Annotated in this window: 49 protein-coding genes and 1 pseudogene; 25 read left to right on the top strand and 25 right to left on the bottom strand. The window is 60.4% G+C overall.

All coding sequences use genetic code 11. The features are described from left to right. Nucleotides 1-123 precede the first annotated feature (123 nt). Together B0D71_RS26155 and B0D71_RS26150 are read left to right on the top strand one after the other, a co-directional pair. The gene (locus B0D71_RS26155) at nucleotides 124-471 is read left to right on the top strand and encodes a DUF6124 family protein (protein WP_103397289.1); all 348 of its coding nucleotides are present in this window, start codon (nucleotides 124-126) and stop codon (nucleotides 469-471) included. 69 nt (nucleotides 472-540) lie between these two features. After that, nucleotides 541-795, top strand: a complete 255-nt coding sequence (locus B0D71_RS26150; RefSeq protein WP_103397288.1) for a hypothetical protein — start codon at nucleotides 541-543, stop codon at nucleotides 793-795. 158 nt (nucleotides 796-953) lie between these two features. Here B0D71_RS26150 and B0D71_RS26145 read toward each other — a convergent pair whose 3' ends face one another. Together B0D71_RS26145 and B0D71_RS26140 are read right to left on the bottom strand one after the other, a co-directional pair. After that, nucleotides 954-1208: a DUF6124 family protein gene (locus tag B0D71_RS26145; RefSeq protein ID WP_103397287.1), complete on the bottom strand. Its 255-nt coding sequence runs from the start codon at nucleotides 1206-1208 to the stop codon at nucleotides 954-956. A gap of 449 nt (nucleotides 1209-1657) precedes the next feature. Continuing rightward, nucleotides 1658-2560 (bottom strand): LysR family transcriptional regulator, encoded by a 903-nt coding sequence (locus B0D71_RS26140; RefSeq protein WP_103397286.1) that lies wholly within the window; start codon nucleotides 2558-2560, stop codon nucleotides 1658-1660. Between the two features lie 118 nt (nucleotides 2561-2678). On the opposite strand from B0D71_RS26140, the gene B0D71_RS26135 reads away from it, so the two are divergent. Continuing rightward, nucleotides 2679-3953, top strand: a complete 1275-nt coding sequence (locus B0D71_RS26135) for an MFS transporter (protein WP_205886045.1) — start codon at nucleotides 2679-2681, stop codon at nucleotides 3951-3953. 156 nt (nucleotides 3954-4109) lie between these two features. Here the strand turns inward: B0D71_RS26135 and hemE are convergent, their stop codons facing one another. The 11 genes from hemE to B0D71_RS26070 form a co-directional block, all read right to left on the bottom strand. Further along, nucleotides 4110-5177 carry a uroporphyrinogen decarboxylase gene (gene hemE, locus B0D71_RS26130; RefSeq protein ID WP_103397284.1) on the bottom strand — a complete coding sequence of 356 codons (1068 nt, stop codon included), beginning with the start codon at nucleotides 5175-5177 and terminating at the stop codon, nucleotides 4110-4112. Between the two features lie 253 nt (nucleotides 5178-5430). Further along, entirely contained in the window at nucleotides 5431-6849 is a 1419-nt protein-coding gene (locus B0D71_RS26120) for an FAD-dependent oxidoreductase (RefSeq protein WP_007975602.1), read from the bottom strand. 32 nt (nucleotides 6850-6881) lie between these two features. Next, on the bottom strand, nucleotides 6882-11327 hold the full coding sequence (gene gltB, locus B0D71_RS26115) for a glutamate synthase large subunit (protein ID WP_103397282.1): 4446 nt from the start codon (nucleotides 11325-11327) through the stop codon (nucleotides 6882-6884). A 349-nt stretch (nucleotides 11328-11676) separates the two neighbouring features. After that, on the bottom strand, nucleotides 11677-13266 hold the full coding sequence (locus tag B0D71_RS26105; protein ID WP_103397281.1) for an AAA family ATPase: 1590 nt from the start codon (nucleotides 13264-13266) through the stop codon (nucleotides 11677-11679). A 10-nt stretch (nucleotides 13267-13276) separates the two neighbouring features. Next, nucleotides 13277-14377, bottom strand: a complete 1101-nt coding sequence (gene aroB, locus B0D71_RS26100) for a 3-dehydroquinate synthase (protein ID WP_007975598.1) — start codon at nucleotides 14375-14377, stop codon at nucleotides 13277-13279. A gap of 150 nt (nucleotides 14378-14527) precedes the next feature. After that, nucleotides 14528-15046 carry a shikimate kinase AroK gene (gene aroK, locus B0D71_RS26095; protein ID WP_015093141.1) on the bottom strand — a complete coding sequence of 173 codons (519 nt, stop codon included), beginning with the start codon at nucleotides 15044-15046 and terminating at the stop codon, nucleotides 14528-14530. A gap of 4 nt (nucleotides 15047-15050) precedes the next feature. Next, nucleotides 15051-17117, bottom strand: coding sequence for a type IV pilus secretin PilQ (locus tag B0D71_RS26090; RefSeq protein WP_103397280.1), 2067 nt, complete (start codon nucleotides 17115-17117; stop codon nucleotides 15051-15053). A 13-nt stretch (nucleotides 17118-17130) separates the two neighbouring features. Beyond that, a complete protein-coding gene (locus tag B0D71_RS26085; protein ID WP_103397279.1) occupies nucleotides 17131-17658 on the bottom strand; it encodes a pilus assembly protein PilP in 528 nt (175 codons plus the stop codon). Next, nucleotides 17655-18278: a type IV pilus inner membrane component PilO gene (locus B0D71_RS26080; protein ID WP_103397278.1), complete on the bottom strand. Its 624-nt coding sequence runs from the start codon at nucleotides 18276-18278 to the stop codon at nucleotides 17655-17657. The genes B0D71_RS26085 and B0D71_RS26080 overlap by 4 nt, the downstream gene beginning before the upstream one ends. Further along, entirely contained in the window at nucleotides 18275-18841 is a 567-nt protein-coding gene (locus tag B0D71_RS26075) for a PilN domain-containing protein (protein ID WP_103397277.1), read from the bottom strand. Before B0D71_RS26075 ends, B0D71_RS26080 begins: the two co-directional genes overlap by 4 nt. Next, nucleotides 18841-19905: a pilus assembly protein PilM gene (locus tag B0D71_RS26070; RefSeq protein ID WP_103397276.1), complete on the bottom strand. Its 1065-nt coding sequence runs from the start codon at nucleotides 19903-19905 to the stop codon at nucleotides 18841-18843. The genes B0D71_RS26075 and B0D71_RS26070 overlap by 1 nt, the downstream gene beginning before the upstream one ends. A 216-nt stretch (nucleotides 19906-20121) precedes the next feature. Between B0D71_RS26070 and B0D71_RS26065 the strand changes: the two genes are divergently transcribed. Beyond that, nucleotides 20122-22560 carry a penicillin-binding protein 1A gene (locus B0D71_RS26065; protein WP_420825150.1) on the top strand — a complete coding sequence of 813 codons (2439 nt, stop codon included), beginning with the start codon at nucleotides 20122-20124 and terminating at the stop codon, nucleotides 22558-22560. 238 nt (nucleotides 22561-22798) lie between these two features. Here the strand turns inward: B0D71_RS26065 and B0D71_RS26060 are convergent, their stop codons facing one another. From B0D71_RS26060 to rpmE, 3 genes are all read right to left on the bottom strand, one after another. After that, complete coding sequence (locus B0D71_RS26060; protein ID WP_057397137.1) at nucleotides 22799-24067, bottom strand: malic enzyme-like NAD(P)-binding protein; 1269 nt, start codon at nucleotides 24065-24067, stop codon at nucleotides 22799-22801. Between the two features lie 183 nt (nucleotides 24068-24250). Beyond that, nucleotides 24251-25039 (bottom strand): thermonuclease family protein, encoded by a 789-nt coding sequence (locus B0D71_RS26055; RefSeq protein ID WP_103397274.1) that lies wholly within the window; start codon nucleotides 25037-25039, stop codon nucleotides 24251-24253. A 35-nt stretch (nucleotides 25040-25074) separates the two neighbouring features. Continuing rightward, complete coding sequence (gene rpmE / locus B0D71_RS26050; RefSeq protein ID WP_007975586.1) at nucleotides 25075-25293, bottom strand: 50S ribosomal protein L31; 219 nt, start codon at nucleotides 25291-25293, stop codon at nucleotides 25075-25077. Nucleotides 25294-25573: 280 nt separating this feature from the next. Between rpmE and B0D71_RS26045 the strand changes: the two genes are divergently transcribed. The 10 genes from B0D71_RS26045 to B0D71_RS26000 all read left to right on the top strand — a co-directional run bounded on the left by B0D71_RS26045 (nucleotide 25574) and on the right by B0D71_RS26000 (nucleotide 38657). Beyond that, on the top strand, nucleotides 25574-27793 hold the full coding sequence (locus tag B0D71_RS26045) for a primosomal protein N' (protein WP_103397273.1): 2220 nt from the start codon (nucleotides 25574-25576) through the stop codon (nucleotides 27791-27793). Between the two features lie 211 nt (nucleotides 27794-28004). After that, the gene (gene argS, locus B0D71_RS26040; RefSeq protein ID WP_103397272.1) at nucleotides 28005-29741 is read left to right on the top strand and encodes an arginine--tRNA ligase; all 1737 of its coding nucleotides are present in this window, start codon (nucleotides 28005-28007) and stop codon (nucleotides 29739-29741) included. Nucleotide 29742: 1 nt separating this feature from the next. Beyond that, complete coding sequence (locus B0D71_RS26035; RefSeq protein WP_103397271.1) at nucleotides 29743-30450, top strand: SPOR domain-containing protein; 708 nt, start codon at nucleotides 29743-29745, stop codon at nucleotides 30448-30450. Between the two features lie 232 nt (nucleotides 30451-30682). Next, complete coding sequence (gene hslV / locus B0D71_RS26030) at nucleotides 30683-31213, top strand: ATP-dependent protease subunit HslV (protein ID WP_007975582.1); 531 nt, start codon at nucleotides 30683-30685, stop codon at nucleotides 31211-31213. A gap of 55 nt (nucleotides 31214-31268) precedes the next feature. Next, nucleotides 31269-32606, top strand: a complete 1338-nt coding sequence (gene hslU, locus B0D71_RS26025) for an HslU--HslV peptidase ATPase subunit (RefSeq protein ID WP_007975581.1) — start codon at nucleotides 31269-31271, stop codon at nucleotides 32604-32606. Between the two features lie 150 nt (nucleotides 32607-32756). Beyond that, complete coding sequence (locus B0D71_RS26020; RefSeq protein WP_103397270.1) at nucleotides 32757-33134, top strand: gamma-butyrobetaine hydroxylase family protein; 378 nt, start codon at nucleotides 32757-32759, stop codon at nucleotides 33132-33134. Nucleotides 33135-33393: 259 nt separating this feature from the next. Beyond that, the gene (phaC, locus tag B0D71_RS26015) at nucleotides 33394-35073 is read left to right on the top strand and encodes a class II poly(R)-hydroxyalkanoic acid synthase (RefSeq protein WP_103397269.1); all 1680 of its coding nucleotides are present in this window, start codon (nucleotides 33394-33396) and stop codon (nucleotides 35071-35073) included. Nucleotides 35074-35214: 141 nt separating this feature from the next. Beyond that, nucleotides 35215-36069, top strand: coding sequence for a poly(3-hydroxyalkanoate) depolymerase (phaZ, locus tag B0D71_RS26010; RefSeq protein WP_103397268.1), 855 nt, complete (start codon nucleotides 35215-35217; stop codon nucleotides 36067-36069). 115 nt (nucleotides 36070-36184) lie between these two features. Continuing rightward, nucleotides 36185-37867 (top strand): class II poly(R)-hydroxyalkanoic acid synthase, encoded by a 1683-nt coding sequence (gene phaC, locus B0D71_RS26005; protein ID WP_103397267.1) that lies wholly within the window; start codon nucleotides 36185-36187, stop codon nucleotides 37865-37867. A gap of 172 nt (nucleotides 37868-38039) precedes the next feature. Then, entirely contained in the window at nucleotides 38040-38657 is a 618-nt protein-coding gene (locus B0D71_RS26000; RefSeq protein WP_103397266.1) for a TetR/AcrR family transcriptional regulator, read from the top strand. A gap of 191 nt (nucleotides 38658-38848) precedes the next feature. Here B0D71_RS26000 and B0D71_RS25995 read toward each other — a convergent pair whose 3' ends face one another. The 3 genes from B0D71_RS25995 to B0D71_RS25985 all read right to left on the bottom strand — a co-directional run bounded on the left by B0D71_RS25995 (nucleotide 38849) and on the right by B0D71_RS25985 (nucleotide 40718). Beyond that, nucleotides 38849-39766: a phasin family protein gene (locus B0D71_RS25995; RefSeq protein ID WP_103397265.1), complete on the bottom strand. Its 918-nt coding sequence runs from the start codon at nucleotides 39764-39766 to the stop codon at nucleotides 38849-38851. A 10-nt stretch (nucleotides 39767-39776) separates the two neighbouring features. Further along, the gene (locus tag B0D71_RS25990; RefSeq protein ID WP_103397264.1) at nucleotides 39777-40199 is read right to left on the bottom strand and encodes a phasin family protein; all 423 of its coding nucleotides are present in this window, start codon (nucleotides 40197-40199) and stop codon (nucleotides 39777-39779) included. Between the two features lie 243 nt (nucleotides 40200-40442). Beyond that, entirely contained in the window at nucleotides 40443-40718 is a 276-nt protein-coding gene (locus B0D71_RS25985) for a polyhydroxyalkanoic acid system family protein (protein ID WP_103397263.1), read from the bottom strand. Nucleotides 40719-40873: 155 nt separating this feature from the next. Between B0D71_RS25985 and ubiE the strand changes: the two genes are divergently transcribed. The 11 genes and pseudogenes from ubiE (at nucleotide 40874) to B0D71_RS32465 (ending at nucleotide 48973) form a co-directional block, all read left to right on the top strand. Continuing rightward, nucleotides 40874-41644 carry a bifunctional demethylmenaquinone methyltransferase/2-methoxy-6-polyprenyl-1,4-benzoquinol methylase UbiE gene (gene ubiE / locus B0D71_RS25980; protein ID WP_007989286.1) on the top strand — a complete coding sequence of 257 codons (771 nt, stop codon included), beginning with the start codon at nucleotides 40874-40876 and terminating at the stop codon, nucleotides 41642-41644. Further along, nucleotides 41644-42267: a ubiquinone biosynthesis accessory factor UbiJ gene (locus tag B0D71_RS25975; protein ID WP_103397262.1), complete on the top strand. Its 624-nt coding sequence runs from the start codon at nucleotides 41644-41646 to the stop codon at nucleotides 42265-42267. Before ubiE ends, B0D71_RS25975 begins: the two co-directional genes overlap by 1 nt. After that, nucleotides 42264-43868: a ubiquinone biosynthesis regulatory protein kinase UbiB gene (gene ubiB, locus B0D71_RS25970; protein ID WP_103397261.1), complete on the top strand. Its 1605-nt coding sequence runs from the start codon at nucleotides 42264-42266 to the stop codon at nucleotides 43866-43868. Before B0D71_RS25975 ends, ubiB begins: the two co-directional genes overlap by 4 nt. 91 nt (nucleotides 43869-43959) lie before the next feature. Beyond that, nucleotides 43960-44361, top strand: coding sequence for a phosphoribosyl-AMP cyclohydrolase (gene hisI, locus B0D71_RS25965; RefSeq protein WP_085725456.1), 402 nt, complete (start codon nucleotides 43960-43962; stop codon nucleotides 44359-44361). Next, the gene (locus tag B0D71_RS25960; protein WP_008025232.1) at nucleotides 44354-44686 is read left to right on the top strand and encodes a phosphoribosyl-ATP diphosphatase; all 333 of its coding nucleotides are present in this window, start codon (nucleotides 44354-44356) and stop codon (nucleotides 44684-44686) included. The genes hisI and B0D71_RS25960 overlap by 8 nt, the downstream gene beginning before the upstream one ends. A 25-nt stretch (nucleotides 44687-44711) precedes the next feature. Beyond that, nucleotides 44712-44984 (top strand): twin-arginine translocase TatA/TatE family subunit, encoded by a 273-nt coding sequence (locus B0D71_RS25955; protein WP_103397260.1) that lies wholly within the window; start codon nucleotides 44712-44714, stop codon nucleotides 44982-44984. 10 nt (nucleotides 44985-44994) lie between these two features. Beyond that, entirely contained in the window at nucleotides 44995-45447 is a 453-nt protein-coding gene (gene tatB, locus B0D71_RS25950) for a Sec-independent protein translocase protein TatB (RefSeq protein WP_103397259.1), read from the top strand. After that, nucleotides 45444-46238 carry a twin-arginine translocase subunit TatC gene (gene tatC / locus B0D71_RS25945; protein ID WP_103397258.1) on the top strand — a complete coding sequence of 265 codons (795 nt, stop codon included), beginning with the start codon at nucleotides 45444-45446 and terminating at the stop codon, nucleotides 46236-46238. The genes tatB and tatC overlap by 4 nt, the downstream gene beginning before the upstream one ends. Continuing rightward, entirely contained in the window at nucleotides 46235-46942 is a 708-nt protein-coding gene (locus B0D71_RS25940) for a 16S rRNA (uracil(1498)-N(3))-methyltransferase (RefSeq protein WP_103397257.1), read from the top strand. Before tatC ends, B0D71_RS25940 begins: the two co-directional genes overlap by 4 nt. Nucleotides 46943-47056: 114 nt before the next feature. After that, nucleotides 47057-48118: pseudogene (locus tag B0D71_RS32470) on the top strand (methyl-accepting chemotaxis protein); the annotation flags it as partial. Further along, entirely contained in the window at nucleotides 48101-48973 is an 873-nt protein-coding gene (locus B0D71_RS32465) for a methyl-accepting chemotaxis protein (RefSeq protein WP_371918066.1), read from the top strand. The pseudogene B0D71_RS32470 and the gene B0D71_RS32465, both read left to right, overlap by 18 nt. 209 nt (nucleotides 48974-49182) lie before the next feature. Here B0D71_RS32465 and mdoH read toward each other — a convergent pair whose 3' ends face one another. From mdoH to B0D71_RS25905, 6 genes are all read right to left on the bottom strand, one after another. Beyond that, nucleotides 49183-51753, bottom strand: coding sequence for a glucans biosynthesis glucosyltransferase MdoH (gene mdoH / locus B0D71_RS25930; protein WP_103397255.1), 2571 nt, complete (start codon nucleotides 51751-51753; stop codon nucleotides 49183-49185). Then, nucleotides 51746-53560: a glucan biosynthesis protein G gene (locus B0D71_RS25925; RefSeq protein WP_103397254.1), complete on the bottom strand. Its 1815-nt coding sequence runs from the start codon at nucleotides 53558-53560 to the stop codon at nucleotides 51746-51748. The genes mdoH and B0D71_RS25925 overlap by 8 nt, the downstream gene beginning before the upstream one ends. Before the next feature lie 321 nt (nucleotides 53561-53881). Next, nucleotides 53882-54319 (bottom strand): D-aminoacyl-tRNA deacylase, encoded by a 438-nt coding sequence (dtd, locus tag B0D71_RS25920; protein ID WP_103397253.1) that lies wholly within the window; start codon nucleotides 54317-54319, stop codon nucleotides 53882-53884. Continuing rightward, nucleotides 54316-55287 (bottom strand): prolyl aminopeptidase, encoded by a 972-nt coding sequence (gene pip / locus B0D71_RS25915; protein WP_103397252.1) that lies wholly within the window; start codon nucleotides 55285-55287, stop codon nucleotides 54316-54318. The genes dtd and pip overlap by 4 nt, the downstream gene beginning before the upstream one ends. A 104-nt stretch (nucleotides 55288-55391) precedes the next feature. Further along, nucleotides 55392-56297 (bottom strand): alpha/beta hydrolase, encoded by a 906-nt coding sequence (locus B0D71_RS25910; protein WP_103397251.1) that lies wholly within the window; start codon nucleotides 56295-56297, stop codon nucleotides 55392-55394. A 146-nt stretch (nucleotides 56298-56443) separates the two neighbouring features. Further along, the gene (locus B0D71_RS25905) at nucleotides 56444-57391 is read right to left on the bottom strand and encodes a choline ABC transporter substrate-binding protein (RefSeq protein ID WP_103397250.1); all 948 of its coding nucleotides are present in this window, start codon (nucleotides 57389-57391) and stop codon (nucleotides 56444-56446) included. Nucleotides 57392-57671: the final 280 nt, after the last annotated feature.

Here is a 57671-nt window from a genome sequence, read left to right as displayed (position 1 = left end):
ATTAATAAATCCGAATTTTCTGGTAATACATCCATCTGCACACCCACCCGAGTCCAACTATTAAAAACTGCTATTTAGCAGCATTGGTTTAATACTTTCTTAAATTATGCAGGGAGCACCATAATGAAAAAAACCACCCCCAATCCTTCACAATCGCCAGACCTTCCACCCGCTGACTTCGTCGAACTGTCCAAACTCTCCGAGATCACCGAACGTCTCGTCAGTGCTCGACTGCGCAACCCGGACCGCCCCGACCCTGTTAGCCACGTGTTCACCATCGTCCCAGGTATAGACACCGAGTCTTTGCTCTGTCACGCCTGCGAAACCCTCGCCTCGCTGAATGTCATGACCACCGATCTTGCCTGCGAGCTGGAAGGTTCGCGCCGCAATGTAGCGCTGGCCATTCAGCAACTCGCGGTGCTGGGCGAGTTATTGGTAAACCGAGCTTTAGACAACCTGGACCCACCTTAGGGATCGCCTGAAGTTCGCCAAACCGCGAGCACAGCGTGTTCGCGTTCTTACCACTGGAGGTTTTTTGTCATGGATCGATATATGCCAATCACCGGCATCGACTGCACCATTGCATCACTGGTGATCGACACCGAAGCACCGCTGGACGTCTTGCACGAAACAGCGGCCTACCGCATTCGCACCGCGACTCAACTGCTGGAAAGCCTTGCGTTTGACGAAGGCATTTACAGCGAACTGGCGCGGGTGCTGGTCACTTCATTGCGTGATGGTTGTGATTTGATGGATGTCATCGGGCGACGATTGCAGAAGCAAATGTCGGCGTAGTTCGTACAACAAACACGACAAAGGGCGCTTTGCGGCGCCCCTCACAAACAGGTCAGCTTGTCATCGCCTTGCACCTGTCTGACTCTGCGATGGTTGGTTGCCCAGGACCCTCGGAGTCTCACAGCCCCTTTCGGGGACGATCAGTTACCAGTGATTTACTAGCGTGGATCAAGGTTATCCAGCACCCGATTCACCGCCAGTTCCCCCAACATGATCGACTGCTGAATCCCCAACAATGTATTGCTCTGCGCCCCGTTCAAACTTCTCGCGAAATCACTCGCCATGACATTGGCTGATGCCAGCGACACGCAGGCGTATTCCAGCAGGGTGTGGTTATCGATATCGGGGGCGATCAAGAAGATATTGCTGGGTTGGCGTTGAGTGTCCGGCGGATTTTTTGCTTTTTTGGTCATGATCCAGTGCCCAGAAAAGTGGAGCCGACACCGAGTCGCTACGAATCAGAAGGGTGGCAGCTGTACGCAGGTTAGCAGACCGGGTTACATGAACCGGCGCACCCGAAGGCGCCCTGCGCACAGCGGCCGTCAAGAACAGATATGGACATACCTGCCTTTCAGGAGCGCTAATACGCTTCACATAACTACGGGCTGCTAAACCCGATCACTGACCATCAGTGACACGAATCAAGTTAGCGATAGCCCTCAAAGCGCACAAGCCGGCGGATTCTGGAGTAGTTGTAGGCCCTGACGCAAGGCGCTGTAGCTGCCCGGCGTAAGCTTCGGAAACGTCCCACAAACACCGCTGAAACGATGATGGACCTGTAGGAGCCGGCTTGCCGGCGATAACGGACTAACAGGCGACATTGATGTCGACAGATCCGCCGCCATCGCCAGCAAGCCGGCTCCTACAGGTTTACTGGCTCAACCTTCCTTGTCAGCAACTCCACAAACGCCCGTGCCATCGCCGACTTCTGATCCTTGCGCTGCACCAGCCACACCGCCGACACCGCCGCCGGGTCGAGCAACGGTCGATAGACCACGCCATCAATGCGCATCCGCTGATATGAGGCCGGCATCACCGACACGCCGAGCCCCGCTGCAACCAGGCCGATGATGGTCATCGCCTCGCCAGCCTCTTGAGCAAAATGCGGAGTGAATCCGGCGTCCCGGGCCAGGCTGAGTAGCTGCGCATACAGGCCGCTGCCGTAGCTGCGGGGGAAAAACACAAAGGGCTCAAGTGCCAGGGCTGACAGAAACAAGCCCTCCTCGCTGCCCTCTACCAACGGGTGTTTGGAACTGAGCACTGCGACCAGCGGCTCGCGCATCAACTCGACCACGCTGAGGCAGTCCGGCAGGCCAAGCGGGCGCATGATGCCGACTTCAATCGACTCGTCCACCAGCGCATCGGCCACCTGGGTGCTGCTCATTTCCCGCAGGTTCAGATGCACCGCCGGGAAGCGCTGACGGAAAGAGAAAATCGCCTGGGGAATGGTCGAGTTGAAGGGGGCTGACGAGGTGAAGCCGATTTTCAGTTCGCCCAACTCACCCAGCTGCGCCCGCCGCGCGACATCCGCCGCTTTATCGACCTGCGCCAGCACCAGCCGCGCCTCTTCCAGGAACAGCCGACCGGCCTCGCTCAGCTCGACCCGACGATTGGTACGTTCGAACAGCCGGGCGCCGACTTCCTGTTCCAGCGCCTGAATTTGCTGGCTCAACGGTGGCTGAGAGATACCCAGCACCTGTGCGGCGCGGCCGAAGTGCAGTTCTTCGGCGACAGCGATGAAGTAGCGCAGATGACGCAATTCCATGAAAACCCCATTAGGTCGTAAAAGCTATCAAACAGGTCGAACAATATATTGGATTGAATCATTAGCCAGCTATATGCTTTTTTCACTGCCTGACCGGCTGCGTCCTCCGAGGTCCAACGTGAAAACTGCTGTCGCCCCACTCGCCCATGAAGTTCCTCCCGCAGCACCGGACGCTATTGCCGCTGAGCTAGCGGAGATCTACATCGAAAAAGGCACACCAGCGTTCATGCGCACGGTGCTGGCGTTGTTCTGCGGCGGCTTTGCGACTTTCGCCCTGCTCTACTGCGTGCAGCCGATGATGCCGCTGCTGTCCCACGAGTATTCCATCAACGCGGCACAAAGCAGCCTGATCCTGTCTATCGCCACCGGTATGCTTGCCATCGGCCTGCTGATCACGGGCCCGATTTCCGACCGTATCGGGCGTAAACCGGTGATGGTCGCTGCACTGTTCGCCGCTGCGCTGTGCACCATGGCCAGTGCGATGATGCCGAGCTGGCACGGTGTGCTGTTGATGCGTGCCCTGATTGGATTGTCGTTGAGCGGTCTGGCGGCGGTTGCGATGACTTACTTGAGCGAAGAGATCCACCCACAGCACATCGGCCTCGCCATGGGTTTGTACATCGGTGGCAACGCGATTGGCGGGATGAGCGGACGCTTGATCACCGGGGTATTGATCGACTTCGTCAGCTGGCACACGGCGATGCTGGTGATCGGTGGCCTGGCGCTGATTGCCGCGGCGGTGTTCTGGAAAATCCTCCCGGAATCGCGCAACTTCCGCGCCCGCTCGCTGCACCCGCGCAGCCTGCTCGACGGTTTCACCATGCACTTTCGCGACGCCGGTCTGCCGCTGTTGTTTCTTGAAGCCTTCGTGTTGATGGGCGCGTTCGTCACGCTGTTCAACTACATCGGCTATCGCCTGCTGGCTGCGCCGTACCACATGGAACAGGCCTTCGTCGGGTTGCTCTCGGTGGTGTACCTGTCGGGCATCTACAGCTCGGCGAAAATCGGCTCGATGGCCGATAAACTTGGCCGCCGCAAAGTGCTCTGGAGCACCATTGCGCTGATGATCGGTGGTCTCGCCCTGACGATGTTTACGCCATTGCCGCTGGTGATTATCGGCATGTTGATCTTTACCTTCGGCTTCTTTGGCGCCCATTCAGTGGCCAGCAGCTGGATCGGCCGCCGCGCCACCAAGGCCAAGGGGCAGGCGTCGTCGCTGTACCTGTTCAGCTATTACGCCGGTGGGAGCATCGCCGGAACGGCAGGCGGCGTGTTCTGGCACCTGGGTGGTTGGAACGGGATCGGGTTGTTCATTGTTACGCTGCTGGTGATTGCGCTGCTGACCGCATTGAAACTGGCGAAGTTGCCACCGCTGGGCAACCACCCTCTGTAGGAGCGAGCTTGCTCGCGAAAAGCGTCGGCACAACGCGTTTAATCAGGAAGTACGCGTTATCGTTGACGTCCATCGCGAGCAAGCTCGCTCCTACAGAGGATCGCCCACATACAAAAACACCCGGCATTGGCCGGGTGCTTTTTTATTGGGCGCTGATCACTCGTGATATTGCGCCGACAGTTCATGCACGGCACGCAGGAATGCACCGGCGTGTTCCGGGTCGACTTCCGGTGTAATGCCATGGCCGAGGTTGAACACATGGCCGCTGCCCTTGCCGTAGCTGGCCAGAATACGCCCTACTTCTGTGCGGATGGCTTCCGGCTTGGCGTAGAGCACGGTCGGGTCCATGTTGCCTTGCAGCGCGACCTTGTCGCCGACACGGGCGCGGGCGCTACCGATGTCGCAGGTCCAGTCCAGGCCCAGTGCATCAGCACCGGCGTCAGCGATGCTTTCCAGCCACAGGCCGCCGTTCTTGGTGAACAGGATCACCGGCACCTTGCGGCCTTCGTGCTCGCGGATCAGGCCGCTGACGATTTTCTTCATGTAGGCCAGGGAGAATTCCTGATAGGCCGCCGCCGAGAGGCTGCCGCCCCAGCTATCGAAAATCTGTACCGCCTGCGCACCGGCCATGATCTGGCCGTTGAGGTAGCTGGTGACCGTCTGCGCGAGCTTGTCCAGCAGCAAGTGCAAGGCTTGCGGGTTGTCGTAAAGCATGGTTTTGGTCTTGCGGTAGTCTTTCGACGAGCCGCCTTCGACCATGTAGGTGGCCAGAGTCCATGGGCTGCCGGCAAAGCCGATCAGCGGCACACGGCCATTCAGTTCGCGACGGATGGTGCTGACCGCGTCCATCACGTAGCCCAGGTCTTTCTGTGGATCAGGAATCGGCAGGGCTTCGATGTCAGCCAGGGTGCTGACGACTTTCTTGAAGCGCGGACCTTCGCCGGTCTCGAAGTACAGGCCTTGGCCCATGGCATCGGGGATGGTCAGGATGTCGGAGAAGAGGATCGCCGCGTCCAGTTGTGGATAGCGGTCGAGCGGCTGCATCGTGACTTCGCAAGCGAACGCCGGGTTCATGCACAGGCTCATGAAATCGCCGGCCTTGGCACGGCTGGCGCGGTATTCAGGCAGGTAGCGACCGGCCTGACGCATCATCCACACGGGGGTGACGTCTACGGGTTGCTTGAGCAGGGCGCGCAGGAAACGGTCGTTCTTCAGGGCAGTCATGTCGGCATCCGGAAAAAAAGTGGGGGCATTTTCTCAGAGCCGGGCGCAAAAGGCACGGTTGCAGGTCAGCCTTTTGTCTATCGGGTCAATTTGTCGCAATGAAATACGGAGTTTAGCAACTCCGCGAAACAACTGTGGGAGCGAGCCTGCTCGCGAAGGGGCCGGTACATCCAACATTGATGTTGGCTGACAGACCGCTTTCGCGAGCAGGCTCGCTCCCACATTTGATCCCATTTCAAATCGAAATCGGGTTTTATACGCCTAGGTAATCCAGGATCCCTTCGGCCGCATTACGGCCTTCGAAGATCGCCGTCACCACCAGATCGGAACCGCGCACCATGTCGCCACCGGCGAAGATTTTCGGGTTGCTGGTCTGGTGCTTGTACTGGCCTTGCTCCGGTGCCACGACGCGGCCCTGGCTGTCGGTCTGGATCTCGAACTGCTCGAACCACGGCGCCGGGCTCGGACGGAAACCGAAGGCGATGACCACGGCGTCGGCCGGGATGATCTCTTCGGAGCCCGGGATCGGCTCGGGACTGCGACGGCCACGGGCGTCCGGCTCGCCGAGACGGGTCTCGACCACCTTCACGCCTTCGACCTTGTCTTCGCCAACGATGGCAATCGGCTGGCGGTTGTAGAGGAATTTCACGCCTTCTTCCTTGGCGTTCTTCACCTCTTTGCGCGAGCCCGGCATGTTCGCTTCGTCACGACGATAAGCGCAGGTCACCGACTTGGCGCCCTGGCGGATCGACGTACGGTTGCAGTCCATCGCCGTGTCGCCGCCGCCCAGTACCACGACCTTCTTGCCTTTCATGTCGACGAAATCTTCCGGCGACTTTTCAAAGCCCAGGTTGCGGTTGACGTTGGCAATCAGGAAGTCCAGGGCGTCATATACGCCCGGCAGGTCTTCACCGGCAAAACCGCCCTTCATGTAGGTGTAGGTGCCCATGCCCATGAATACCGCATCGTATTCTTCGAGCAGTTGCTCCATGGTCACGTCCTTGCCCACCTCGGTGTTGAGGCGGAACTCGATACCCATGCCGGTGAAGACTTCGCGACGATTGCTCAGCACGGTCTTTTCCAGCTTGAACTCGGGGATGCCGAAGGTCAGCAGGCCACCGATTTCCGGGTTCTTGTCGAACACCACCGGGGTCACGCCGCCGCGCACCAACACGTCGGCACAACCCAGGCCCGCCGGGCCGGCACCGATGATCGCGACACGCTTGCCGGTCGGCTTGACCTTGGACATGTCCGGGCGCCAGCCCATGGCGAACGCGGTGTCGGTGATGTACTTCTCCACCGAACCGATGGTCACCGCGCCGAAACCGTCGTTGAGGGTACAGGCGCCCTCGCACAGACGGTCCTGCGGGCACACCCGGCCGCAGACTTCCGGCAGGGTGTTGGTCTGGTGCGACAGCTCGGCGGCCTGGAGGATGTTGCCCTCGGCCACCAGCTTCAGCCAATTGGGAATGAAGTTGTGCACCGGGCACTTCCATTCGCAATACGGGTTACCGCAACCCAGGCAGCGGTGGGCCTGGTCGGCCGACTGCTGGGGTTTGAAGGGTTCGTAGATTTCCACGAACTCTTTCTTGCGTTGACGCAACAGTTTCTTCTTCGGATCCTTGCGCCCGACCTCGATGAACTGGAAGTCATTATTCAGACGTTCAGCCATTTTAAAACCTCATCAAACTCTTCAGGCGCATATCACTGCGGGTTGGCACGGGTGCTGGAAAGCAACGACTTCAGGTTGGCAGCCTTGGGCTTGACCAGCCAGAAACGGCGCACGTAATCATCGAGGTTCTCGGCGAGTTCACGACCCCACTCGCTGTCGGTTTCCTCGACGTACTCGTTCAGCACGCGTTGCAGGTGGCTACGGTAGGCTTCCATCGCCTCGCCGCTGATCCGCTGGATTTCCACCAGTTCGTGGTTGACCCGGTCAACGAAGGTGTTGTCCTGGTCGAGCACGTAGGCGAAACCGCCGGTCATGCCAGAGCCGAAGTTGTAACCGGTCTTGCCCAGAACGCAGACGAAACCACCGGTCATGTACTCGCAGCAGTGATCGCCAGTGCCTTCCACCACAGTGTGGGCACCGGAGTTACGCACGGCGAAACGCTCGCCCGCGGTGCCGGCGGCGAACAGCTTGCCGCCGGTAGCGCCGTACAGGCAGGTGTTGCCGATGATGGCACTGTCCTGGGTGCGGTAGACGCTGCCCTTCGGCGGAACGATCACCAGCTTGCCGCCGGTCATGCCCTTGCCGACGTAGTCGTTGGCGTCGCCTTCCAAGTACATGTTCAGGCCGCCAGCGTTCCACACGCCAAAGCTCTGCCCGGCCGTGCCTTTGAAGCGGAACGTCACCGGCGCGTTGGCCATGCCCTGGTTGCCGTGCTTGCGTGCGATTTCGCCAGAGATCCGTGCACCGATGGAACGGTCGCAGTTGCAGATTTCCAAGTCGAACTCGGCACCGCTCAGGTCATTGATCGCCGAGGTGGCCATGGTGACCATTTTCTCGGCCAGCAGGCCCTTGTCGAACGGCGGGTTGCGGTCTACGCCACAGAACTGCGGTTTGTCCGCTGGCACGTGGTCACTGCCCAGCAAAGGAGTCAGGTCCAGGTGATGCTGCTTGGTGGTCTGGCCTTCGAGGACTTCCAGCAGATCGGTACGGCCGATCAACTCTTCGAGGGAGCGCACGCCCAGCTTGGCCAACCACTCACGGGTTTCTTCGGCGACGTAGGTGAAGAAGTTCACCACCATGTCGACGGTACCGATGTAGTGATCCTTGCGCAGTTTTTCGTTCTGAGTCGCAACGCCAGTGGCGCAGTTGTTCAGGTGGCAGATGCGCAGGTATTTGCAGCCCAGGGCGATCATCGGTGCGGTGCCGAAGCCGAAGCTTTCAGCGCCGAGGATGGCCGCCTTGATCACGTCGAGGCCGGTTTTCAGGCCACCGTCGGTTTGTACCCGGACTTTGCCGCGTAGATCGTTGCCACGCAGGGTCTGGTGGGTTTCGGCCAGGCCGAGTTCCCACGGAGCGCCCGCGTATTTGATCGAGGTCAGCGGCGATGCACCGGTGCCGCCGTCGTAGCCGGAGATGGTGATCAAGTCCGCGTAGGCCTTGGCCACACCGGCAGCGATGGTGCCGACGCCCGCCTCGGCTACCAGTTTCACCGAGACCAGTGCCTGCGGGTTGACCTGTTTCAGGTCGAAAATCAGCTGCGACAAGTCTTCGATCGAATAGATGTCGTGGTGCGGTGGAGGCGAGATCAGGGTCACGCCCGGCACTGCATAACGCAGCTTGGCGATCAGACCGTTGACCTTGCCGCCTGGCAGTTGACCGCCTTCGCCGGGCTTGGCGCCCTGGGCGACCTTGATCTGCAGCACTTCGGCGTTAACCAGGTATTCCGGGGTTACACCGAAACGGCCGGTGGCCACCTGCTTGATTTTCGAGCTCTTGATGGTGCCGTAGCGCGCCGGGTCTTCGCCACCTTCGCCGGAGTTGGAACGCGCACCGAGGCGGTTCATGGCTTCGGCCAGGGCTTCGTGAGCTTCCGGCGACAGAGCGCCCAGCGAGATACCGGCGGAGTCGAAGCGCTTGAGCACCGACTCCAGCGGTTCGATTTCGCTCATATCCAATGGAGTGTCGAGGGTTTTGACTTTCAGCAGGTCGCGGATCATCGACACTGGACGGTTGTCCACCAGCGACGTGTATTCCTTGAATTTGCTGTAGTCGCCCTGCTGCACGGCGGCCTGCAGGGTGTTGACCACGTCCGGGTTGTACGCGTGATATTCGCCACCGTGGACGAACTTCAGCAAGCCGCCTTGCTGGATCGGCTTGCGCGGACTCCAGGCTTCGGTGGCCAGGGCTTTCTGTTCGGCTTCGATGTCGACGAAACGCGCACCCTTGATGCGGCTTGGCACACCACGGAAGCTCAGGTTGCAGACTTCCTCGGACAGGCCGATGGCTTCGAACAACTGCGCACCACGGTACGAAGTAATGGTCGAGATACCCATCTTCGACAGGATCTTGAGCAGGCCCTTGGTGATGCCTTTGCGGTAGTTCTTGAACACCTCGTAGAGGTCGCCCAAGACTTCGCCGGTACGGATCAGGTCGCCCAGCACTTCATAGGCCAGGAACGGATAAACGGCAGAGGCGCCGAAACCGATCAACACGGCGAAGTGATGCGGATCACGGGCGGTCGCGGTTTCCACCAGGATGTTGGAGTCGCAACGCAGGCCTTTCTCGGTCAGGCGATGGTGCACCGCGCCGGTAGCCAGGGAAGCGTGGATCGGCAGCTTGCCCGGAGCAATGTGACGGTCACTCAGCACAACCTGGGTACGACCCGAGCGCACGGCTTCTTCAGCCTGATCGGCAACGTTGCGGATTGCCGCTTCGAGGCCGACGCTTTCGTCGTAGTTGAGGTCGATGATCGCGCGCTCGAAGCCCGGACGTTCGAGGTTCATCAGCGAGCGCCACTTGGCCGGAGAAATGACCGGCGAGCTGAGGATCACGCGCGAAGCGTGTTCCGGCGACTCCTGGAAGATGTTGCGCTCGGCACCGAGGCAAATTTCCAGCGACATGACGATAGCTTCGCGCAGCGGGTCGATCGGCGGGTTGGTCACCTGCGCGAACTGCTGGCGGAAATAGTCGTACGGCGTGCGCACGCGCTGGGACAGCACGGCCATCGGCGTGTCGTCGCCCATCGAGCCGACGGCTTCGTAGCCTTGCTCGCCGAGCGGACGCAGCACCTGATCGCGCTCTTCGAACGTGACCTGGTACATCTTCATGTATTGCTTGAGCTGATCGACGTCGTAGAACGCCGAACCGTGGTCGTTGTCTTCCATGGTCGCCTGGATGCGCAGGGCATTCTTGCGCAGCCATTGCTTGTACGGATGACGGGACTTCAGGCGGTTGTCGATAGCGTCGGTGTCGAGGATCTGACCGGTTTCGGTGTCCACGGCAAAGATCTGGCCAGGTCCAACGCGGCCCTTGGCGATCACGTCTTCAGGCTGGTAGTTCCAGACACCGATTTCCGAGGCCAGGGTGATGAAGCCGTTCTTGGTGGTGACCCAACGCGCCGGACGCAGACCGTTACGGTCGAGCAGGCACACCGCGTAGCGGCCGTCGGTCATTACCACGCCGGCCGGGCCGTCCCACGGTTCCATGTGCATCGAGTTGTATTCGTAGAACGCACGCAGATCCGGGTCCATGGTTTCGACGTTCTGCCACGCTGGCGGAATGATCATCCGCACGCCACGGAACAGGTCGATGCCACCGGTAACCATCAGCTCCAGCATGTTGTCCATGCTCGAGGAGTCGGAACCCACGCGGTTGACCAGCGGGCCGAGCTCTTCCAGGTCCATCAGATCGTTGGTGAACTTGGTGCGACGGGCCACGGCCCAGTTGCGGTTGCCGGTGATGGTGTTGATCTCGCCGTTGTGCGCCAGGAAGCGGAACGGTTGAGCCAGCGGCCATTTCGGCAGGGTGTTGGTGGAGAAGCGCTGGTGGAACACGCAAATCGAAGTTTGCAGGCGCTCATCGCTCAGGTCTGGATAGAAGGCGGTCAAGTCCGCCGGCATCATCAGGCCTTTGTAAATGATGGTCTTGTGGGAAAAGCTGCACACGTAGTGGTCGGTGTCGGCGGCGTTGGCCACGGACGAGCGACGACGGGAAGTGAACAGTTTGACGGCCATGTCCTGATCGCTCAGGCCTTCACCGCCGATGAACACCTGCTCGATCTGCGGCAGGCGCTCAAGGGCCAGGCGGCCGAGGACGCTGGTGTCGATCGGCACTTTGCGCCAGCCGACGAGCTGCAGGCCGGCGGCCAGGATCTCGCGGTTCATGTTCTCGCGAGCGGCTTCGGCTTTGACCGGGTCCTGGTTGAAGAAGACCATGCCCACGGCATATTGCTTGGGCAGTTCGACGCCGAACGTTTCCTGGGCGATGGCTCGCAGGAACACGTCCGGCTTTTGAATCAGCAGACCGCAACCGTCACCGGTCTTGCCGTCGGCATTAATCCCACCGCGGTGGGTCATGCAGGTCAGGGCCTCGATGGCCGTTTGCAAAAGGGTATGACTGGGCTCGCCCTGCATATGGGCTATCAGGCCGAAACCGCAGTTATCCTTGAATTCATCTGGTTGGTACAGACCTGCTTTCATAGACACTTTCTCACCAGGCTGCCTCTGATCGAGGCAAATTTCTTTTCAATTCAACCACTTGCCATCCGCGCCGAACGTACGCCAGCTTTGCGGGAGCAAAAGGGAGGTCATTGTACACACCGACACTTGGCCTCACAAATTTGACGACGAAATGTCGCAAATCTATGTCGCATTTGTGAAAGGTTTAAAGCGATCTGCTGTGCTAGTCAAAACTTTTTTAATTTTGACCGCAACGACTCAAAGACTACTGTGACGCAGACACCACAAGGCACGCAGCCCGGAAGGCGGCGCGCACTTGTAGAAATTTTGAGGTGCTTGGAGAGGCGGCCTGGGTAAGGCCGCCGAATCTTCAGCGAGTTGTTGCCAGTTCCTGTTGGACGCTGGCGACAGTGCGAGGCCAAGGTTTACCAGCCTGAACCTTCGCTGGCAAGGCCTTGATGGCGGAAACGGCTGCATCACGATTGGCGAAGTTGCCGTAAGTGATCACATAGAGCGGCTTGCCGTTGAGGACTTTCTTGAAGTAACGGTACTCGCCGCCCTGCTCCTTGACGAAGTTTTGCGCGGTCGCTTCGGAGCTGGTGCCGAGGATCTGCACCACGTAGTTTCCCGGCGCCTGACCGGCGTACCAGGTACCACCGGTCGCCTTGGCCACCGGGGCTGGTTTCTCGGCAGGCTTGGCTGGCGCAGCAACGGCCGGCTTGGCTGGCGCTGGAGCAGGCTTGGCCACTGGAGCAGGTGCTGGCTTGGCGATGGCGACCTGAGTCGGCGCTGGCGTCGGCTTGGCCGCTGGCGTCGGCGCAGGGCCGGCAGGAACGCCTACAGGTGGCGCAGTGGTGGTGACGGTCGGCGGCGTAGCGCTGGAGCCTTCGACCGGCACACCATCATCGCCTTCGGTGATGCCGCCTGCAGCTTCAGCCAACGGGCCACGCATGACCGGTTGCGAGTTACCGACCAACGGCAATGGCATCGGCTGCGTATTGCCGGCGAATTCGACGGCCGGAGCACCGCCATTGGCGGTTGGTTGACCCTGGCCAAGTGGCAGTTGCGCCTGTTCGTTGGCCGGTGCACCCGCGGTCGGTGCCTTACTGCGACCCGGCATCAACCAGGCGGCAGCTACCGCGACCACGACCACGGCGGAAATCGCCAATACGTGTTTCTTCGGCATATTGAACCCCATTTTTGGACGCTTGACCGCTGAGCGGCTGGCGATCATGGCTTCGATCATTGCATCGCGGGCGACCTGATTGATGCTGCCAGGCCAACCTTCGGAGCTTTCGTGAATATCAGAGATCTGATTCGCGGTGAAAAGTTCGATGCCGCGGCCAGCGCCCTCGAGCCGCTGCTCCAGATATTCGCGGGTTTCGTCCTCGGTGTAGGGCTGCAACTCGATGACATGGAAACGCTCTTCCTCGAGATGCAAAGCCTCAAGTTGGGCAATCAGCGAGGTTTCACCAAACAGGAATACATGCGGGCGACCTTCAGGCGCGCCGGCAGCCAGTATCATCAGCGCCTCGAGCCCGGACTCGTCGAGTTGCTCGGCGTCATCGACCAGCAAATAGACTTCCTGCCCGGTCAGAGCAAGCTGCACCACCTGGGCCAGAATAGCGTCGGCGTCAGCATGGGCGACATTCAGCGCCTGAGCCACCTGACGCAGCACCCCGGCCGCATCGCCAGCGCCTCGGGCAGACACCACCACGCTTTGTACCGACTGCTTGTTGGTACTGGCGACCAGGGCCTGACGCAACAGGGTCTTGCCACTGCCCTCGGGACCGGTGACTACCAGCAGCAACTGGCTGTAACGGGCCAGATGATGCAGTTGTCCCAGCACGGGTTTGCGCTGGGCCGGGAAAAATTTGAAGCCAGGCACCCTTGGAGCAAAAGGGTCATGACTCAACTGGTAATGGCCGAGGAAAGCCTCGTCGGCATGCAAACTAGTCATCGCGTTCTTATTAACCTTTAAGCTGGGCCAGGGCGCGGTAGTCTGCCCCCAGCGTGGCCTGTAGAACCTCTTTCGGATAATCGTCGGTCACCACCGCTTCACCCATGTGGCGCAGCAGCACCAGGCGCAAACGACCGTCGATCACTTTTTTATCAATGGACATATGTTCAAGGAAATCGGCTTCGGTCATCTCTTCTGGCGGAATGACCGGCAGCCCCGCACGCTGGAACAGACGAATGCCGCGATCACGCTCCTGCTCGCTGATCCAGCCCAGTCGCGCAGACATTTCCAGCGCCATTACTGTACCGGCAGCTACAGCCTCACCATGAAGCCACACACCATAGCCCATGTGGGTTTCGATGGCGTGGCCAAAAGTGTGGCCCAGGTTCAACGTGGCACGAACACCCGTCTCTTTCTCATCGGCACCGACCACCGCCGCCTTGGCCGCACAGGAACGCTCGATGGCGTAAGTCAGTGCTTGCTGGTCCAGATTGCGCAGGCGGTCGACATTGTCTTCGAGCCAGGTCAGGAACGGCTCATCACAGATCAGCCCGTACTTGATGACTTCGGCCAACCCGGCGGACAGTTCGCGCGCCGGCAAGGTATTGAGGCTGGCGGTATCGATCAGCACCACGTTCGGCTGATAGAAGGCGCCGACCATGTTTTTTCCCAGCGGATGGTTGATCCCGGTCTTGCCGCCTACCGAGGAGTCGACCTGCGACAGCAGCGTGGTCGGAACCTGGATGAAATCGACGCCGCGCTGGTAGCAGGCCGCGGCAAAGCCGGCCATATCACCGATCACACCGCCACCGAGGGCGATCACCGTGGTGCGGCGGTCATGCCGTGCAGTCAGCAGGCCGTCGAAAATCAGTTGCAGGGTTTCCCAGGTCTTGAAGGCTTCGCCATCGGGCAGCACCACGGAAATCACCGAGAACTGCGCCAGGCTGCGGGTCAGACGCTCCAGATAGAGCGGCGCAACAGTCTCGTTGGAGATGATCGCTACTTGCCGTCCGCGAATGTGCGGGGCCAGCAACTCAGGCTGATCCAACAAACCTTCGCCAATATGAATCGGGTAGCTGCGCTCGCCTAGATCGACCTTGAGTGTCTGCATGTGTCCCCACAGTGAATATGAATCAGGCGTCCCGCCTTGAGTTAACGAATATCCACGGCATCTGCTGGTGCGACGCCGTTCGGTAGCCATCCGCCACAACCTTGAGCGGTCATGGCGGGACGCCGAGGATAGCGCATTTCGCGCGGCGCTTTAACGGGGTGGCAACTGCTGCAGGCGCTCTAGAATGTCGAGTACGACCATTCGTGGCGGCCGCTCATCGGTTTCGACCACCAGGTCGGCAATTTCCCGATAAAGCGGATCGCGGATCGCCAACAGATCCCGAAGGGTCTTGGCCGGATCGGCAGTACGCAACAGCGGGCGATTACGGTCGCGGGCCGTGCGGCCGACCTGCTGCTCGACCGACGCATGCAGATAAACCACTCGCCCACCGGCATGCAGTGCCCGACGATTGGCTTCGCGCATGACCGCGCCACCACCTGTCGCCAGCACCACACCGTCGTAATCGCACAGCTCCGCAATCATTGCCTGCTCGCGATCACGAAAGCCCGGCTCGCCTTCTTTATCGAAGATCCAAGGGATATTGGCGCCCGTGCGCAATTCAATTTCCTTATCGGAATCTTTGAATGGCAGGCGCAGCTCTTTGGCCAGCAACCGGCCGATGGTGCTTTTACCAGCGCCCATCGGTCCAACAAGAATCAAATTTCGCACAGAATCAATGACTCACAGCAATCGCCTGATTGTTCATGATACGCGGAGTGAGGAATACCAACAGCTCGGATTTTTTCTCCGAAACCACATCACGCCGGAAAAGGCGGCCAAGATACGGCACATCGCCAAGAAATGGCACCTTATCTACAACCTTGCTCTGAGTATTTGAGAAAACCCCGCCGATGACGATGGTCTCGCCATCGTTGACCAGGACCTTGGCGTTGACTTCGTTTTTCTTGATGGGCGGTACATCCTGGACCTTGTTCAGGTAGTCCGGTTCGTCCTTGGTCACCTTGACCTCCATGATGATCCGGTTGTCGGGGGTGATCTGCGGCGTCACCTCCAGCGACAGCGAAGCCTCCTTGAACGACACCGAAGTTGCGCCACTGGAACTGGCTTCCTGGTAAGGAATCTCAGTGCCCTTGAGGATTTTGGCGGTTTCCTTGTCGGACGTGACCACCTTGGGTTGCGAGACGATTTCCCCGTTGCCGGTTTTCTCCATGGCTGACAGCTCCAGGTCCAGCAAGACGTTATCGGTGATGAACGCGATGCCGATTCCCGAGGTGTTATTGACCGCACCCAAGTCGACGAACGGTGAATTGGTGCTGGTACTGCCGGGCGTTCCGATGGTCGACGAAGCATTGAGCCCGTTATTGACCCCGGAAGTGTTCCAGTTCCCCTTTCGTACTGAACCGCCCCAGCGCACCCCGAGGCTTTTGTCATAGTCGACGTTGGCTTCGACAATACGCGCCTCGATCATGACCTGACGCACAGGGATATCCAGCTGCGTGACGATCCTGCGCAGCTCATCAAGCCGGTCCTGTGTCTGGTAGGCGATGATGTTGTTGGTGCGCTCATCGACGGTGATCGACCCCCGCTCGTCGGGTTTCGCCTCGGCACCGGTCACAGACTGGAAGAGCTTGGCGATGTCCGCCGCCTTGGCATAATTCACCTGCAACAGTTCCCTGCGCAATGGCGCCAGATCGGCAATCTGCTTTTGTGATTCCAGCTCCTGACGCTCACGGGCAGCAATTTCATCGGCCGGCGCAACAAGCAGGACATTACCGACCTTGCGCTTATCCAGCCCCTTGGTTTTGAGCACCAGATCCAGCGCCTGGTCCCACGGCACGTTCTGCAAGCGCAAAGTGATGCCGCCCTGCACCGTGTCGCTGGCGACCAGGTTGAGGTTGGTGAAATCGGCGATCAGTTGCAGCACCGAACGCACATCGATGTCCTGGAAATTCAGCGAAAGCTTCTCGCCGCTGTAGGCCTGCTGCCCGACATTGCGCTTTTGCAGGTTGTCGACCGTCGCCGGGCGAACGCTGACCGTGAGCTTGCTGTCAGTCTGATAGGTCGAATAATCGAACGTGCCGCCGGGCTCGATGCTGATGGTGGCTCGATCGCCGCTCGCACTGGCATTGACGAACTGCACTGGCGTGGCGAAATCCTTCACATCCAGACGCACACGCAACGGCTCGGGCAATCGGGTTTTGGCAAAGCCGACAAGAATCTTGCCTTCGCGCTCCTGGATGTCGGGCGCAATCGACGGATCCGACAAGTCGATCACCACATTGCCCTCACCTTGCGTGCCTCGCTGAAAGTCCACACCCCGTATGGCCTTGCCTGGCGTCGCAGCGGCTCGTGCCGGAACCGGCATTGCCGTGGCCGCCGGCCTGGAGGTCGCCGACTTGACACCCTGCCCGACAACCACCAGCAAATTATTGCCTTCAATTCGCGAGTCGTACGGGGCCGGCTGGCTCAGATTGATGATCAACCGCGTACGGTCCCCGGCTTCTACCACCGTCGCACTGCGGGCATTTCCACTGCCGAGATCGCGAGTCTTGCTGGCCAGCTGACTGGCGACACCCGGTAGATCCAGCGCAATCCGGGCCGGCGACTCCGTCGTGTAGCCATGGGGCACCGGGGGCGGCTCATCGAACGACAACTTCAACTCGACACGGTCTCCCGGCAGCGCAGCGACATCCAGCGCCTTGAGGTTGGCCGCTTGTACCATCGGCGACATCAACGCTATCCATAGCGAAAGGCCGACGGCGGAGAAAATCCTGTTCATTATTCGAGTTCCACTATGAGTGCTCTTTCAAAGGGATGGTCCGGGGACGCTCCAGCCACGCACCCTGACCATCAGGGATAATTTCAACCACATCGACCTGCAAGCCACTGATCGCAACGATCCGCCCGTCGTTACGCCCAAGGAAATCACCGACTTTCAGCCGGTGCACCCCACCCGCCCCGCGCAGCAGGGCATAGGAGCCCGTTGCATTGGAAAGGGTGCCGACCATTTCAAACTGCTCGATGTTGAAACCTTCGAGGTATTGCCTGACCCGATCGGGGTCGGGCTTGACGTCATGTGATCCCTTCCGTCGTGCCGCCGGATCAGTGCTGATCTGCGGCGAAAACGGGCTGCGCAGATTCGCCGCGTCATAGGTGAACGCCGGGTAAGACCGAAATACCGGCGCTGGTTCAACCCTGCCCGGCCCGCGCAGGCGCATTTCGCTCATGTACGCGTCCAGATCATCGTAGTCATCGCTTGCGCCACAACCGGACAGAACAGACAGCAGCGCCATCGCCGAAAAACAACGTGCCAGGCTCATTGATGCTGCCCCTTGTCGCTGTAGCGGTAGGTCTTGGCGAGGATACTCAAGCGCAGTTTCGGAGCACCCTGCGGGCTGACTGGGGCAAGGTCGAAATCGTGCAAGGTGACGATTCGCGGCAACCCGGCCACACCACTGACGAAGGTGGCCAGATCGTGGTAATCGCCGGTGACCGTGATCTGGATCGGCAGTTCGACATAGAACGGCTGGGCAACCTCTGGCAGCAGCTTGATTTCTTCGAACTCAAGACCGCTGTCCAGACCGGTACGCGTGATGTCTTCCAGCAAGCCAGGCACTTCGGTGTCGCCGGGCAGTTGCCGCAACAGCACGCCGAAGGAGTCCTCCATCTCCTTCAATTGCCGGGTGTAGAAATCCAGATTAGATGCCATGCGGGACTTGTCGGCGAACTGCTCCTTGAGCATCGACTCCTCCTCTCGCTTGAGATCGAGCTGGCTCTCAAGGTCGCGGGTGGAAAAGTTGTAGCCTAGGGCCAGCACCAGAAGCATGAGCAAAGCGGCCACTAGAAACTTGATCGCCGGCGGCCAGGAACCCATGTTGCTGGTATCCAGCTCATTGATGTCGATCTTGCGCAGCCCTTCGAACCATTCGGATGGACTCATTTGCCCCCCTCCGGCACCGGGGGTTGAGTCTGGCGAACGGTCAACCGGAAGACATTGGCCTGCTCCACCTGGCCGGCAGCTGCGGCCTTGACTTCGGTCAGGCTCGGCGCATCGAACCAGTCTGATGCCTCGAGATTGCGCATCAAGTCTGAAACACGGTTGTTGGATTGCGCGGCACCGGTGATAGACAAGGTCTTTTCGGTCATTTTCACTTCGGTGAAATACACGCCGTCAGGCAGGGCACGCGCCAACTGGTCGAATATTCGCCCGCTGATTTGGCGGTTGCCTTGCAGGCCCTGGATGATGCGCATGCGCTCGACCAGTTGCTGACGACGCGCTTTGAGATCATTGACCTGTGTGATTCGCTCATCGACCACGGCGATTTGCTTGCCGATGTAGTCGTTACGAGCGATTTGTCGGTCGATGGCACCGCTGATGATCTGGTTGGCAACCAGCACCGCACCCATCGTGCCCACCGTTGCGGCCACCAGAACCAACAGGAAGCGCTTGCGGCGGGCTTCACGCCGCTCTTCGCGCCAGGGTAGAAGGTTGATTCGCGCCATCAGTCGAAGCTCCTGAGGGCCAGACCACAGGCGATCATCAGCGCCGGGGCATCACTCGCCAGGGCAGCACCATTGACCTTGCTGCCCAGAGTCATCTCGGAAAAAGGATTCGCGACCTGGGTCGGCGTGCCCAATTGCTGCTCGATCAAACGGTCCAGTCCCGGGATCGACGCGGTACCGCCAGCCAGCAGGACATGGTCGACGGCGCTGTACTGGCCACTGGCAAAGAAAAACTGCAGTGAGCGCGAAACCTGCTGTACCAGTGCCTCTTGAAATGGTTGCAAGACTTCACTGGCATAGTCATCCGGCAAGCCGCCCTTCCTTTGCAGCAGACCCGCCTGCTCCAGTGTCAGGCCGTAGCGGCGCTGGATTTCCTCGGTCAACTGCCGACCGCCGAACAGCTGTTCACGGGTGTAGATAATCCGCCCGCTGTGCAACACGCTCAGGGTGGTCATGGTGGCGCCGATATCCACCACGGCGACTGTCAAACGCTCCCCGGTGACCGCGAGCCGACTGGCCAGCAACCCGAATGAGCGCTCCAGCGCGTAGGCCTCGACATCGACCACGCGGGCGGTCAGCCCCGCCAGCGTCAGGGCGGCCTCGCGGACTTCGACGTTTTCCTTGCGGCAAGCGGCCAGCAGCACAACGACACGCTCCGGATTGCGCACGGAGGTGCCCTGGACTTCAAAGTCGATTGCGACTTCATCCAGGGGATAGGGAATGTACTGATCAGCCTCGATCTTCAGCTGGCTTTCCATCTCGTCTTCGCAAAGCCCGGCATCCATCTCGATGATCTTGGTGATCACCGCCGAACCTGCCACCGCCACGGCTACGTTCTTGAGGCCGGTTCTGGCCCTGGCTAGCGCGCGAGTGAGGGCCAGCCCCACGCCTTCGAGTTCAGCGATGTTCTTTTCGACCACCGCGCCGACCGGCAACGGCTCGACTGCATAAGCCTCGATCCGGTAGCGCTCGCCCTGACGGCTCAACTCCAGAAGTTTCACCGAGGTGGAGCTGATATCGATTCCCAGGAGCGTACTGGTTTTTTTGTTGAAGAGTCCTGGCACTACCAATTCCCTATGACTTTCCGTGAGTTACGGACTGTGCAATGTCCATTGCGTTCAATCCGCCCGTCTTGACAGCAGCGCCAACCACGCTCCCGATCAGAAAAATGCTTATAATGCCCAGCGTTTTTTTCCGCATTTGCTCAAGCGCGGGTCGTTCTCATTTAGCTTGAACCCTGTTGCCCAATTCATTTTTGCCCTGGATATCCAAAAGCCTTGATTCGTCTGCTGAAATTTTTCGGTTGGTCCATCGTCGCGGTTTTCTGCGGACTCCTTCTGGGTCTGAGCGGGGCGTACCTTTACCTTAGTCCCGGGCTGCCGTCCGTGGAGGTGCTGAGAAGCATCCAGTTGCAGATCCCTTTGCGGGTCTACAGCAGCGATAACAAGTTGATCGCAGAATTCGGCGAAATGCGCCGCACACCGATCCGTTTCGCCGACATTCCCCCCAACTTCATCAATGCGTTACTAAGTGCTGAAGATGACAATTTCGCCAATCACTACGGTGTCGATCCGAGCAGCCTGATGCGTGCCGCGACCCAGTTGGTCAAAAGCGGACACATCCAGTCCGGCGGCAGCACGATCACCATGCAGGTGGCGAAGAACTTCTTCCTGAGCAGTGAACGCAGCTTCTCGCGCAAAACCACCGAAATCCTCCTCGCCCTGCAGATCGAACGGCAGCTGACCAAGGACGAGATCCTCGAGCTGTATGTCAACAAGATCTACCTGGGTAACCGTGCTTACGGCATCGAGGCGGCGGCGCAGGTCTATTACGGCAAATCGATCCGCGATGTCAGCCTGGCGCAGATGGCGATGATTGCCGGCCTGCCCAAGGCGCCGTCACGCTTTAACCCGCTGGCCAACCCGGCGCGCAGCAAGGAGCGTCGCGACTGGATCCTGGGGCGCATGTACAAGCTCGGAAAAATCAGCGAGGCCGACTACACCGCGGCGATCAACGAACCGCTGAACGCCAGCTATCACGTGCCGACTCCGGAAGTGAACGCGCCCTACATCGCCGAAATGGCCCGCGCCGAAATGGTCGGGCGCTATGGCAGCGACGCCTATACCGAGGGCTTCCGCGTCACCACCACGGTGCCAAGCGACCTCCAGGAACTGGCAAACACCGCGGTCCACGAAGGCCTGATGACCTACGATCAGCGCCATGGCTATCGCGGACCCGAGTCGCGGCTACCGGGCAAGACTCGCGAAGCCTGGGCGATCGAGCTGACCAAGCAACGCACCATCAGCAGCCTGGAACCGGCCATCGTGACCCAGGTCGACAAGAGCGGCCTGCAAGTGTTGACCCGCACCGGCCAGGAACACGTGAGCTGGGACACCATGAAGTGGGCCCGGCCGTTCTTGAATACCAACAGCATGGGCGCCAATCCGAAACAACCATCGGACGTGGCTCAGGTCGGCGATCTGATTCGCGTGCAGCGTCAGCCGGACAACTCGCTGAAGTTCAGCCAGATCCCGCAGGCCCAGGGCGCGCTGGTGTCCCTGGACCCACAAAACGGTGCCATTCGCTCGCTGGTCGGCGGTTTCGCCTTCGAGCAGAGTAACTACAACCGCGCACTGCAGGCCAAGCGCCAGCCGGGATCGAGCTTCAAACCGTTCGTCTACGCCGCCGCACTGGATAACGGCTACACCGCCTCCAGCCTGGTGAACGACGCACCGATCGTGTTCGTCGACGAGTACCTGGACAAGGTCTGGCGTCCGAAGAACGACACCAACACCTTCCTCGGCCCGATTCGCCTGCGTGAAGCGCTGTACAAGTCGCGCAACCTGGTGTCGATCCGCTTGTTGCAAGCGATGGGTGTAGGCAAGACCATCGACTACATCACTCGCTTCGGTTTCAACAAGCAGGACCTGCCGCCCAACCTGTCCCTGGCGCTGGGCACCGCGACCCTGACACCAATGGAGATCGCCACCGGCTGGAGCACCTTCGCCAACGGCGGCTACAAGATCACCCCGTACATCATCGACAAAATCGAAAGCCGCAACGGCGACACGCTGTTCGTCGCCAACCCGCCAAGCGTGCCTCAGGGCGGCGCTGCCAGCGACGGCATTGCCGCACCAGCGCCTCAAGCCTTCACGGTCAACGCAACGCCGGGTGAAACCCCGGGTACCACGCCGACCCCACAAGCACCCGCCGTGGCCGAACGCATCGTTGACGGGCGCACCACATACATCCTCAACAGCATGCTTGAGGACGTGATCAAGCTCGGCACCGGTCGCCGCGCACTGGCCCTGGGTCGCCCTGACATTGCCGGCAAGACCGGTACGACCAACGAGTCCAAGGATGCCTGGTTCTCCGGCTACAACGCTGATTACGTGACGACCGTGTGGACCGGTTTCGATCAACCGGAAAGCCTGGGCCGCAAGGAATTCGGCGGCACCGTCGCGCTGCCGATCTGGATGAACTACATGGGCGCCGCGCTCAAAGGCAAACCGCCGCATACACAACCGGAGCCGGAAGGCATCCTCAGCCTGCGAGTCGACCCGGTCAGCGGCCGTGCAGCCACCCCAGGCACACCAGGGGCCTACTTCGAACTGTTCAAGGCCGAAGATACGCCACCGTCGGTCAACGAACTGGGCAATGGCTCAGCACCGGGTAGCCCGCTGCCAGCAGATGAAGCGGCGCCGATCGATTTATTCTGATAGCAGCCATTTGAAAAGCCCCGCCCTCGAAAGAAGTGCGGGGCTTTTTATTGCGCATCGACTTTTGTGTCGCCTGAGCCGGCCTCTTCGCTGGCAAGCCAGCTCCTACAGGTCCGCGCAGTCCTTGTAGGAGCTGGCTTGCCAGCGATGAATCACCCACAGCCAATGCAAAACCCTCAGACACAAAAAAGCCCTGACTCTCACAAGCCAGGGCTTTTCGTTGAAGCGCTACAACGGCTTAGCCGTTGAACACGTCATCCACGCTTTTGAGCGGGTAGTTCTTCGGATACGGCAGGGTCGCCACACCGGTCTCGATAGCGGCTTTCGCCACAGCGTCGGAGATCAGGGTGATCAGACGGGCATCCATTGGCTTCGGAATGATGTACTCACGACCGAATTCCAGCTTGATGCCGCCATAGGCGTCGCACACTTCCTGAGGCACTGGCAGCTTGGCCAGTTCACGCAGGGCGTTGGCAGCAGCCACTTTCATTTCTTCGTTGATGCGCTTGGCGCGAACGTCCAGGGCACCACGGAAGATGAACGGGAAGCCCAGTACGTTGTTGACCTGGTTCGGGTAGTCGGAACGACCGGTGGCCATGATCACGTCGCTACGGGTAGCGTGTGCCAGTTCCGGGGAGATTTCCGGATCAGGATTCGAGCACGCGAACACAATCGGGTTGGCCGCCATGGACAGCAGGCCTTCAGCGCTCAGCAGATTCGGGCCGGACAGGCCTACGAACACGTCAGCGCCTTGCAGGGCGTCAGCCAGGGTGCGCTTGTCGGTCGCGTGAGCGAAGACAGCCTTGTACTGGTTCAGGTCGTCACGGCCGGAGTGGATCACACCGGTACGGTCAACCATGTAGATGTTTTCGATGTTGGCGCCCATGCTCACCAGCAACTTCATGCAGGAGATGGCGGCAGCACCGGCACCCAGGCAGACGATCTTGGCTTCCGGCAGGGTTTTGCCAGCAATTTCCAGGGCGTTGATCATGCCGGCGGCGGTCACGATAGCGGTGCCGTGCTGGTCATCGTGGAATACCGGAATATCGCACTGCTCGATCAGAGCGCGTTCGATTTCAAAGCACTCTGGCGCCTTGATGTCTTCCAGGTTGATGCCACCGAAGGTGATGGAGATGCGCTTGACGGTGTCGATGAAGGCCTGCGGGCTTTCGGAATCGACTTCGATGTCGAAAACGTCGATGCCAGCGAAGCGCTTGAACAGTACGCCTTTACCTTCCATCACTGGCTTGGAAGCCAATGGGCCGAGGTTACCCAGGCCGAGAATCGCGGTGCCATCGGAAATGACTGCAACCAGGTTGCCTTTGCCGGTGTACTTGTAGGCCAGTTCAGGATCGCGGGCGATCTCGCGTACTGGTTCGGCTACGCCCGGGCTGTAGGCCAGCGACAGGTCGCGAGCGGTAGCAGTGGCCTTGGTGAGCTCGACACTCAGCTTCCCTGGACGAGGATTGGCGTGATATTCGAGAGCGGCAGTTTTCAGATCAGACATTTTGGCATTCCGCTTTTTACTGTTGGACAGACTGGTCAGCGAGGATACGCGCCTCGCAAAGTCCCCACAAGACTGACTGGTCACCCCTGTCAAGCGCCCGGCCCTACGACTTTGGGCCAAGAGCCACGGCACACAAGGGCTAGACTGTTCACAATCGACAGAAAAAATGTCTACAATTTTTTATCACTGCGCCGCTTGCAGCATCGCAGGGTCGGTCAAAGGCAACATCCAGCGAGCTTGGCCACTCTTCAGACCGCCTTTGCGCGAGCGATCCAATACCCAGCCGCGCGCCTCGACCTGCTTGCCCTTGAGGCTTTCCAGCGAGTTCACATCGAAACGCGTCAGCAGATTGGGTGCAACGCGCAATACAACCGAGTCTTGCAATTCGATCCAAACCCCGCCGCGATTACGCTGCACCTTGCTCACACGACCGCTGAGCACGGCAAAACCAGACGTAGAGATCTGCTCCGCTTTCAGTACAGGTGACCGCCGCCACAACCCCAGGCCAGCCTGGCGCGCACTGCGCTCAGCCGCCTGCTGACAGGCGACCAGATCGACATTCGGCGCCACGGCCACCAGAAAACCCAAGCCTTCGGCGAGCATTTGCGCTTCGAGGTTGGCGCCATCGGCACCGTAGACATGAGCCAGAGTGCGACCGTAATGATCTTTGCTCTCTTTGCCCGGCAGCAAGCCAACCTGACCGTCGCTCGCCGCCACCAGGGCTTCGAGGCGTTTGCGCGCGGCCACGGCGAACGGCTCGTCAGAGCGGCCCTTCTTGCCCAGCTCTGGCGTGTTCAGGCCGATCATGCGCACACTGCGGCCATCGCTCAGGCGCAGGGTGTCACCATCCACCACCCGCTGCACCGCGACGGGCGTCAGGCCGCCTGGCGTAGGGCAAAAGGCCTGGGCGCCAGACAGCCAAATCGCGGACACAAAAAAGGCGCCCGCGAGGGACGCCTTTTTCATCAGCATGGAAAAACCGCAACGGCTTCCCAAGTTGATCGGCCTTAGGCCTTTTTCGCGCCGAAAGCACCGAAACGGTCGGCGAACTTCTGTACGCGACCACCGGTGTCCAGAGTCTTCTGCTTACCGGTGTAGAACGGGTGGCATTCGTTGCAAACGTCGATCGCCAGGGCTTTGCCGAAGGTCGAACGGGTTTCGAACTTGTTGCCGCAGCTGCAGGTAACAGCAACTGCTGGGTATTCTGGATGGATATCAGCTTTCATGGTGTTTTCCTCGGGCTAGCGTGCCGCCACCCAACACTATTGTTGAATACCGCACGTAATTAGGCCGCGGATTCTACCAGACAATCCCATTCACGCAAGCTGTCGCTTCTACCGACCGTCTGCTAGGCTCCCGGCCAAATCGCCGTCCCTGTGGGAGCGGGTTTGCTCGCGAAAGCGGTGTGTCAGACGACTTAAATGCTGACTGACACTCCGTCTTCGCGAGCAAACCCGCTCCCACAGGTATAGCCCTGCTGTTTATTCCGCTTATCGAGATCCCCGCGTGCCCGACGCCATTCTGCGCCTCGCCCTGCCTTCGCCGCTGCGCCGCCTGTTCGACTACCGTGCTCCGGCCGGCGTCCTGCGCGCCCAGTTGCACCCTGGCATGCGCCTGCGGGTGCCGTTCGGCCGGCGCGAGATGATCGGAATCCTGGTGGAAGTCACCGACACCAGCGAAGTGCCGGCCGAGAAGCTCAAGCCAGCCCTGGCCCTGCTCGACGCCACGCCACCGCTGCCGCCGGCGCTGTTCAAACTGTGCCTGTGGACCTCGCAGTACTATCAGCACAGCCTGGGCGACACCTTGAGCTGGGCGTTGCCGGTCCTGCTGCGCCAGGGTGAACTGGCCGAAGCGCGCCAGGAGCGCTTCTGGTCCGCCGCGCCGGGCGCCAGCCTCGATGACCCGCGCATCGCCCGCGCCCCGCGCCAGCGCGAAGCCCTGGCCACGCTGGCGCAACATCCCCACGGCGTCGCCCATCAACTGCTGAGCAAGCTGATGCTGAGCAAGGACAGCCTGGATTTGCTGCTGGCCAAGGAGCTGGTGCAGGTCGAGATCCGCCGCCACGCCCCGGGTGCACGGCATGAACACTGGCTGGCGCAACCGGAACTGCCGCTGAACCCGGAGCAGCGCGCCGCCTATGAGGCGATTCGCGCCGGCTTCGACAGTTACCACGCGTTCCTGCTGGCTGGCGTCACCGGCAGCGGCAAGACCGAAGTCTATTTACAGTTGATCCGCGAAACCCTGGAGGCCGGCAAGCAAGCGCTGGTGCTGATCCCGGAAATCAACCTGGGCCCGCAGACCCTGGCGCGCTTCGAACAGCGTTTCAATGCCCGCATCGCGCTGATCCATTCGGGAGTCAACGACCGCGAACGCCTCGATGCCTGGCTGGCCGCCCGAGACGGTGAGGCCGACATTATTATCGGCACCCGCTCGGCCCTGTTCACGCCGATGAAGAACCCCGGCCTGATCATCATCGACGAAGAGCACGACGGCTCCTATAAACAGCAAGAAGGCTTGCGCTATCACGCCCGTGACCTGGCACTGGTACGGGCACGACAGGAAAACATCCCGATTGTCCTCGGCTCCGCCACGCCTTCGCTGGAAAGCCTGCACAACGCCTACACCGGCCGCTACGGACTGTTGCGCTTGAATGAACGCGCCGGCGGTGCCAAGCAGCCGCGCTTCCTGCGCCTGGATGTCAAAAGCCGCCCGCTGGACAGCGGCATTTCCGGGCCGATGCAACAAGCCATCGGTCAGACCCTGGCCGCCGGGCAGCAGGTACTGGTGTTCCTCAACCGCCGCGGCTTCGCCCCGACCCTGCTGTGCCATGACTGTGGCTGGATGTCCGAATGCCAGCGTTGCGATGCGCGGATGACCGTGCATCAGCGTTACGGCGAGTTGCGCTGCCACCACTGCGGCTACGTCGAACGCGTGCCGCGCCAGTGCCCGAAGTGCAACAAGGTCGATCTGCGCCCCGTCGGCGCCGGCACCGAACGGGCCGAGGAGCGCCTGGCGATTCTGTTCCCGGACTATCCGGTGCTGCGAGTCGACCGCGACAGCACATCGCGCAAGGACGCGATGAACCAGTTGTTCGCAACCATTCAAAAAGGCCAGCCGTGCATTTTGATCGGCACGCAAATGCTCGCCAAGGGCCACCACTTTCCCCGGGTGACGCTGGTGTCGATCCTCGACGCCGACGGCGGCCTGTTTTCCGGTGACTTCCGCGCCAGCGAGCGCATGGCTCAATTGATCGTCCAGGTCGCAGGCCGTGCAGGCCGCGCCGAAGAGCCGGGAAAAGTGATTATCCAGACGCACCTGGCTGACCATCCGCTGCTGGTGCAACTGACCGAGCAAGGCTATTTCGCCTTTGCCGAACAGGCCTTGAGCGAACGCCGTGCGGCCGGGCTGCCGCCGTTCGCGCATTTGGCGCTGCTGCGGGCCGAGGCGCACAAACCGGGGCAGGCCGAAGGCTTCCTGGATGAGGCGTGCAGCGAGGCGGAGCGTTTGCTGACCGAACAGGGCCTGACCGGCATTGAATTGCTGGGGCCGGTGCCGGCGCCGATGGAGCGTCGGGCCGGGCGTTATCGGGCGCAGTTGTTGTTGCAGGCTACGGCGCGGGCACCGCTGCATCGATTGCTGGCCAGTTGGTTGCTGGTGCTGGAGCAGATGCCGAGCGGACGGGCGGTGCGTTGGTCGCTGGATGTTGATCCCGTGGATTTGTATTGATTGGCAGATCGGTATCGCTGGCAAGCCAGCTCCTACAGTGTTCACATCAGATCTTTGTAGGAGCTGGCTTGCCAGCGATAGCGGTCGAATTGTCACCACACATCCACATCCTGCCTGCTAAGGTTGGCAAGCCCGTCTTCGCAACGGATAATGCCCAGTTTTTCCACCAGCGCATGATGCGCCGCCGCGCCTGCGGTCGAAAGAGAAGACCATGAAAGACACCATTCGCCAGCTGATCCAACAAGCCATCACCCAACTCGTCAACGAAGGTGTGTTGCCTGAAGGCCTGTCGCCGGCGATCCAGGTGGAAAACTCGCGCGACAAGAAGAACGGCGACTTCGCCAGCAACATCGCCATGATGCTGGCCAAGCCGGCCGGCATGAAGCCCCGCGATCTAGCGGAAAAAATCATCGCCGCGCTGCCGGCTGACGAAAACGTCGCCAAGACCGAAATCGCCGGCCCTGGCTTCCTGAACTTCTTCCAGAACACCGACGCCCTGGCCGCTCGCCTGGACGCCGCCCTGGCCGACGCCCACATCGGCGTACGCAAGGCCGGCCCGGTGCAGCGCACCGTGGTCGACCTGTCGGCCCCCAACCTGGCCAAAGAGATGCATGTCGGCCACTTGCGCTCGACCATCATTGGCGACGGCGTGGCCCGCGTTCTCGAATTCCTCGGCGACACCGTGATCCGGCAAAACCACGTCGGCGACTGGGGCACCCAGTTCGGCATGCTGATGGCTTACCTGCAGGAAAACCCGATCACCAGCGACGAGCTGTCGGACCTGGAAAACTTCTACCGCGCCGCCAAGCAGCGCTTTGATGAATCCGAAGAGTTCGCCGACCGCGCCCGTGGCCTGGTGGTCAAGTTGCAGGCCGGCGATGCCGACTGCCTCGCGCTGTGGACCAAGTTCAAGGACATCTCGCTGTCGCACTGCCAGAAAATCTACGAACTGCTCAACGTCAAACTGACCATGGCCGACGTGATGGGCGAAAGCGCCTACAACGACGACCTGATCAACGTGGTCAACGATTTGAAGGCCGCAGGCATGCTGGTCGAGAGCAACGGCGCCCAGTGCGTGTTCCTCGACGAATTCAAGAATGCCGATGGCGACCCGCTGCCGGTGATCATCGTCAAGGCTGACGGCGGCTACCTCTACGCCACCACCGACCTGGCGGCCGTGCGCTACCGCAGCGGCAAGCTCAAGGCCGATCGCGCGCTGTACTTCGTCGACCAGCGTCAGGCCCTGCACTTCCAGCAAGTGTTCGCCGTGGCGCGCAAGGCCGGTTTCGTGACCCATCCGATGGAAATGGAACACATGGGCTTCGGCACCATGAACGGCGCTGACGGCCGCCCGTTCAAGACCCGTGATGGCGGCACCGTGAAGCTGATCGACCTGCTGACCGAAGCCCAGGAACGCGCCTATACACTGGTCAAGGACAAGAACCCGGAACTGGCTGAAGCCGAGCTGCGCAACATCGCCAAAGTCGTGGGCATCGGCGCTGTGAAATATGCCGACCTGTCCAAGCACCGCACCAGCGACTACAGCTTCAACTTCGACCTGATGCTCAATTTCGAAGGCAACACCGCGCCGTACCTGCTGTACGCCTACACCCGCGTCGCCGGTGTGTTCCGCAAGCTGGGCAAGGACTTCAGCGAAGTCGACGGCCAGATCGTTCTGGAAGCAGGGCACGAACACGAACTGGCGGCGAAACTCGCGCAGTTCGGTGAGATCCTGAACAACGTGTCCGAAAAAGGCACCCCGCACATCCTCTGCACTTACCTGTACGACGTCGCCGGCCTGTTCTCCAGCTTCTACGAGAACTGCCCGATCCTCGCCGCCGACACCCCGGCACAAATGCAGAGCCGCCTGCGCCTTGCCGCGCTGACCGGACGCACCCTCAAGCAAGGCCTGGAACTCTTGGGCCTGGAAACTCTGGAGCGTATGTAAGTTGGCTGCCAAGAAAAAACCTGCACCCAAGCGTGGCGCCAGTCGTTACCAAGCTCCTGCAAAGCAACCGATCCCGGGCTGGCTGTGGATGGCGATCGGCCTGACGGTCGGCGCCTTCATCGTGTTTTTGATGAAGCTGGAACCGGGCAAGGGCAGCGACACGGTCAAGCGCGAGAAGGTCGAGCAACAGCAGAAAGCGACGAAAATCGCCGAAGCCAACAAGACCCCGCCGAGCCCGACGCAACCAGTGAAGCCGAAGTACGACTTCTACACCTTGCTGCCGGAGTCGGAAGTCATCGTGCCGCCGGATGCCGTACCGGAAAAAACCCTGCCGACGCCACAAGTGCCGGCCATTCCGACCACGCCGGTGACCCCGGCCGAAGCGGCGAAGATCGACACGGCTCGCGCCCAGGCAGCCCTGGCCGGGATCACGCCGCCACCAGCGCCTCCGGTCAAAGCGGCGCCAGTGACCAAGTTTTTCCTGCAGGCTGGTTCATTCCGCAAAGAAGCCGACGCGGACAAAGTTCGCGCGCAGATCATCCTGCTCGGCCAGGCTGTGGCGGTTGAGTCCGGGACGGTGAAAGACGAAACCTGGTATCGAGTATTGGTCGGACCGTTCAGCAACCGTGAGCAACTGACCACCGCCCAGAAACAGCTGGCGGGCGCGGGCTTTAGCAATCTGTTGTTACAACAACGCCAGAGCCGCTGATCCCTTCAGGGCCACCGCGTCATCGTTCATCGCCGGCAAGCCAGCTCCTACAGATTATTCGTCAAACCTTGTAGGAGCTGGCTTGCCAGCGATGGCGTCCTGATAAACACCGCATATGTCATCTGACTCACACCACTCGTCCCCTCTCCCGTCCTACAGTTGAAATCCTCTGCAGCACCCCCATATGAATGGGCATAAGGCATTTTCGCCCCGCTGCGTGGAGACTCTTCCCTTGACCACCATCGTTTCAGTTCGCCGCCACGGCAAAGTCGTCATGGGCGGCGACGGCCAGGTTTCCCTTGGCAATACCGTGATGAAAGGCAACGCGAAAAAAGTTCGTCGCCTGTACCACGGCCAGGTCATCGCCGGGTTTGCCGGTGCCACTGCTGACGCCTTTACCCTCTTCGAACGCTTCGAAGGCCAGCTAGAGAAACATCAAGGCCACCTGGTTCGCGCCGCTGTCGAACTCGCCAAAGAATGGCGTACCGACCGTTCCCTGAGCCGTCTCGAAGCCATGCTCGCCGTCGCCAACAAAGACGCTTCCCTGATCATCACCGGCAACGGCGACGTGGTCGAACCTGAAGACGGCCTGATCGCCATGGGTTCCGGCGGCGCCTACGCTCAAGCAGCTGCCAGCGCGCTGCTGAAAAAGACTGATCTGTCGGCCCGGGAAATCGTCGAAACCGCCCTCGGTATCGCCGGCGACATCTGTGTATTCACCAACCACACCCAGACCATAGAGGAGCAGGACTGCGCCGAGTAAGCCCGTGCAGCCCACCGCACCACGGCCCATTCTTGCTTGAGGTCCACTGAATATTATGTCCATGACTCCCCGTGAAATCGTCCACGAACTCAACCGCCACATCATCGGCCAGGATGATGCCAAGCGCGCCGTCGCCATTGCCCTGCGCAACCGCTGGCGCCGCATGCAGCTGCCTGAAGAGCTGCGCGTTGAAGTAACGCCAAAGAACATCCTGATGATCGGCCCGACCGGTGTCGGTAAAACCGAAATCGCCCGTCGCCTGGCCAAACTGGCCAATGCGCCGTTCATCAAGGTCGAAGCGACCAAATTCACCGAAGTCGGTTATGTCGGCCGCGACGTCGAGTCGATCATTCGTGACCTGGCCGATGCGGCGATCAAGCTGCTGCGCGAGCAGGAAATCGTCAAGGTTCGCCACCGCGCCGAAGATGCAGCTGAAGAGCGCATCCTCGACGCCTTGCTGCCACCGGCACGCATGGGTTTCAGCAACGACGACGCCCCGACTGCCGATTCCAACACCCGTCAGCTGTTCCGCAAGCGCCTGCGTGAAGGCCAGCTGGATGACAAGGAGATCGAAATCGAAGTCGCCGAAATGGCCGGCGTCGACATCTCCGCGCCACCGGGCATGGAAGAAATGACCAACCAGTTGCAGAGCCTGTTCGCCAACATGGGCAAGGGCAAGAAAAAAGCCCGCAAGCTCAAGGTCAAAGAAGCACTGAAGATGGTGCGCGACGAAGAAGCCAGCCGCCTGGTCAACGACGAAGAGTTGAAGGCCAAGGCCCTGGAAGCAGTCGAGCAGCACGGCATCGTGTTCATCGACGAAATCGACAAGGTCGCCAAGCGTGGCAACTCCGGTGGCGTCGATGTATCCCGCGAAGGCGTGCAGCGCGACCTGCTACCGCTGATCGAAGGCTGCACCGTCAACACCAAACTGGGCATGGTCAAGACCGACCACATTCTGTTCATTGCCTCCGGTGCGTTCCACCTGAGCAAGCCGAGCGATCTGGTGCCCGAGCTGCAAGGCCGCCTGCCGATCCGTGTCGAACTCAAGGCCCTGAGCCCTGAAGATTTCGAACGCATCCTCAGTGAGCCTCACGCCTCTCTCACCGAGCAATATTGCGCGCTGTTGAAAACCGAAGGCCTGGGTATCGAGTTCCAGCCAAGCGGTATCAAGCGCATCGCCGAGATCGCCTGGCAGGTCAACGAGAAAACCGAAAACATCGGCGCCCGTCGCCTGCACACCCTGCTCGAGCGCCTGCTCGAAGAGGTGTCGTTCAGCGCCGGCGACCTGGCCAGCACCCATGACGGCAAGGTGATCCAGATCGACGCCGACTACGTCAACAGCCACCTGGGCGAATTGGCGCAGAACGAAGACCTGTCGCGTTATATCCTGTAAGCCACATTCTCTTCGGGGACATCTGGCTTGTGTGAATTCCTGTAGGAGCCGGCTTGCCGGCGATGAGGCCAAAAAGGCCGCCAAAAGCTTCGCCGGCAAGCCGGCTCCTACAGGTTTGAGCCGAGATCCCTCCCAGACGGACATCCGCTCATGACCCAAATCCCCACCGACATCAAGCTGCACAAAGCCTCGAAAACCCTGTCGCTGAAATACGCGTCCGGCGAGGAATACACCCTGCCCGCCGAGTTCCTGCGCGTGCACTCTCCTTCCGCCGAGGTCCAGGGCCACGGCAAACCCATCCTGCAATTTGGCAAGATCAACGTAGGCCTGACCAAGCTAGAACCGGCCGGTCAGTACGCACTGAAACTGACCTTCGATGACGGTCACGACAGTGGTCTGTTCACCTGGGAATACCTCTACGAGCTGGCGCGACGTTATGACGCACTCTGGGAGGATTATCTGGCCGAGCTCAAAGCGGCCGGAAAAACCCGCGACCCGAACGAATCCGTCGTCAAGCTGATGCTCTAATCCGAGCCTCTTGCTCTTTAGAGGGCATTTTCTAATTTCATCTGTTTGAATGCTCCGCTCCAGGGCCACCGATTGGCCTGCTTGCGAAAAAAATTAAACTCGGGTAACCAATGGAACTGGCAAGTTCCCTGCAGTGCTCTCTGCGAACAAATAGCAGCGATGCAGTATTAACGGTCACCCGAGCAGTAGTACCTGGCATTGGTTGTGTGACTGCACAGCAGGACCCGGGTACTCGTCTCAGGACAATGGAGCGTCGTAGATGAGTAACAAGAATAACGATGACTTGAAGCAGCAAGCCTCCGAAAATACCTTGGGGCTGAATCCTGTCGTTGGATTGCGTGGAAAAGATCTACTGGCGTCTGCTCGCATGGTGCTCAGGCAGGCCATCAAACAACCGATTCATAGCGCAAAGCATGTCGCTCATTTCGGCCTTGAGCTCAAGAACGTACTGTTAGGCAAATCCGAGCTGCTACCGAGCAGCGATGACCGTCGCTTTGCCGATCCGGCCTGGAGCCAGAACCCGCTCTACAAACGTTATTTGCAAACCTACCTGGCGTGGCGCAAGGAGCTCCACGACTGGATCGACGATAGCAACCTGCCGGCCAAGGACGTCAATCGCGGCCACTTCGTGATCAACCTCATGACCGAAGCCTTTGCCCCGACCAACACGGCCGCCAACCCGGCGGCGGTCAAACGTTTCTTCGAAACCGGCGGTAAAAGCCTGCTCGACGGCCTCTCGCATCTGGCCAAGGACCTGGTACACAACGGCGGCATGCCGAGCCAGGTCAACATGGGCGCATTCGAGGTCGGCAAGACCCTGGCCGTGACCGAAGGTGCAGTGGTATTTCGCAACGACGTGCTGGAGTTGATCCAGTACAAGCCCATCACTGAACAGGTGCACGAACGCCCGCTGTTGGTGGTGCCACCGCAAATCAACAAATTCTACGTTTTCGACCTCAGCCCGGAAAAAAGCCTGGCGCGGTTCTGCCTGCGCAGCAACGTGCAAACCTTCATCGTCAGCTGGCGCAATCCGACCAAGGAGCAGCGTGAGTGGGGCCTGTCGACTTACATCGAGGCGCTCAAGGAAGCCGTCGACGTGGTCACCGCGATCACCGGCAGCAAAGACGTGAACATGCTCGGCGCCTGCTCCGGCGGCATCACCTGCACCGCGCTGCTGGGCCATTACGCAGCGATTGGCGAGAACAAGGTCAACGCCCTCACCCTGCTGGTCAGTGTGCTCGATACCACCCTGGACAGCGATGTGGCGCTGTTCGTCGATGAACAAACCCTCGAAAGCGCCAAGCGCCACTCCTATCAGGCCGGCGTGCTGGAAGGCCGCGACATGGCGAAAGTCTTTGCCTGGATGCGCCCCAACGACCTGATCTGGAACTACTGGGTCAATAATTACCTGCTGGGTAACGAGCCACCGGTGTTCGACATTCTGTTCTGGAACAACGACACCACCCGGTTACCGGCCGCGTTCCACGGCGACCTGATTGAAATGTTCAAAAGCAATCCATTGATTCGTCCGAATGCACTGGAAGTGTGCGGCACGCCGATCGACCTGAAGCAGGTCACCGCCGATATCTTTTCCCTGGCCGGGACCAGCGACCACATCACCCCGTGGCGCTCTTGCTACAAATCGGCGCAACTGTTCGGCGGCAATGTTGAATTCGTGCTGTCCAGCAGTGGGCATATCCAGAGCATTCTGAACCCGCCAGGCAATCCGAAATCGCGCTACATGACCAGTACCGAAATGCCCGCCAATGCCGATGACTGGCAGGAAGAGTCGACCAAGCACGCTGATTCGTGGTGGCTGCATTGGCAGGCCTGGCAGGCACAGCGTTCGGGCAACCTGAAAAAAGCTCCGCTGAAATTGGGCAACAAGGCCTACCCGGCGGGCGAAGCTGCACCGGGCACTTATGTACACGAGCGCTAGACCCGCAGACCTGTAGGAGCCGGCTTGCTGGCGAACGCATCACCACGGTGAGACTGGCAAACCGAGGTGACCGCATCGCCAGCAAGCCGGCTCCTACAGAATATGTGTCAGGAACCAAGATCCACCCACAGGGCCAGAAGCATGCCGCAACCCTTCATATTCCGTACCGTCGACCTGGATGGCCAGACGCTCCGCACGGCGGTACGCCCCGGCAAGCCTCACTTGACGCCCCTGCTGATTTTCAATGGCATCGGCGCCAACCTGGAGCTGGTGTTCCCGTTCGTCGCGGCGCTGGACCCGGACCTGGAAGTCATCGCCTTCGACGTACCCGGTGTCGGTGGCTCGTCGACGCCGAACCGGCCGTATCGCTTTCCCGGGCTGGCCAAGCTCACTGCGCGGATGCTCGACTATCTCGACTATGGGCAGGTCAACGTCATCGGCGTGTCCTGGGGCGGCGCCCTGGCCCAGCAGTTCGCCTACGACTATCCGGAGCGCTGCAAGAAACTCGTACTGGCCGCAACGGCGGCGGGTGCGGTGATGGTGCCGGGCAAGCCGAAAGTGTTGTGGATGATGGCCAGTCCTCGACGTTACATCCAACCGTCCCATGTGATCCGCATTGCGCCGATGATCTACGGCGGCTCTTTCCGTCGCGACCCGACACTGGCCGCAAGCCATGCAGCCAAGGTGCGTTCGGCGGGCAAGCTCGGTTACTACTGGCAGCTGTTCGCCGGCCTCGGCTGGACCAGCATTCACTGGTTGCACAAGATCCGCCAGCCGACCCTGGTACTGGCCGGCGACGATGACCCGCTGATCCCGCTGGTCAACATGCGCTTGCTGGCCTGGCGAATTCCCAACGCCCAGTTGCACATCATCGATGACGGGCATCTGTTCCTGATTACCCGGGCCGAAGCGGTGGCCCCGATCATCATGAAATTCCTCGAAGAGGAGCGCCAGCGCGCGGTGATGCATCCGCGTCCGGCGCCATTGGGCGGCTAAAGCGCTGTATCAGCGGTCGGCAGGACGCCACGCCGCGCAACAACCCGTTACAGCGTCTATGGTGTTCTGGTTCGGTGTATTTGTTTTTGGCCTGAAGACGAAGGAGTGTTGACTCATGCGCGAGAAAACAGCGAGGGATTCCTTACCGACTCCCGCCGCGTTCATCAATGCACAGAGTGCGATTACCGGCCTGCGCGGCCGGGATCTGCTGTCGACCCTGCGCAGTGTGGCCGCCCATGGCTTGCGCAATCCGGTGCACAGCGCCCGACATGCCCTCAAACTCGGTGGTCAGCTTGGCCGTGTGCTGCTCGGCGAAACCCTGCACCCGACCAACCCGCAGGACGCTCGCTTCGCCGACCCGGCGTGGAGCCTCAACCCGTTTTACCGCCGTAGCCTGCAGGCCTATCTGAGCTGGCAGAAACAGGTCAAAAGCTGGATCGACGAGAGCAACATGAACCCGGACGACCGCGCCCGCGCACACTTCGCTTTCGCCTTGCTCAACGATGCCGTATCGCCCTCCAACACCCTGCTCAATCCACTGGCAGTCAAGGAACTGTTCAATTCCGGCGGCAACAGCCTGGTACGTGGCATCAGCCATTTGGTGGACGACCTGCTGCACAACGACGGCCTGCCCCGGCAAGTCACCAAGCAAGCATTCGAGGTCGGCCGGACGGTCGCCACTACCCCAGGTGCCGTGGTGTTTCGCAACGAGCTGCTGGAGTTGATCCAGTACAAGCCAATGAGCGAAAAGCAGTACTCCAAGCCCCTGCTGGTGGTGCCGCCGCAAATCAACAAGTACTACATTTTCGACCTCAGCCCCCACAACAGCTTCGTCCAGTACGCCCTGAAAAACGGCCTGCAGACCTTCATGATCAGCTGGCGCAACCCGGATGTACGTCACCGCGAATGGGGGCTCTCGACCTACGTGGAGGCCGTGGAAGAGGCGATGAATGTCTGCCGGGCGATCACCGGCGCACGCGAAGTCAACCTGATGGGCGCCTGTGCCGGCGGACTGACCATTGCCGCGCTGCAAGGCCATTTGCAGGCCAAACGGCAACTGCGCAGGGTGTCCAGCGCGACGTATCTGGTGAGCCTGCTCGACAGTCAACTGGACAGCCCCGCCACGCTGTTCGCCGACGAGCAGACCCTGGAAGCCGCCAAGCGCCGCTCTTATCAGAAAGGCGTGCTGGACGGCCGGGACATGGCCAAAGTATTCGCCTGGATGCGCCCCAACGATTTGATCTGGAGCTATTTCGTCAACAACTACCTGTTGGGCAAGGAGCCACCAGCGTTCGACATTCTCTACTGGAACAACGACAACACCCGCCTGCCGGCCGCGCTGCATGGCGATCTGCTGGACTTCTTCAAGCACAACCCGCTGACCCACCCGGGCGGACTGGAAGTGTGCGGCACGCCGATCGATTTGCAGAAGGTCACCGTCGACAGCTTCAGCGTCGCGGGCATCAACGATCACATCACGCCGTGGGATGCGGTGTATCGCTCGACGCTGCTGCTCGGTGGCGAGCGGCGCTTCGTGCTGTCCAACAGCGGTCATGTGCAGAGCATCCTCAACCCGCCGAGCAACCCGAAAGCCAACTACGTCGAGAACGGCAAACTGAGCAGCGACCCCCGGGCCTGGTACTACGACGCCAAGCATGTCGATGGCAGTTGGTGGACCCAATGGCTGGGCTGGGTTCAGGAGCGCTCCGGCGCGCAGAAGGAAACCCACATGGCGCTCGGCAACCAGAACTATCCACCGATGGAGGCAGCACCCGGTACTTACGTACGTGTGCGCTGAACCTAAAAAAGGCCGCAGTCAGTCTCCGACCCTGTAGGAGCGAGCATGCTCGCGATGGACATCCAGACGCCGCGGGTAATCAGGTAGCCCGCGTAATCGTTAACGACCATCGCGAGCATGCTCGCTCCTACAGGACTGAAGGTTGGCCTGGCACGAATATTAAGAAGACTGGATGAAAACCCGCGATCGGATCCTCGAATGTGCCCTGCAATTGTTCAATCAAAAGGGCGAACCGAATGTCTCCACCATGGAAGTTGCCAATGAAATGGGTATCAGCCCGGGCAACCTCTACTACCACTTCCACGGCAAGGAACCGCTGATTCTTGGGCTGTTCGAGCGCTTTCAGGGCGAGCTGGCCCCGCTGCTTGATCCGCCGGCCGATGTCCAACTGGCCCCCGAAGATTACTGGCTGTTCCTGCACCTGATCGTCGAACGCCTGTCCCACTACCGGTTCCTCTTCCAGGACCTGTCGAACCTCGCCGGGCGCCTGCCGAAACTGGCCAAGGGCATCCGCAACCTGCTCAATGCACTCAAGCGCACACTGGCGTCGCTGCTGGCGCGACTGCAGGCACAAGGGTTACTGGTCAGTGAAACCCAGGCACTGGGACAACTGGTGGAACAGATCACCATGACATTGCTGTTTTCGCTGGATTATCAGCGGATTCTTGATCGCGAAGGCGAGGTGCGGCTGGTGGTTTACCAGATCATGATGCTGGTCGCGCCACACCTTCTGCCATCGATGAAGGCTGCGACCGAGCAGATGGCGATGGAGTATCTGGAAGACCACTAGTAACTCTGACTACAACACCCCCCTGTAGGAGCGAGCTTGCTCCCGAAAAAGGTACAGCCGTCGCTACTCAGCGCCTGCAATACCATCGCGAGCAAGCTCGCTCCTACAGTGGGTCTGCGTCGTTCAGAGATTCGTGCACAAACAAAAACGCCCGACCTTGGCAGGCCGGGCGTTTTTTTGAGCCCTGAAAATCAGGACTGACTGGTTGGCGTCGATGAAGCTGGCGCGGCAGTCGGGGTGACAGCAGGGGCCGGTGCGGTCGCGGAGTTCGATGCGCTGACCGGAGCTGCTGCCGGAGTTGCCGGGGTTGCCGGTTTGGCAGCTGCTACTGCTGGTTTTGGCGCGGCAGCTTTGGGAGCTACCGGCTTCTTCACAGCAGGTTTTTTCGCAGCAGCAGGTTTGGCTGCCGGCTTGGCGGCGGCTGGTTTGGCTGCAGCCGTTTTAGCCACAGGTTTGGCCGCTGCTGGCTTGGCAGCCGGTTTGGCCGCTGGTTTAGCGGCAGCTTTCGCAGCAACCGGTTTGGCCGCTGGCTTGGCCGCTGCCGGTTTGGCGGCGGCAGTTTTAGCCGCAGGCTTGGCAGCGGGTTTAGCCGCTGCTTTTACCAGTGGCTTGGCAGCAGTTTTGGCTGCTGGCTTGGCGGCGGCAGTCTTGGCAGCAGGCTTGGCCGCCGCGGTTTTCGCCGCAACAGGCGCAACCTTGGCACCGGTCAGTTTTTCGATTTGCTTGGTCAGGGTCTCGACCTTGCTGTGCAGTGCCTTGACTTCGTTGCGGCTCGGTACACCCAGACGCGAAATGGCACTGTTCAGACGCTTGTCGAAAGCGCCTTCCAGCTCATCCCACTTGCCCAGTGCGCGATCCTTCACGCCGCTGATGCGCGATTTGGCCGAAGAAGCGGAGTCCTTGGCGGCGTCGACTGTCTTGCCAACAGCACTCTTGGTGAGCTTCTCGGCTTTCTCGCCGTCCTTAACCAATGCATCGAAGAGTTTGCTGCCGTCAGTGTCGATCTTCGAGTACACGCCTAAACCAGCCAGCCAGATTTTTCGGGAGTAATCTTCAACCTTCCCGATCCACGAGCTGCCTTCTTTTTCGGTTTTCTTTTTAACAGCCATCCCGTTCTCCTTAAGATTTACGCGCGACACGTTCGAGCAATGCCGTCAGCTCATCGAGCTTAGCAGAGAGTGTCTCAACGTCATGTTTAGACGGAATGCCGATACGATTCAAGGCACTTGCGACACGCGTGTCGAACGCCTTCTCGACCTTGTCGAGTTGAACTTCGACACGGCCTTTGAAAGTGCTGACTTCACTCTTGACGTCATCGATCTCGGCATTGGCCGCTTCAAGTTTCTCAGCGACTACTTTTTTGCCTTTCTTTTCAACAACCTGACCAGCCTTGATCAGCTCTTGAAAGTATTCGCTGCCCTCTTGGCCGACCTTGGCGTAGGCACCCAGGCCTGCCAGCCAGATCTTGCGGGCATAGGATTTGACGTCGCTCAGCGTGCCGGTCGATACGTCGACTTTTTTCTTCAAAATAACTTTGGCCATGGTGCACCTCACGCGCAGAAGGTTTGAGGAACTGCCCGGATAAGTGTCGGGCTCTGGCACAAAGTAGGGAGAAAAATTAGAAACGGCACCCTAACAACTGACATAAACCTTTGCCCATCCACAAACCAAATGTGGGAGCGAGCCTGCTCGCGAAGGCGTTGGCACAGTCGACATTTTCATCAACTGGCAGTCCGCTTTCGCGAGCAGGCTCGCTCCCACAGGGGATGTTGTTTCAACCTGAGATCAGACCAACGCCTTATCCAGCGCCTTTTCAATTTCAGCCTTGATCATGCCGCTCATGGCCGACATCATCAGGCCCAGCTCCACTTCGACGCGAATCGAATCCTCGGCGACATGCACCGCGCCTTTCACACCCGAGCGTTTCAGGTTCAGGGTATCGCCGGACCACTGCGGCTCCAGGCCATACTGATCGGAAAGTTTCTGCGCCAGCTTGTCGGCCTTTTCGCGAGCCGCTTCCTTACCCAGGCCATGGGCACGTTCAACACTAATACGGGCCATCAAATGACTCCTGCTTTATGGATGCTTTCCCGAGGCATCTTGACCTCTGCTGCGTCAAAACGTCCCGATGGTTGCCCATCTTACCTTCAGCCTTGCCAAGACAAAGCATGCCTTGGGGATTAGAATGTCGCGCATTCTCTTTTGGTGACAGCGATATGACTGATCAGCGCAAAGGCAGCGATGCCGAACCCACCACTCACTTCGGCTTCAAAAACGTTCCGGAAAGCCAGAAAGCGGAAAAAGTCGCTGAGGTATTCCACTCGGTAGCCGCCAAGTACGACCTGATGAACGACCTTCTGTCGGGCGGCATGCACCGTCTGTGGAAGCGTTTCGCGATCGAACTGTCGGGCGTTCGCACCGGCAACCGCGTGCTGGACATCGCTGGCGGTACCGGCGACCTGACCCGCAAGTTCTCGCACCTGGTAGGCCCGACCGGCCAAGTCGTGTTGGCCGACATCAACGAATCCATGCTCAAGGTCGGTCGTGACCGCCTGCTGGACCTCGGCGTGGCCGGCAACGTCGAATTCGTCCAGGCCGATGCGGAAAAACTGCCGTTCCCGGACAACCATTTCGACTGCGTGACCATCGCCTTCGGCCTGCGCAACGTGACCCACAAGGAAGATGCCCTGCGCTCGATGCTGCGCGTGCTCAAGCCGGGCGGCCGTTTGCTGGTGCTGGAATTCTCCAAGCCGACCAACGCGCTGATGTCCAAGGCCTATGACGCCTACTCGTTCGCCTTCATGCCGTTGATGGGCAAGCTGATCACCAACGACTCGGAAAGCTATCGCTACCTGGCCGAATCGATCCGCATGCACCCGAATCAGGAAACCCTGAAGTCGATGATGGTCGAAGCCGGCTTCGACCGCGTGACCTATCACAACATGACCGCAGGCATCGTTGCCCTGCACCGCGGCATCAAGCCCTGATGCTGCTCGCCGGCCTGCTCGCCAGCGTTGAACTCGGCCTGAACCGGGTGCTGCGTCTCGACAGCACGGCGCTGCCGCGGCTGGCACATTTGAGCGGCAAGGTGATTGCCGTCGATTGCCGCAGCCCGGCGCTGCACCTGTTCATCCTGCCCAGCGACGAAGGCCTGATGCTCGCCTCCCAGTGGGAAACCGGCGCCGACTGCACCTTGCGTGCACCGGCCTCGAGCCTGCTGAAACTGGCCATGAGCAAGGACAAGACCTCGATCCTGCACAGCCCTGAAGTGGAACTCGACGGCGACAGCAGCGTGCTGCTGGAACTGGCCGCAATCCTTCAGGACCTTGAGCTGGACTGGGAGTACGAACTTGCACGCGTACTGGGGCCGGTGGCCACGCAACTGGTCGGCGGTCACCTGCGCAGCCGCGCCCGCTGGTATCAGCAAGGCTTCGTCAGCCTGGGCCAGAACCTGGGCGAATACCTGGCCGAAGAATCGCGCACCCTCGTCGGCCAGCGCGAAGCCGAAGCACGATTCAGTGAACTGGACCAGATCAAGCTTGATCTGGAACGTCTCGAGGCGCGTTTCGAGCGCCTTTCCCGATCCCTCGACCCAAGCGATAACGCATGAAGCTGCTTGCCGTCCGCCGTTTGTTGCGCATCCAGCGCGTCGTGATCCGCTACCGCCTCGATGACCTGCTGTTCGCCCTGCCGCTGCCCTGGTTCTTGCGGGCGTTGCGCTATGCCTTGCCGTGGCGCTGGTTTCCGCGCAAGACCCTGGACCTGAGCCGTGGCGCTCGCTTGCGCCTGGCGCTGCAGGACCTCGGACCGATTTTCATCAAGTTCGGGCAGATCCTGTCCACTCGCCGCGACCTGCTGCCCGAAGACATCGCCGACGAACTGATGAAGCTGCAGGACCGCGTGCCGCCGTTCGATTCGCAAGTGTCGGTCAAGCTGATCGAAGAACAGCTGGGCAAGAAAATCAGCGACGTGTTCATCCGTTTCGACCTCGAACCGCTGGCCTCGGCGTCGGTGGCGCAGGTGCATGCCGCGCAACTGAAAACCGGTGAAGAAGTCGTCGTCAAAGTGATCCGCCCGGGCCTCAAACCAGTGATCGCCCAGGACCTGGCTTGGCTGTTCATCCTCGCCCGCGCCGCCGAAAAACTCTCGGCCGATGCGCGCCTGCTGCACCCGGTGGACGTCGTCAGCGATTACGAAAAAACCATCTACGACGAACTCGATCTGCTGCGCGAGGCGGCCAACGCCAGCCAGTTGAAGCGCAACTTCGAGGGCTCGCCGCTGCTGTACGTGCCGCAAGTCTATTGGGACTGGTGCCGGCCAAAAGTGCTGGTGATGGAACGCATCTACGGCATTCAGGTCACCGATCTAGCGACCCTGGCCGACCAGCGTACCGACATGAAAATGCTCGCCGAACGTGGTGTGGAGATCTTCTTCACCCAAGTGTTCCGCGATAGCTTCTTCCACGCCGACATGCACCCCGGCAACATTTTCGTCAGCACCGTGAACCCGTGGAGCCCGCAGTACATCGCCATCGACTGCGGCATCGTCGGCAGCCTGACGCCGGAAGACCAGGATTACCTGGCGCGCAACTTGTTCGCCTTCTTCAAGCGCGATTACCGCCGCGTGGCCCAGTTGCACATCGATTCGGGCTGGGTGCCGGCGGAAACCAAACTCAACGAATTCGAAGCCGCGATCCGTACCGTGTGCGAGCCGATCTTCGAAAAACCGTTAAAGGATATTTCCTTCGGCCAGGTGCTGATGCGCCTGTTCCAGACCGCACGACGCTTCAACATGGAAGTGCAGCCGCAGCTTGTACTTTTGCAGAAGACCCTGTTGAACATCGAAGGCCTGGGCCGCCAGCTGTACCCGGACCTCGACCTGTGGAACACCGCGCAGCCGTTCCTCGAACGCTGGATGCGTGAGCGCGTCAGCCCCAAAGCCCTGCTCGGCAACGTGCACAGCCAGTTCGAACAGATCCCGCACCTGGCCAACATGGCCCGTGACCTGCTCGAGCGCATGTCCCAACCCCACGCCTACGACTCGCCGCCACCGTGGCATCGACGCCGTGACGACTGGTTCCTGCGCCTACTCGGCACGGCTCACCTGGCCGGGGGCGCCATCCTTGCCGCTGGCGGTCCGTTGAACCAGTTGGCTTACTGGCCGGCCGGCATCATGATGGCGGTCGGTTTGTATCTGGTCGTTCGCCGATAGCCAGTCGCGCAACACGCTGGCACACTGTTTGGACGCTGCATTGAACGTAGGCCCCCGATTATTGAAGTGCGGGCCCGTATCGGAGTCGTAGATGAAGAATTGGCTGGACGAGATCAAATGGGACGCGGACGGCTTGGTGCCAGCGATTGCCCAGGATCACAAGACCGGGCGCGTCCTGATGATGGCCTGGATGAACCGCGAAGCACTGGAACTGACCGCTGCCGAGAACCGCGCGATCTACTGGTCGCGCTCCCGTGGCAAGCTGTGGCGCAAGGGCGAAGAGTCCGGCCACGTGCAAACCCTGCACGAGATGCGCCTGGACTGCGACGCCGACGTCATCATCCTGATGGTCGAGCAAATCGGCGACATCGCTTGCCATACCGGCCGCCAGAGCTGCTTCTACCGCGTCTATGAGAACGGCGACTGGACAACGGTCGACCCGGTCCTGAAAGATCCGCACGCCATCTATTCCGCAGGGCACACACATGAGTGACACTCTCACCCGCCTCGCCGAGGTACTGGAAGCGCGCAAAGGCGCCGCTGCCGACAGCTCGTATGTCGCCAGCCTGTACCACAAGGGCTTGAACAAGATTCTGGAAAAAGTCGGCGAAGAGTCGGTCGAAACCATCATTGCCGCCAAGGACGCCGCCATCAGCGGCGACTGCAGCGATGTGATCTACGAAACCGCCGATTTGTGGTTCCACAGCATGGTCATGCTCGCCCAATTGGGGCAGCATCCACAGGCTGTACTCGATGAACTGGACCGTCGTTTCGGTCTCTCCGGACACGCTGAGAAAGCCTCGCGCCCGTCCGCCTGAATAACTATTAGAGAGGAGCAGCAGCATGGGCATTTTTGACTGGAAACACTGGATCGTCATCCTGGTTGTCGTGGTACTGGTATTCGGCACCAAGAAGCTGAAAAACCTCGGCACCGACGTCGGCGAGTCGATCAAGGGCTTCAAGAAAGCCATGAACGATGACGAAAAACCGGCCGACCCGAGTGCGACCCCGGCCCAACCAGTTCCGCCGGTACAGCCCCAGGCCTCTGTAAACCAGCCGCACACCATCGACGTGCAGGCACAGAAAGTCGAAGAGCCGATTCGCAAAGACGTGTGAGCACTGACTAATGTTTGGTATCAGCTTCTCTGAACTGCTGCTCGTCGGCCTCGTCGCCCTGCTGGTGCTGGGGCCCGAGCGCTTGCCGGGCGCTGCGCGCACCGCTGGCCTGTGGGTCGGGCGCCTGAAGCGCAGCTTCAACGCGATAAAACAGGAAGTTGAACGTGAAATCGGTGCCGACGAGATTCGTCGGCAACTGCACAACGAACACATTCTGTCGCTTGAGCAGGAGGCGCGGAAAATCTTCACGCCGACCCAGCAGGAGCCGACGCCAGTGGAGCACGTGGGTGCGCAGACGATTCATGCGCCTGCCGCTGTCATCGACCCGACACCTGCTCCCGTAGTCGCGCCTGTCGAACCTGCGCCTATCGTTGCAGCCACTCCGGTTGAACCCGTTACACCTGCGGCTGCGCCCGTTGCGCCGGCCCCTCATGACCCAACACTGCCGCCGCGAGCCCCATGAGCGATCTTCCTGAAAACGACCAGCACATGCCGCTGGTTTCGCACCTCACCGAGTTGCGTACCCGTCTGCTGCGCTGCGTAGCGGCGATCTTCATCATCTTTGCCGGGCTGTTTGCCTTCACCCAGCAGATCTATACCTTCGTCTCGACGCCACTGCGTGCGTACTTGCCGGCCGGCGCGACGATGATTGCCACTGACGTGTCGTCGCCGTTCCTGACGCCGCTGAAGCTGACCATGATGGTCTCGCTGTTCCTGGCCATCCCGGTGATCCTGCACCAGATCTGGGGTTTTATCGCCCCGGGCTTGTACAAGCATGAAAAACGCATCGCCGTGCCCTTGCTGGTCTCCAGCATTTTTCTGTTCTACGCCGGCATGGCGTTCGCCTATTTCCTGGTGTTCCCGCTGATCTTCAAGTTCTTCGCCGCCGCCACCCCGGCCGGTGTGGAAATGATGACCGACATCACCAGTTACCTCGACTTCGTCATGACGCTGTTCTTTGCCTTTGGCGTGGCGTTCGAAATCCCGGTGGCCGTGGTGCTGCTGGTGTGGATCGGCGTGGTCGACGTCAAATACCTGAAGAAGATCCGCCCGTACGTGATCATCGGCTGCTTCGTGGTCGGCATGATCCTGACGCCGCCGGACATCTTTTCGCAGACCTTGCTGGCCGTGCCGATGTGGCTACTGTTCGAGATCGGCATCCTGTTTGGCAGCCTGATCAGCAAACGTGGCGAGCATCCGGACGACCAACCGGCTGACGACCACAACGACCAGCCGCCAGCGACCCAAGCGTGAACCTGCTGCTTCTCGAAGAGGCCGATTTCATTGCGACCGACCGGGCGGTCCTGCGTGATCGCCGGTTAACCCACATGCAGGAAGTCCACCGCTGCGAAGTCGGCGACAGCATGCGCGTCGGGCGGATTGGCGGGCTGATGGGCTCGGCCGAAGTGCTGCGCCTGGACGCCGGCGAAGCGGAATTGCGCGTCACCCTCGACCAGCCACCACCTGCCAAGCTGCCATTGACCCTGGTATTGGCCCTGCCACGCCCCAAGATGCTGCGCAGGGTATTCCAGACCGTGGCAGCCATGGGCGTGCCACGTGTCGTGCTGGTCAACAGCTATCGCGTCGAGAAGAGCTTCTGGCAGACCCCGTTCCTGGAGCCCGAGGCGATTCGCGAGCAGTTGATCCTCGGCCTCGAACAGGCGCGGGACAGTGTGCTGCCGGAAGTCGTCATCGAAAAACGCTTCAAGCCGTTCGTCGAAGACCGTTTGCCGGCGATCACCGACGGCACCCTCGGCCTGGTGGGGCATCCGGGCAATTACCCGCCCTGCCCTCGCGCACTCAGCGAACCGGTGACCCTGGCCATCGGCCCCGAGGGTGGCTGGATTCCCTACGAGATCGACCTGCTGGGCAAGTCCGGGCTGCAACCGGTGCAACTGGGTGAACGCATCCTGCGCGTCGAAACTGCCGTGACCGCGCTGCTGGCCCGCCTTTTCTGACATCCACATTCACCCTGTAGGAGCGAGCCCGAACATCGGGCAGCGCCTACAGATTCAGGCTCCCCTGCCGATACCCCCCTCATAAAACCAAATTGTGGTCCGGGGAGTTTCAGCATGTACCAATCGCTAGCCGAGAATCTGGGAAATGTCAGCGTCAAACGCAAGCTGGGAATCGGCTTCGGTCTGGTGCTGCTATTGACCCTGTTGATCACCTTCACCGGCTGGAGCGGCCTGAGCGGCGTCACCAGCCGTGGCGATAAACTGGGGTTCATCGCCAGTCTCAACGACCTGACCAAGGACCTGCGCATTGCCCGCCTGAATTACGAGATGCGTCGCGGCGAACAAGGTCCCGGCGCCGTCAACGATCTGCTGGGTAAACTCGAAAGCGGCTTGCAGACCGCCCGAGGCCTGATCGAGCAACCGGCCGATACGGCCATGGTCGATCAACAACTGGCTGCTGTCGCCGAATACCGTCGTGCCTTCAGCGACATGACCCAGGCCGGCGCCCAGCGTGAAGACGCCCGCAGCAAACTCGGCGCTACCGCCGACAACGCCGTGGCCCGCGTCGCCGAGGTGGAAAAGTCCATGCTGCAAGGTGACAGCGTGGCCGCCTTCAACAGCATCATCGACCTGAGCAAACTGATCCAGCAGGCGCGTTTCCAGGTGCGTGGCTACACCTACAGCGGCAAGAGCGAAGCCGAACAGCCGGCCCTCGACGCGATCGACAACGCCCTGAAAAACCTCGAGAGCCTGCCGGCCAAACTGCCTGAAGAACACATCGCCAATCTGCAACAGGCGACTGATTCGCTGAAGGCCTACCGCGCCGCTGTCAGCCAGTTCCGCGACTCCCAGGTGGCCAGCGCCAACGCCCTGGTACGCATGTCTGCCCAAGGCGACATCCTGTTGGACATGAGCCAGAAACTCACTGTCTCGCAAACTATCGTGCGCGACACCGACGCCGCCCATGCCAAGAACATGCTGAGCCTCGCCACTGTGCTGGCCATCGCCTTCGGCCTGCTGGCCGCCTGGGCGATCACCCGGCAGATCATCATTCCTTTGAATCAGACCCTGGCCGTCGCTGAACGCGTCGCCAGTGGCGATCTGACCCATAACCTGACCTCGCAGCGCCGCGACGAACTCGGCCAGCTGCAGCGCGCCATGCAGAGCATGACCCAGGGCTTGCGCGAACTGATCGGCGGCATCAGCGATGGCGTCACGCAGATCGCCAGCGCCGCCGAAGAGCTGTCCGCCGTCACCGAGCAGACCAGCGCCGGGGTCAACAGCCAGAAGGTCGAGACCGATCAGGTGGCGACTGCCATGAACGAAATGGCCGCCACCGTGCAGGAAGTTGCGCGCAACGCCGAAGAAGCCTCCGAAGCCGCCGTCGCCGCCGACCAGCAGGCCCGCGAGGGCGACAAAGTGGTCGGTGAAGCCATCGCCCAGATCGAACGTCTGGCCGCGGAAGTCGGTCACTCCACCGAGGCCATGGGCGAACTCAAGCGCGAAAGTGACAAGATCGGCAGCGTGCTCGACGTGATCAAATCCGTGGCCCAGCAAACCAACCTGCTGGCCCTCAACGCCGCGATTGAGGCTGCCCGTGCAGGTGAAGCCGGACGTGGTTTTGCCGTGGTCGCCGACGAAGTTCGCAGCCTGGCCCAGCGCACGCAGAAGTCCACCGAAGAGATCGAAGAGTTGATCGTCGGCCTGCAAAATGGCACGCAGCAAGTCGCGACCATCATGGACAACAGCCGCACCCTGACCGACAGCAGTGTCGAACTGACCCGCCGCGCCGGCGGCTCACTGGAAAGCATCACCCGCACCGTCTCGGCGATTCAGGCGATGAACCAGCAGATCGCCGCTGCCGCCGAACAACAAAGCGCCGTGGCCGAAGAGATCAACCGCAGCGTGCTGAACGTGCGCGATGTGTCGGACCAGACCTCGGCAGCCAGTGAAGAGACCGCCGCCTCCAGCGTTGAGCTGGCGCGGTTGGGGACGCATTTGCAGATGCTGGTAGGCAAGTTCAGGGTTTGAGCTGATCCGCATGCCTCGGTGCACTTGAAACCGAGGCGATGCAATCGCTAGCAGGCTAGCTCCCACAGGGAATTGCGTTGTACACACAACCTTGTAGGAGCGGGCTTGCCCGCGATGGCGTCCGACCAGACGCTGCCGTTACAACATCTGGCGCAAGCTCAAGAACAATCTTGAAGCCAAAAAAAACCCGCTTTCGCGGGTTTTTTTCATTACGCCATCTGAGGCTGTACGCTCATCGGCTTGAGCGGCAGCAGCGGTGCATGGGGATCGGCCTTGACCGACTTGCGCCATGCGCCGAGCCACTCGGCATGACCTTCGCTCCAGACCTGCTCATGCAGACGGGCCAATGCCACCGGGTCGCTCAACAGTTGCACACGCTCGTTGTTGGTCAGGCCTTCAGGCCCAACCTTCATCGCGTGCCGCACCCGCTCGATCCGCAGCCATTCGATCGGCTCGGCCTGATTGTGACGGGAGGTCGCCAGCGAGCACGCCAGGGCGTTCTGCTGTGGATCGACCACCGAACGGACGAAGCCGTCGTTCAGCGCGTGCCAGCGGTTTTCGTGGGTGTACTGGTCGGTGGCCAGCAACGCCTGCGGCGGATTGTATTCCTCAGGGATCAGGAACAGGCTCTCGTCACGGGACTTGAGGCCCAGGCCAACGCGGCTGGAGATCACCGATACCGGGATCGACAGCATCAACGAACCGACGATCGGCACGAGCCACCACAGGAAGCTCGGGTTCAGCCAGATCACCAGCATGGCCCAGAAGAAGCCCAGCAGGGTTTGCGGGCCGTGGCGCTTGACCGCCTCGCTCCACGGCGTGGAGTCGTCGTCACGCTGCGGCGAGTTCCAGGTCGCGGCCCAGCCGAGGAACGCGGCGAGGACGAAACGGGTATGGAAAATCATCCGCACCGGCGCCAGCAGCATGGAGAACAACATCTCCAGCAGCATCGACAAGGTCACCTTGAATTTGCCGCCGAACTCTTTCGCGCCCTTGGCCCAGATCAGGATGATGCTCAGCAACTTCGGCAGGAACAGCAGCACGATCGTGGTCGAGAACAGGGCAATCGCCTTGTCCGGATGCCATTGCGGCCACAACGGATACAGCTGACGCGGTTCGAGGAAGTACTGCGGTTCCATCAGTGTGTTGACCGCCAAAAGCGCTGTCGACAACACCAGGAAGAAGAACCACAACGGCGCCGACAGGTAGGACATCACGCCGGTCAGGAACACCGCGCGGTGCACCGGGTGCATGCCCTTGACCAGGAACAGGCGGAAGTTCATCAGGTTACCGTGGCACCAGCGACGGTCACGCTTGAGTTCGTCCAGCAGGTTTGGCGGCAGTTCTTCGTAGCTGCCCGGCAAGTCGTAGGCAATCCACACGCCCCAACCGGCACGGCGCATCAACGCGGCTTCAACGAAGTCGTGAGACAGGATCGAGCCGGAGAACGCGCCTGTACCCGGCAACGGCGCCAGGGCGCAGTGGTCGATGAACGGCTTCATGCGAATGATCGCGTTGTGGCCCCAGTAGTGCGACTCACCCAGTTGCCAGAAGTGCAGACCGGCGGTGAACAACGGGCCATACACGCGAGTGGCGAACTGCTGCATGCGCGCATACAGGGTGTCCATGCCCGACGCACGTGGCGCGGTCTGGATGATCCCGGCATCCGGCGTGGCTTCCATCAGGCGCACCAGGCTGGTCAGGCACTCACCGCTCATCACGGAGTCGGCGTCGAGTACGACCATGTACTTATAGTCACCGCCCCAGCGACGGCAGAAGTCGTCTAGGTTACCGCTCTTGCGCTTTACGCGACGACGACGGCGACGATAGAAGATCTTGCCGAAGCCCCCGGCTTCACGGCAGACATCCAGCCAGGCTTGTTGCTCGGCAACACAGATATCGGCGTCGTTACTGTCACTGAGGACGAAGAAGTCGAAACGGTCCAGGTCACCCGTGGCTGCAACCGACTCGAAAGTCGCGCGCAGACCGGCGAATACCCGAGGTACGTCTTCGTTGCAGATCGGCATCACCAGAGCGGTGCGCGCATCCTTCGGAATTGGCTCATTGCCGGCACTTTTACCGGAGATACGGTATTTATCGTGACCGGTTAGCAACTCGAGGAAGCCCATCAGCGCAGTCCAGAAACCGGCCGATACCCAGCAGAACAGAATCCCGAACAGGATCAGGATGCTGGTCTGCAAGGCATACGGCAGCACTTGCGTGGCGGTTTGCAACAGCGGTTGGTGCAGCACTTCGTTGAGATCGACGAACGACCAGCCCTGGTACGGCATGATGCCTTTCATGTACCAACCGGCGACGATGGTCTGGCCGAGCATCAGCAGCAACAGAATGTAGCGACGGATCGATCCGACGGTGCGCCAGCGTGCGGCCGGCAGGACACGTTCGTCCTTCGGCGGCTTCGGCGGGTTGGTACGACCGGTCATCCGGCGCCAGCCACGCACCAGAATGTTGGTGCGCCACGGCTCCGGCACGACCTTGGTCCGCCGGATCGGTGGGGTCGCCTTGAGGCAGACCCGGCCGTTGGCGTCGAGCACCAGCATTTCCGCGTCCTGCAGCTCTTCGGCGGTGCTCAGGGTCAGGCGTTTGCCGACCGAAGCCTGGGCGGCTTCGGTCGGGGCGTCGAACGTCGATGACGACAGGCGTTCGTGCAATTCGCTGAAAGACTGGCAGCCCGCGAGTTCCGCGCGCTGCTCGTCGGTCATCGGCAGATGCGCCAGATACTCGGAAAGAGTTTCTGGCCGTACTTGAGAGTTACTCATCGGCAGGCAACTGATAGCTCCAGGTCTCGGTCAGGACTTCTTCAGTCGGGGCCGATTCCGGTGTGGCTGGGGCCGCGTCGGCAGCGACAGGCTGCTTGGCGTCTTTATTGGCCTTGTCCTTGGCATCTGCAACAGGCTTGGCTTCGGCCTGCTTGGCCTCCGCTTGCTTGGCTTCCTTGTCCGCTTTCTCTTGTTGCTTGGCGGCGACCTTGTCGGCCTTGGCAACCGACGAATTCGACGACGGAATCGACGTCTTGGCCAGGTCCGCAGGCACGATGTTCTGCACCAGTGCGGCACGCATCTCGGTGGACTTGCCTGGGTCCTTGATCTTCATCCGCAGGGTCAGGCGCCAGCCCTTGGTTTCAGGGTTGTAGCGCACGCTGTTTTCCACAAGCTCGGCGTTGTCGCCGACGCTGACCTGGCTGCGAACGTCCGCATCGGCCGGCAATGCCGCCAGGGACGGGCCTTCGAAGTCCACCAAGTAGGCAACACTGCCGTCCGGCTGACGAATCAGGTTGGACTGTTTGACGTCACCGGTCGAACGCAGGGTCTGTTTGACCCAGGCGCTGTCCGGCGCGTGAATCGAGTCTTCATCCATGGTCCAGTGCATACGATAAGCGACATCGAGCGGCTGGCCAGGCTCCGGCAATTTTTCCGGGTTCCAGAAGGCAACGATGTTGTCGTTGGTTTCGTCGGCAGTCGGAATCTCGACCAGGTCGACGGTGCCCTTGCCCCAGTCACCCTTCGGCTCGATCCAGGCGCTTGGGCGCTTGTCGTACCGGTCGTCGAGGTCTTCGTAGTGGCTGAAGTCGCGGCCACGTTGCAGCAGGCCAAAGCCGCGCGGGTTTTCCACGCTGAAGTTGCTCACGGCCAGGTGTTTCGGGTTGTTCAGCGGACGCCAGATCCACTCGCCGTTGCCGGCATGGATCGCCAGACCACTGGAGTCGTGCAGCTCGCGGCGGTAGTTCAGTACTTTCGACGGCTGGTTGGCGCCGAACAAGTACATGCTGGTCAACGGGGCGATACCCAGCTTGCCGACCTTGTCACGCAGGAACATCTGCGCCTTGACGTCGACGATGGTGTCGCTGCCCGGACGCAGGGTCAGGCGATAGGCGCCAGTTGCACGCGGAGAATCCAGCAGGGCGAAGATCACCAGGTGCTTGTCGCCCGGCTTGGGCTGTTGAATCCAGAATTCGCGGAAACGCGGGAATTCTTCGCCGGACGGCAATGCGGTATCCAGCGCCATGCCGCGAGCGGACAAACCATAGACGTGGCCCTTGCCGACGACGCGGAAGTAGCTCGCGCCAAGCATGGTCATGATTTCGTCTTGCTTGTCGGCCTTGTTGATCGGGTACAGCACACGAAAACCGGCATAACCCAGTTGTTCGGTGGCCTTTGGATCGAACTGCATGTCGCCGAAGTCGAAACGACTCGGATCATATTTGATCTCTTCGACGGTGTTCGCGGTGATTTCGTTGATTTTCACCGGCGTATCGAAATGCATGCCCTGGTGATAGAAGGACAGCTTGAACGGCGTCTTCTGATCAGCCCATTCGGCTTTTTCCGTCAGAAAACGAATTTTCTGATAGTCCGCGAATTTCATGTCGCGGAACTCGTTCGGCAGGTTACTGCGCGGCGCTTCGTACTTCTGCCCGGCCAGCTCTTTTGCCTTGGCCGATACATCATCCAGACTGAATGCCCAAAGCTGACCCGCGCTTAGCAGGCAGAGCAGTGCAGAGCCCGCTATAAGGGCGCTGCGTAACCGTTTGGCAGACAATTTTGGTGCGTTACAGGGACTAACAATCACGAGCAACCCTCGCCGAAAACAGATCAAAAAACCAACGGCCAGTTAAAGGGTCTGCACGGTGTACGGCATGAAAAAACCGTCCTTGCAAACCACTCTTGCCAAGTTGGCGAGCATTGTTCCGACTCCGCTGGGGCGAAATGATTCCCCAATCGGATCCAGACAAGTCTCTACCTAAGTCAAAATGGACCAACGAACGCTGATCCCCGTAGCGCGCGATTATCTAGTAGGCCGCGTTACAACGCATCAGGGGTAACAAAGTATTTATCGCGATAAAGCCCGGTTTTCAGTCGAAATGAGCTTAAAAACTTGTTTCAAGCGCTTTCAGGTCTGTAACAGGAAGGTTACCGGGCCGTCATTGACCAGGTGCACCTGCATATCCGCGCCGAATCTACCTGATGCCACAGTGCCATGCACCTGTTTCGCTTTGCTTAATAGATAGTCGAACAACTCCTCTCCCAACGCCGGAGGGGCCGCAGTCGAGAAACTCGGACGCAGCCCGCTTTTGGTATCGGCAGCCAGGGTGAACTGAGAGACCAGCAGCAGCCCGCCGCCCACATCCGCCAAGGACAGATTCATCTTGCCCTCAGCGTCACTGAACACTCGATAGTTAAGCAGCTTATTGAGAAGTTTGTCAGCGCTGGCCCGCGTGTCGTCGGGCTCGACGGCCACCAGGACCAGCAATCCCTGATCAACGGCACCCACGACCTCGCCCGCCACCTCGACTCGTGCGCCACGCACCCGTTGCAGCAGACCCTTCATGCCTCGTCAGGCGCCAGGTCGAGCAGACGTCGGGCCATCTGATCGGCGGCGCGTACCAGTGCGTCGGTGATGCCCGGTTCTGAAGCGGCATGACCGGCATCGCGGATGACCTGCAGTTCGCTGTTCGGCCAGGCTTGGTGCAATTCCCAGGCGTTATCCAGCGGACAGATCACGTCATAGCGACCATGGATGATCACGCCAGGCAAATGGGCGATCTTGCCCATGTCGCGGATCAACTGGTTCGGTTCCAGGAAGGCATTGTTGCTGAAGTAGTGGCATTCGATGCGGGCAATCGACAATGCACGTTGTGGCTCGGAGAAGCGATCGACCACCAGTGGGTTCGGACGCAGGGTCGCGGTGCGGCCCTCCCAGGTGGACCAGGCCTTGGCCGCGTGCATCTGGGCAATCTGGTCGTTGCCGACCAGACGTTTGTGGAACGCGGTCAGCAAGTCGCCGCGCTCATCCAGCGGGATCGGCGCAATGTAGTCCTGCCAGTAATCGGGGAACAGACGGCTCGCGCCGGCCTGGTAGAACCATTCGATTTCCTGCGGCCGGCACAGAAAGATCCCGCGCAGGATCAGACCGTGCACCCGCTCAGGGTGGGTTTGCGCGTAAGCCAGCGCCAGGGTCGAACCCCAGGAGCCGCCAAACAGCACCCATTTGTCGATACCCAGATGCTGGCGAATACGCTCCAGGTCGGCGACCAGATCCCAGGTCGTGTTGTTTTCCAGGCTGGCGTGGGGAGTGGAGCGACCGCAACCGCGCTGATCGAAAGTGACAATGCGATACAGGTTGGGATCGAAGAAGCAACGACTCTGGGCATCACATCCGGCACCGGGGCCGCCGTGGATGAACACCACCGGCAAACCTTCCGGTGAACCGCTTTCGTCGACGTACAGGGTATGAGTTGCATCGACGGCCAGATCGTGCCGGGCGTAGGGTTTGATCTGCGGGTACAAAGTCTGCATTGCGCACTCCGTAAGGGGTCGAGTTCATCCCTGGGGGGACTTCTATTATTCTGCCGTCCGGCATCATAAACCCGAATTACGTCAATGAGCATGTCTGTGCGGGGTCAGAGTTTTGCCGCCAGATAACCAAACAAGGTTTCGTACAGCGCATCGACCTCGGGCACCTGCCCGCGGGCCCGCAAACAGCCATGAACCAGGCCATCGCCGACATATAGCGTGGTAGCCACGCCCGCAGCACTCAGACGCTCGGCATACAACACGCCGTCATCGCGCAAGGGGTCGAATTGCGCCACGGCGATCAATGCCGGTGGCAGTCCGTTGAAATCCCTGGCCAGCAATGGCATGGCGTAGGCGTTCGGATGGCGGGTACCGCACAGGTAGAGCGCGTGATAGCAATCGACGTCACTGCTGCTGAGTAATGGCGCGTCGATGCACTCACTGCGCGATGGCAACCGTTGATCCCCGCCCAACCCCGGATAGATCAGAACCTGCGCGCACGGTACCGGCTCGCCGGCATCGCGCAGCGCCAGGCATAACGCCGCTGCGAGGTTGCCGCCGGCACTGTCGCCAGCCACCAGCGTGCGCGCCGGGTCGAGTTGAAACGGCCCGGTGCGCAATGCTCGCCAGACCTTAAGGCAATCATCGAACGCGGCGGGAAACGGATGCTCCGGTGCCCGGCGATAATCCACGGCGATCACCAGCACACCTAGCGTCGATGCCAACTCGGCGCAGATGAAATCGTGAGAATCCAGGTCCCCCACCACCCAGCCACCGCCATGCAGGTAAACGATGCAGGACGCACCACTGGCCGGAGGTTGATAGGAACGAACCGTAACGCCGGCCAGCTCGAAATCGACCACGTACAACCCGGCGGGGCGTGCCGGGGTAAACGCTCGGCACATCTCGCTGTAGGCCTGGCGCAACCCGGTGATACTGCTGTCGGTGCTGTTGAAACTCAGGGTTTTGTCGACGAACGCCGTCATTTGTTCAGAAAGCGGGTAAGGAGCCATGAGCCTGGTGCCCGTTCAGGGAAATGTATGGCCCCTGTAGGAGCGAGCTTGATTGCGATGATCGTCAACGAGAACGCGAGAAGCCTGATACCCCGCGGCGTTCTCGGGCTTATCGCGAGCAAGCTCGCTCCTACAGGGGTTTGGTGTCAGTTTTTCAAACTGGCTTGAACCGTCGCCACGCCATCCTTGCCATCGAAACTGCTGACACCGGCCAGCCAGCGCTGGAGATCTTCCGGATGCTCGCGCAGCCATTTCCTGGCGACATCCTGAGCCGACTGGCGCTCCATGATCGGGACCATCAACTGGCTTTCCTGGGCGGCGGTGAACGTCAGGTTTTCCAGCAGCCGATTGACGTTCGGGCAGCGCTCCGCGTAATCCGGGGCAGTCACGCTGGAGACGGTCGCGGCGCCTTCATTCGGACCGTAGACATCTTCACTGCCGGTCAGGTAGGTGATCTTCATGTTGATGTTCATCGGATGCGGGGTCCAACCGACGAACACCACCAACTCCTTGCGATTCACCGCCCGCTGCACGGCCGCCAGCATTCCGGCCTCACCGGACTCGATCAGCTTGAAATCCTTCAGACCGAAGTGATTGGTTTCGATCATGGTCTTGATCGTGGTGTTGGCACCGCTACCCGGCTCGATACCGTAGATCTTGCCGCCGAGCTGATCCTTGAACCTGGCGATGTCGGCGAAGGTTTTCAGTCCTGCCGCTGCCACATAGTCCGGGACCGCGAGGGTGGCCTGGGCATCGGCCAGGCTCGGTTTGTCCATGACCTTGACCTGATTGGCCGCCACGAACGGAGCGATGTTTTTATCCATCGCCGGTTTCCAGTAACCAAGGAAGATGTCCAGGCGCTTGTCGCGGATGCCAGCGAAAATGATTTGCTGCACGGCACTGGTTTGCTTGCTTTCGTAGCCCAGACCGTTGAGAAGTACATCGGCCATGCCGCTGGTGGCGATCACGTCGGTCCAGTTGACCACGCCCATGCGCACGGTTTTGCAAGAGGCGTCGTCCGCAGCCATGGCGCCGGCACTCAATAGAGCGGTGCCGCAGAGGATTGAGAGACAGCGGGTAAACAGTCTTTTCATCGGGGTGAGTCTCGTGCGGCAGCGGATTATTGTCGGGCCGGTGTCTTTGTGCACCGTGGCCAGAACATTACGCAGCAGACGAGCGGTAGAAACGCCCTGTGGCGACCGTGTTTTGCACGGTGGCGACTGTCAGCCTAACTAATGAAATGGCTACCCCCCCCGCTGCCCCCTGTGATCGCCCACTAAGCTTTCACAGAGGGCTCATCGGAGATCATTGCCATGAACAACGTAGCTATTGCCGCCATCGACCTCGGAAAACATTCCTTTCATCTTCATGCTC

It is taken from the genome of Pseudomonas laurylsulfativorans (assembly GCF_002906155.1).
GTDB classification, from domain to species: domain Bacteria; phylum Pseudomonadota; class Gammaproteobacteria; order Pseudomonadales; family Pseudomonadaceae; genus Aquipseudomonas; species Aquipseudomonas laurylsulfativorans.
The sequence above is the reverse complement of the archived record's forward strand: the minus strand, read 5'-3'. Positions and strand labels throughout refer to the sequence as shown.

Coding starts and splice junctions, on each gene's coding strand:
- pip (WP_103397252.1), bottom strand. CDS start 55,287: ATGCAGACTTTGTACCCGCAGATCAAACCCTACGCCCGGCACGATCTG.
- B0D71_RS26055 (WP_103397274.1), bottom strand. CDS start 25,039: ATGCTGATGAAAAAGGCGTCCCTCGCGGGCGCCTTTTTTGTGTCCGCG.
- mdoH (WP_103397255.1), bottom strand. CDS start 51,753: ATGAGTAACTCTCAAGTACGGCCAGAAACTCTTTCCGAGTATCTGGCG.
- gltB (WP_103397282.1), bottom strand. CDS start 11,327: ATGAAAGCAGGTCTGTACCAACCAGATGAATTCAAGGATAACTGCGGT.
- ubiE (WP_007989286.1), top strand. CDS start 40,874: ATGACTGATCAGCGCAAAGGCAGCGATGCCGAACCCACCACTCACTTC.
- tatB (WP_103397259.1), top strand. CDS start 44,995: ATGTTTGGTATCAGCTTCTCTGAACTGCTGCTCGTCGGCCTCGTCGCC.
- phaC (WP_103397267.1), top strand. CDS start 36,185: ATGCGCGAGAAAACAGCGAGGGATTCCTTACCGACTCCCGCCGCGTTC.
- rpmE (WP_007975586.1), bottom strand. CDS start 25,293: ATGAAAGCTGATATCCATCCAGAATACCCAGCAGTTGCTGTTACCTGC.
- B0D71_RS25910 (WP_103397251.1), bottom strand. CDS start 56,297: ATGGCTCCTTACCCGCTTTCTGAACAAATGACGGCGTTCGTCGACAAA.
- B0D71_RS26000 (WP_103397266.1), top strand. CDS start 38,040: ATGAAAACCCGCGATCGGATCCTCGAATGTGCCCTGCAATTGTTCAAT.
- B0D71_RS26090 (WP_103397280.1), bottom strand. CDS start 17,117: ATGAACAGGATTTTCTCCGCCGTCGGCCTTTCGCTATGGATAGCGTTG.
- B0D71_RS26080 (WP_103397278.1), bottom strand. CDS start 18,278: ATGAGTCCATCCGAATGGTTCGAAGGGCTGCGCAAGATCGACATCAAT.
- B0D71_RS25905 (WP_103397250.1), bottom strand. CDS start 57,391: ATGAAAAGACTGTTTACCCGCTGTCTCTCAATCCTCTGCGGCACCGCT.
- B0D71_RS25985 (WP_103397263.1), bottom strand. CDS start 40,718: ATGGCCCGTATTAGTGTTGAACGTGCCCATGGCCTGGGTAAGGAAGCG.
- B0D71_RS25990 (WP_103397264.1), bottom strand. CDS start 40,199: ATGGCCAAAGTTATTTTGAAGAAAAAAGTCGACGTATCGACCGGCACG.
- B0D71_RS26085 (WP_103397279.1), bottom strand. CDS start 17,658: ATGAGCCTGGCACGTTGTTTTTCGGCGATGGCGCTGCTGTCTGTTCTG.
- B0D71_RS26145 (WP_103397287.1), bottom strand. CDS start 1,208: ATGACCAAAAAAGCAAAAAATCCGCCGGACACTCAACGCCAACCCAGC.
- aroB (WP_007975598.1), bottom strand. CDS start 14,377: ATGCAGACACTCAAGGTCGATCTAGGCGAGCGCAGCTACCCGATTCAT.
- ubiB (WP_103397261.1), top strand. CDS start 42,264: ATGAAGCTGCTTGCCGTCCGCCGTTTGTTGCGCATCCAGCGCGTCGTG.
- B0D71_RS25975 (WP_103397262.1), top strand. CDS start 41,644: ATGCTGCTCGCCGGCCTGCTCGCCAGCGTTGAACTCGGCCTGAACCGG.
- B0D71_RS25955 (WP_103397260.1), top strand. CDS start 44,712: ATGGGCATTTTTGACTGGAAACACTGGATCGTCATCCTGGTTGTCGTG.
- B0D71_RS26105 (WP_103397281.1), bottom strand. CDS start 13,266: ATGACTAGTTTGCATGCCGACGAGGCTTTCCTCGGCCATTACCAGTTG.
- B0D71_RS26075 (WP_103397277.1), bottom strand. CDS start 18,841: ATGGCGCGAATCAACCTTCTACCCTGGCGCGAAGAGCGGCGTGAAGCC.
- phaC (WP_103397269.1), top strand. CDS start 33,394: ATGAGTAACAAGAATAACGATGACTTGAAGCAGCAAGCCTCCGAAAAT.
- dtd (WP_103397253.1), bottom strand. CDS start 54,319: ATGAAGGGTCTGCTGCAACGGGTGCGTGGCGCACGAGTCGAGGTGGCG.
- B0D71_RS25995 (WP_103397265.1), bottom strand. CDS start 39,766: ATGGCTGTTAAAAAGAAAACCGAAAAAGAAGGCAGCTCGTGGATCGGG.
- B0D71_RS25960 (WP_008025232.1), top strand. CDS start 44,354: ATGAGTGACACTCTCACCCGCCTCGCCGAGGTACTGGAAGCGCGCAAA.
- B0D71_RS26155 (WP_103397289.1), top strand. CDS start 124: ATGAAAAAAACCACCCCCAATCCTTCACAATCGCCAGACCTTCCACCC.
- hemE (WP_103397284.1), bottom strand. CDS start 5,177: ATGACTGCCCTGAAGAACGACCGTTTCCTGCGCGCCCTGCTCAAGCAA.
- B0D71_RS26140 (WP_103397286.1), bottom strand. CDS start 2,560: ATGGAATTGCGTCATCTGCGCTACTTCATCGCTGTCGCCGAAGAACTG.
- B0D71_RS26120 (WP_007975602.1), bottom strand. CDS start 6,849: ATGGCTGAACGTCTGAATAATGACTTCCAGTTCATCGAGGTCGGGCGC.
- hisI (WP_085725456.1), top strand. CDS start 43,960: ATGAAGAATTGGCTGGACGAGATCAAATGGGACGCGGACGGCTTGGTG.
- B0D71_RS26060 (WP_057397137.1), bottom strand. CDS start 24,067: ATGTCTGATCTGAAAACTGCCGCTCTCGAATATCACGCCAATCCTCGT.
- argS (WP_103397272.1), top strand. CDS start 28,005: ATGAAAGACACCATTCGCCAGCTGATCCAACAAGCCATCACCCAACTC.
- B0D71_RS32465 (WP_371918066.1), top strand. CDS start 48,101: ATGCAGAGCATGACCCAGGGCTTGCGCGAACTGATCGGCGGCATCAGC.
- phaZ (WP_103397268.1), top strand. CDS start 35,215: ATGCCGCAACCCTTCATATTCCGTACCGTCGACCTGGATGGCCAGACG.
- B0D71_RS26150 (WP_103397288.1), top strand. CDS start 541: ATGGATCGATATATGCCAATCACCGGCATCGACTGCACCATTGCATCA.
- hslU (WP_007975581.1), top strand. CDS start 31,269: ATGTCCATGACTCCCCGTGAAATCGTCCACGAACTCAACCGCCACATC.
- tatC (WP_103397258.1), top strand. CDS start 45,444: ATGAGCGATCTTCCTGAAAACGACCAGCACATGCCGCTGGTTTCGCAC.
- B0D71_RS26020 (WP_103397270.1), top strand. CDS start 32,757: ATGACCCAAATCCCCACCGACATCAAGCTGCACAAAGCCTCGAAAACC.